Genomic DNA, 56,712 nt, shown 5'->3' on the forward strand with positions numbered 1-56,712 from the left:
CCCTGGCCGCGTTCTTCCGGCACCACTTCCGCACCTACGGCACCATCTGGCGTACGGCGGGGGAGTTCCTGCTCGCCAACGACGACGGCGTCGCGCCGGTGACGTTGGTCGCCGGCTTCCTCGACCCGGTGCCGGCGGAGATCGTCGAATCGCTGCACCGGGTCCTGCCGGCCGAAGTCCGCGACGAGATCGGCGTCGCCTCCGGCGACTGGGTCACCCACCTGGTCGGCCTGCTGGAGTCGGTCCGCGCCGAACTGCAGAACGACGTCGACATCTACGAGGAGAAACGGGCCGAGGCGTTCGCCGCCCGCAAGGACGACAGCGCCGCCCGGTTCGGCCGGGTCATGAAGACCATCACCGGCCGGGAACTGCTCGGCCTGCTCGCCAACCGCAACGTCCTGCCCAAGTACGGCTTCCCGGTCGACACCGTCGAACTGCGGCTCACCTTCGCCGACGACCAGATGTCCCGCCAACTGGAGCTGTCCCGGGACCTGTCGTCGGCGATCTACGAGTACGCCCCCGGTGCCGAGGTGGTCGCCGGTGGACAGACCTGGCAGTCGGCCGGGGTGTACCGGCTGCCCGGCCGGGACCTGGAACGGCGCCACTACGCCGTCTGCGCCGGCTGCGGCCACTACCGGGACTCGATCGAGCGGCTCGACCCGCAGTGCCCGGCCTGCGGCGCGCCGGCCACCGGCGTCCCCCGGCAGTACGCGGTGCCGGTGTTCGGGTTCGTCGCCGACCGGTCCGGGGGCCGCCGGCCCAGCACCGCGCCCCGGCGAACCTGGCACGGCGCCACCCACGTGGTCTCCACCGGTGCCGAGATCTTCGAGGACAAGGTCGACCTGCCGGGCGGCTCCGTTACGGTCCGGGCCGGCTCCCGTGGCGAACTGATCGCCATCAGCGACGGTGCCGGCGGAGCCGGTTACCTCATCTGCGACCGGTGCGGATTCGCCCAGTCCAACACCAGCAAAAAGCAGCGCCAGCACTCCAGCCCGCTCACCGGCCGGGACTGCCCGGGCCGGTTGGAACTGCTGTCGCTGGCCCACAAGTACCAGACCGACGTGCTCGACCTCAGTGTCGACAGCGGCGCGCTGGGCGGTATCGACGACAACGGTTGGCGGTCGCTCGCGTACGCGGTCGTTGAAGGGGCAGTGCAGGCGCTGGAGATCTCCCGCGACGACATCGACGCCACGGTGTACCGGACCGAAGCCAACCGCAGCGTGATCATGCTGTACGACACCGTGCCGGGCGGTGCCGGGCACGTGCAACGGATCGCGGCGCGGGTACGTGACGTCCTCGACGAGGCGCTGCGGCGGGTCCGCGACTGCGAATGCGGGGTGGAAACCAGCTGCTACCGGTGTCTGCGGGTGTTCCGCAACGACCGCTACCACGAGCACCTGCGTCGCGGTGTCGCCGCCGACGTGCTGGGTCGGCTGCTCGGCCGAGACGATCAGACCACTGTCGGGGCGCTGCGGGTCACCCTCGCCGAACACACGGCCGCGGTCGGCGCCGACCGCAGGTTCCTGATCGACGACGTACCCGGTGAGGTGTTCGAACCGGTGACACCCGGCCAGCTCGACCTCTACGAGGGACGGATCGTCTTCGCCCGACAGGCCGGTGCGGCGGCGGTCGGCCGACTCTGGTTGCGCCGCGACGGCGAGAACGGCGACGTCGTTGGCGCCGGGGTCGAGCCGCTGGCCGGCGAACCGTTGGACGGCCTCGACGACCTGACCCTCATCGGCGTCGCGCTGCTCTGACCAGGCCCGCCGCCGTACGCGTGTCGCCGCATGCCATCACCAGATGTCGCCTAACGTGGTTTTTAGGTGACGACTGGTGGCGAAGAAGGTGAATCTCGTGTCAACTGGGGCATGGTGGACGGCGGAAGACGTCGCCAACGTGGAGAAGGACCTGGCCCGGCATCCCAAATCCGGCCTGTGGAGCTACACCAGTCCGGCGGAGATGGCCCACTGGGTCTTCGCCGATCCGGCGCTGCCGGCCGTCGGGGAGTTGGCGGCACCGAGCATGGAACCACTCGGTGTCGATCTTGACCGGTCGGCACACGCCGCGTGGGCCCTCACCGGCTGGTACATCCGGATGACCGTGCCGAAGCCGGCCGAGACCGACGGCAAGCTGTGGTTCCTGAACCAGCGACGGATACGGGGGCGGTCGCTGCTGCGGGTGACCCTCGGCCGGCTGGAAACACTGTGGCTGTACGAGGACGGCGACGGGATCAACTTCCACTTGGACAAGGTCGCCGTCGATGCGGCTTTCGAGGCGGGCGTCATCGACGAGGACGCCTGGGTCACCCGGGTCGCCGAGCGTGAGGACGACCCGTACGACACCCTGCGGGGCGAGAAGATTGGCTGTGTGTGCGACACCGTCGACGACGCGCTGTGGGCCCTGCGGCAGCCACTGGTCCTCGCTGCGGCGCGGCTGCTCAACGTCAAGTGTCTGGCCGTCGGCGGCTTCTCGTTCCAGCGACTGCACCGGCCGGAGCGGCTGGCCCGAGCCTGGTCCGCCGCACAGGCGCACTTCGACTCCCCGCCACTGCGGTCAGAGCCGGAGCCGGCGTTCGACCGTCCGTACCGGTCTCCGATCGTGGACCCGGCGGCGCTGACCGGCACCCGGGCCTTCGACAAGCACGCGTACGCGGCCGGGTGCGACGAGCACGACCGGCTCAGCCGCTGGCTGATCGACACTCTGGCCGCCACCGGTGCGTCGGTGGGCACCGGGCTGGCCGGAGTGCCGGTGGACCTGGCCTGGCAGGACGCTGACGGCCGGCAGTACATCGCCGAGGTCAAGAGCCTCGTCGGTGCTGGTCCGGAGGATCAGTTGCGGCTCGGTCTCGGGCAGGTGCTCGAGTACCGGCACCGGCTGGCCCTGCTCGGCCGGGTGGTCACCCCGATCCTGCTGACCTCGGCCCCGGTCGACGAGGTGTGGCGCGACATCTGCCGGGACAACGGCGTGACCCTGCTCGTCGACGGTGATCCATTGCCTTCCGGTTGTTGATCCACTGCGCTTCACCAACTCGACACGCCGGTGGTCAATTTGCTGAGGCGCATTGGATCACACGTCGGGAAAGGGAACGGCGACCTACTCCCCGAGGAAGTCGTCCAACTTGAAGGATTGGCTGCTCGCCAATCTGGCGACCAGGTCTTCTGGCTCCGGCGACGTGGTGTGCCTCTCGTGGTGGATGCGGCGCAGGTCGTCCGCCACGATCCAGTCGCTGGTGTAGAGACAGACCGAAGGGATCACCGCTCCAGCGCCGCCGATCCTGAGGATCCTTGCCTGGCCGTAGTGGGCGTAGTCGAGTCGCCAGGACGGATCGTCGTCGAGTAGCCTGACCGCAACCTTCGGCGGGTCATGGGTGAATGCGATCAGGCCCCTGTCGGTGGCTGCCCAGGAACGTTCCGTGTAGCAGTCGATGTGATACTGGGCATCGAGTACGACCTCGGTGGACGACCAGAACAGCCGTTCGTCATCGCTGATCAGTCCCACCTGACGTCCGTGCGTCGTCTCCTCCCGCGACCTGCTCGCCCGCACCGCCTCGTTGATCTGATCGGCGAGAGCGATTCCGGCAGGGTTCCATCCGCCAAAGCTGATGACGATCCGCTTGCTTCGCTGCCCGTCGTAGTCGCTGACCCGAAACGCGATCTCGCCACGATCTCTATTGAGAACCTGGCACTGACCAATCTTCTCGATCGGGATGACCGTCGGCATCATGGACTCCACGGTTGTCCGATGCAACCTGCTGAACGAGAACAGCCGTAGCTTCTCGCTGGTCAGGCAGGCCACGACCGTCGACCCGCCGTCACCGGGTAGATCCCACAAGCCGGCGGCTATGCCATAGAAGGTCTCCTCGTTCGCGTCGATGCTGAGGTCGGCGGCTCGGTCGAAGTCTGGGTCACCAACACGCATCCGTCCATCGTGCCGTCGCGCCGGCGGCGTGCCATCGGCGGATCGGTCGGCCCGTCGCGTCGGATCAGGTGTCGACGCCGACGCGGGCGGCGAAGGCGCGCAGGTCCGGAAGAGACCGGTGGCGGTCGCTCGACAGCAGGTCGACGGTCAACCGCTGGGCCCACGGCCGGTAGCGGACCTCCTGCGGCGCGGTCTGCTCGGCGGCGAGCAACGCCCGGTACGCCTCGGCGTTCGCGCCTCGGCCGTGCAACGCCAGCGCGGTGTCCTGCCAGTAGCGGGCCCGACGCTCCACGGTGCCCAACTGCTGCGGGGTGATGGCCCGAGCGCATTCGACCGCCGCGCCGAAGTCGCCCAGCGCTCGGCAGACTCCGATCCGGTACAACGCGACATCGACGCTGCCGAAGGCGGGCTTCAGGTCCGCTCGCCGGGTGGCCTCGTCCGCCTCGGCGAGTAGATCCAGAGCGGTGTCCCGCTGGTCGCCGAGTGCGGCCGTGTAGGCGGCGGTGGCGAGCAGTCGTCCGTACGCGGTGACGTCATCGCGTTGCCGCAGCCCGGTCGTGGTGTCGAGCGTCGCCGCTCCGGTGAGCACGACCTCCTGCGCGGTGTCGCGGTGCCGGGTCCGGCGGAGCACGATCGCGGTGATCCGGGCATGTTCGGCCTGCAGCAGCGGGTTCCCGCAGGCCCGCGCCGTCTGACCAGCCCGGTCCATGATCGACCAGGACATGCCGTCCTCGTGCAGCTTGATCAGCACCTGTGCGGTGAGGTGGTACGCCCGGGTCGCCAGGGCGGTGGCCGCACATCGTCGGTCATCGGCGGCGTTGGCGGTGACCGTCGCCGCGCCGGTGACCAGCTGCGGTAGGCGGGTGGCGAGTCGCGCGTACCGACATGCCTGAAGGTCCGCCGACGCGGCGGCCAGTTTGGCGCGCAGCTCGACCGGACCGACAGGTGGGGTGGTGCTCGGATCCGCACCGAGGAGCAGTCTGGACAGCTCGGCCGCCAGCTGCGGTGGGTGGGCAGCGGCGTGGCCGGCTGAGCCCGGGTCCGGGGGGATGGCCGCACCGGCGAGCCCTGCCAGTCCGCCCAGTACCGCGCGCCGTCGGATCACGTCCTCTCCCGTCTCAGGCCAGGATCGGCTACCGCGAAGCCTAACGATCGAAGTGGACCCGTGGTGGCTGGCCGATGTGCCAGAGTTGGCCAACCCGAACAGCTCCGGCGGAATGTCGAACACGTCGGCGAGCCGGCGCAGGGCGGTCACGTCGGTCAACCGCTGCCGGCCGCGTTCGATCCGCGACAGGCTCGCCGCCGAGTAGCCGCAGCGTCGTCCGGCCTCCGCGAGGGTCAGCCGGGCGGCTGTGCGGGCCAGTCGGATCAGGCTGCCGTAGTCGCCGGCTGCCGCCGCCCGACGGGTCTCGGGAAGGCCGGCCCACCGGCGGTCGCCGCTCATCGCAGTCTCCCGCCCATGGTCACGCTCGGTATTGCCTCCACTGTGCAACGGGCGTGCCAGCGCGCGCAAAGCGCTTGCGTATCCGGTAACGACGCGTGTCGGGGCGGCCTGGTCTCTGGTGTCCTGGAAGGGCGGCGGTGATGGCGCTCGACGACGGGTGAGGAGCGGAGACAGTGGACAAATTACGTCAATGTCGGTCCGACCATCGCCGGGTTGCTGTCGTCAATCGGACACTTGGCGTGGGCCTGTCTGGTGTCGCGGCGATCGTTGTGATCATGCTCGCGGCAGGTGGTTCAGGGCGCTCCGCTGCGGTGACCGCGATCGGCGGGATCGTCGCCGCACTGGCAGGACTCGCCGCCGCGTACCTACGTGAAGAATGAGCCGAATGTAACGGTTTGAAGACTGAAGGTGCCAGTGTGGTGGCCTGTTGGGCGGAGACCGTCCGCACGGTCGATGCGCGTTCCGTCGCTCGCGGCAGGGTAGGTGCCAGTGGTGTCGATCAGCCAACCCCGTCGGAGGGCCGGGTCATGCCATCCGGACCCCGGCCAGGCTCAGCAGGTAGACGACGGCGAAGGCACCGAAGAACAGCCCGGCGGTGCCGAGCGCCGCCTGGCTGGTCCGTGACGGCCGTACCGGTGCCGGGAGCCGGCGGTTGACGTAGAGGGTGAGGCCGACGACGACCGGGGTGTGTGCGGCGGCGATGATGCCGCCGACCGACAGGATCTCGACCGGGTTGCGAACCAGCAGGAACAGCACCAGCGGGGCGAGAGTCATGGCGACCGCGACGTACGTCAGGTGGACCGCCCGTGGGCGGCGTAGCAGCCGACCCAGCCGGCCAGTCGGTTCCTGATCGCCCGGCGACCCGTCGTCGTGCCGGCGGGCGGGCGATCCGTCGTGCCGGCCGTTGGCGACCAGCCGGGTGGCGTCGGCGTAGGTGCGCGCCCAGCCGTCCTGGTTGGCGAAGATGGTGCCCCAGAGCGCGACTACCACACAGGTCAGCAGCAGCACCTCACCGACGGTGCCCCACAGATCGCCGAGCAGCGCGGTCAGGTCGCGGGCGACGTCGACCCCGTCGGGAACCTGCCCTTGCGGGGCGAGCAGTTCGGCGCCCAGCACCAGGAACGAGACGATGACGAGTCCACCGCCGGCGACGCCGAGCGCGGCGGTCCGGCTCATCGTCCGGGTCCAGGCGCGCACCCGGTCGATCCGTTCGTCGCGGCCGACCTGCCGGCCCGGAGACGCATCGTCGGTCTGGTCGGTCGAGGAGGACGGGCCGGTCGGTCCGCCGAAGCCACGCGCCGCCACCCAGTAGGAGAACCACATGATGCCGACGGCCCCGGCGAGGATGAATCCGACCCAGGGCAGCACGAAGTACAGGTCGAGGTCGTCCGGCACACCCGGTACCAGGCCGGTCGCGATGTCGCCGCTGACCGTGCTGGCGGCTGCGGTGAGGGCCGCGCCGACCAGCACCAGGGCCATCACGGCGGTGATCCGTTCCACGCCCCGGTAGCGGCCGGCCAGCACCAGCGCCCCGGAGCCGAGGATGACGACGCTGGCGTAGACCGCCTGGCCGCCGGGCAGCGCCACCATGAGCGCGCTGCCGACGAGAGCGGCGATGCCGGCTATGGTGACCACCCCGGCGACGACCTGTGGAACGAAGATCACCCAGATCGCCCAGTTGGCCGGTCCCGGTACGTCGCGGAAGCCGTCGAGCAGGGTACGGCCGGTGGCCACGCTGTACCGGCCGGCCTCGCGAATCATGATCCACATGAGTACGGTGACGAGCAGCGCCAGCCACAGCAGCTCGTAGCCGTACCGCGCGCCGATCCGTGGGGTGAACAGCACCGAACCGGAGCCCACCGACGACACCATCCACAACAGACCTGGACCGTACCAGCGGGACTGGCTGCGCCCGGTCGGGGCGGGGGCGGGCTGTCGGCGCAGACGGAACGCGGTCGTCATGGTGAGGAGTCCTGAGTCGTCATCGAAGAGCCGGACCTCTCCCGACCTACCCCACCCGCCGGTGTACGACACACGCCAGGTAAGGGATTGACGCTCGACGACACGGTGCGGGGCTGTTCCAGCCTCCCCGACATGCGCGCTGACAGATGGTAGGAAGTCGATGACTCCATGTATGCCGAGGATCGGTGGATGCAATGAGTAACAGTCGACAGGGGTGCTCGCCTGCCCGTCCTGGCCCCCGCTCGGCCAGCATGCGGTGGTCGATTGCGGCCGTGGTCGGGGTGGCGATGGCAGCGGTGGCGACCAGTGGTGCGTCGGCTGCTCCGGTCACCGACGCCGGCAGCGGCACCGCCATCACCACCCGGGTGTTCGACCGGGCCACCGGCGAGCCGGTCAAGGGCGTGTGTGTGCTGGCCCTGCCGGTGCTCACGTTCCGCCTGCCGAACGCCTGCGCGACGCGCAGCGGCGGCGGCGGACGGGTGACCGTCGAGGTGCCGGGGCCTGGCCAGTACAACCTGTTCGCGCTGCCCAAACCGGACAGCCCGTACGGTGCCCAGTGGGTCGGCCCGGACGGCGGCACCGGTCGCCAGCAAGAGGCACGTCGGGTCACCCTCGCCACCGGTGAGACCAAGCGGGTGAATCAGATCCTGCTGGATCCCCGCGCCACGATCAGCGGTGTGCTCGACATGCGGAACAATGACAACGATGGGCTGGTCTCCATCGCCGCACCCGAGCTGGACCTGCACCAGGAGAAGTGGTCCGTACCGGTCGGTGCCGACGGCACCTTCGACATCGACTGGGTCGGTCCGTACGAGTGGCCGGTGCTGTTCCGGTCGCAGGACGGCCCGGCACAGTGGAGCGGGCGGGTTGGCAACCGGTTGATCGCCGAGGTGGTTCCGGCGGTCGTCGGCGGCTCGGTCGAACCGTACACGTTCCGCACGTTGCGGTTCAGGGGAGCCGCAATTCGGGTCCAGATGGCCAGCCTCCCGACCGGCTTGCCGGGGCGGGTGGTCCTCTACAACAGCGCAACCGGGGACGTCATGGGAGTCGGTGAGTTCGACGGGTCGCAGAGCTCGGTCCGTGCGGTCGTCATCGGTGGACAGCAGGTCAAGATCGAGTGTCAGTGCCCTGACGGGACACGTTGGTACGGTGGTACCAGCTTCGCCGACGCCACGCCGGTCGTTGCCGCCTACTACGCCGGCATCAACATCGACATGCGGTAGGGGAGAGTCGACATGGCAGGCAGCAGTAGGAGATCGTCAGGTCAGGTGCACGGCCGGCACGGTCAGGTGACAGCCTGGTTCCGGATGGCAGGTGTGGCGGTCGTGATCGCCGCCCTCGTCGTCACCATTGTCGGCGGGCCACCGGCGCGTGCCGCCGCGGCGCAGTCCACGGATGCGTACATCAAGACCTGGGTGTACGCCCGCGACACCGGACTGCCGATGAAGGGCGTCTGCTTCTTCGCCGTTCCCGCGCGCGGCACCTTCAACTTGCAGGAGCTCTGCAGTTCGTCGACCGGGCTGGGGCTGGTCAGGGTACAGGTGTCGGTGCCGGGCTCGTACAACCTTTTTGCACGTGCGCCTGGCTACAGCGGATACGGGTCGCAGTGGGTGGGGCCGTCCGGCGGCACCGGGACGCAACAGTCGGCTCGGCAGATCACCGTGTCGGTGCCGGGTGAGACCAAGACGGCGCCGACGATCTTCATCGACCGAAGCGGATCGATTCGGGGGAAGCTCCCGGCTCCGGATCCGGCCCTGCCTCCGGGACAGCGTGGCACTGTCGGGATCGCCGCCCTGGAGCCCGAGTATCGGCTGCCGCCCATGTCCAGCCCGATCTACTACGACGGCAGCTTCAATATCAACTGGCTCGGCCCGTACGAGTGGCCGCTGCTGTTCCGGATCCCTGGACATGCAGACCAGTGGAGCGGGGGTGGCGGCAACCGGCTGCGGGCTGAGCTGATCCAGGCCACCGTACCAAGCGGTTCGCCTATCGACTTCACTGTCAAGCGCGGTGTGTCCGCCATCGTGAATTTTCCTGACCCGCCGGCGGGCTCGGACAACCGGGTGGTGCTGCGTAACGTGGCCACCGGCGAATCCATGGGGGTCGGCTCGTTGGGCTCGGGCTCCAAGGTGCGGATCCGGGTCGTCCTCGGGCAGCAGGTCAAGATTCAGTGTCTCTGCGGCGGCACCACCAGTTGGCATGGCGGCACCGACTTCGACAGCGCGACGCCGGTAGTGATCACCGGCGGCGGGCCGACCGAGGTCACCTTCCTGCCGCCGCAGTGAGCCGGGCGACCTTGTCGGCGGCGGTCGGGCCGTGCGAGGTCAACCGCACCGGTACGCCGAGCGCGGCCTCGACCGCCGCCACCCAGGAGTCCGGGTCGGGCTCCGGGTCGGCGGCGTACCGGGGTCGGCTGGCCAGCAGCTTCGCGGTCAGCGCCGCCTGACGGTCCAGGTCGCCGGGCGGGCCGACCGGCAGCCGGTCGGTCCAGTCGTAGCTGTCGCACAGCCGCAGCCGGTGCGCGCCGACCAGGTCCAGGTGGGTCAGCGCGAGGGCGTCGACGCCGCCGGTGACGTCGAGGGCGTACCGGTGGGCGACGGCGTCGAAGTGGCCGAACCGGAACCGGCCCTGCCAGGCGTTGGTGCCGTTGTGCCGCTCCGGCGGTCGCAGCGTCGGGTCCTCGGTGACCAGCGGGCCCGGCCCGTGCCGGGGGGTGAGGGTCCGCAGCACCCCGAGCCGGGTCGCCGTACCGGGCATGCCGGCCTCGGCCAGCAGTGTGTCCACGTTGCCGAACGTCGTGGTGCTCCACGTGGTGTACGGGTGGAAGCCGTGCCACTCGTCGAGCAGCACCCCTTGGGCACCTTCGAAGACGACCGGGCCGGCGCGCAGCAGCCGGGTCGTCCACGGGCCGTCGACGATCGCGACCCGCTGCGCGAACGCGGTGAACGCGGTGACGGTGTCCGCGACCGGTGGGGCGTCCAACGGACCCAGCTCGTCGGTGAGCCGGTCGCGCAGCAGCGTCAGCCGGTGCCGCAACAGGCGCGGGTCGTGGCAGTCGGCGACCCGGGGGGCGGTGTCGGGGTGGGCGAGACCGTACGACATGGTCTCGCCCACCCCCATCCCGCAGGAGCCGTGCCGGTCGGCCCCACGGGCGATCTCCCGGGCCTGGTTCGCGGCCCGGTGGTACGGGGTGGCCAGCAGCGCGTCACCGTCGACGGTCACCCGGTCCAGGGCGTCGGGTACGCCGAGCGCGGCCAGGTGCGTCGCCTCGCCGGCCAACGCCAGCGGGTCGACGACCACGAACCGGGACAGGTGGGTCGGCACGCCGTGGAAGGTGCCGGCGCCGAACTGGGCGAAGGTGTGCGACCGACCGTCGGGCAGGACGACGTTGTGCGCCGCCTGCCCGCCCCCGTTGAAGCGGATCACCGCTTCGACCGGTCGGGTCGCGCAGAGCCAGTCGACGACGGTGCCCTTGCCGGCGTCGCCGTAGCCGAGGTCGACCACGGCGACGTGCCGGCTGGCCGTCGCGTCCGCCCCGCCATCGCCAGGGCTGCTGGCCACCGGGTTCACAGCCGGGTCACCTGGTCGGTGCGGCCCGAGGCGGCCGGCAGGGTGCCGCGTACCGCCGGGGTGCGGTCGGTGCCGATGCGGGCCAACGCCCGCGACACGGTGGTGGCGGCGTCGCCGGCGCCGACGTCGCGCAGGTCGGCCAGGGCGGTGTCGAGGTCGCAGGCCTCCTCGCCGAGCGCCACGGTGGTGGCTATGGCCTCGCAGACGGCGTCGAGGTCGTCGAGTTCGAGCGCGTTCTGCCCGAGCAGGTCGCGCCAGAAGTCGAGGATGCGGCGGTTGCCGGCGTAGTGGCTGCCGGCCGGCATCAGGTAGTAGGTGTCCCACTTGCGGCGCACCTCGTCGACGATGGCGCGCAGCCCGACGTCCTCGCCGAGGCGGTCGCCGATGACGGTGCGGACCTCGCGGGCCTTGACCTTGGGGTAGGCCATCTCGTCGCCGATGATGAACAGGTAGCCGCGCTTGCCGCGCCGCTCGTGGCAGTCGATGGCGGTGTGCCGGGCCATGAAGTACATCGCCAGTTCGTAGGATTCCATCATCTGCCCGCCGCCACCGCCTTCGAGCACGATGTTGCCCAGGTGGTCGTCCATCCGGTTGTCCGACTCGAACTGGCTGACCTGCAGGGGCACCCGGTCGCAGGTGGCGTCGCCGATGGCGCCGAAGAGGATCTGTGGGTCGGTGACGTAGCCCTTGCGCAGCAGCAGGCCGAGCAGCTGTGGCAGCTTCTGCTGCAGGGTGCGGGGCACGCCGCCCATCGAGCCGGTGACGTCGAACAGCACGGCGATGGCCAGCGACTGCGGGTGTTCGGTCGAGTCGCGGCTCTCCCGGGCGGTGACGCCGCGCGGGTCGAGGGTCGGGTGGACGGTGCGGGCACCACTGTCGCTGTACGCGAAGGCGCTCTTGCCGCTGGCCTTGCGGTAGGCGCTCGCGGCGCGGTAGACGTCGGTCGACCAGGCTCCACTGCCCATGACGGGCCTCCTTCGGGGTGGGTGTTTTCTAACGGTGGTTCGGGTCGGGCATCGTGAACGGGCGGAACCGGCGGGGGCCCCAGAGCCGTTCGATCAGGTCGTCGAACTCGGCCAGCAGCCGCCACGCGTCGTCGGGCCGTTGCCGCAGTGCGGGCAACTGGCACCCGTCGGTGAATCGGCGTACCGGATCCGGTGCGCGCTCGCCGGTCAGCCAGGCCAGGCACCGGGCGGCCATCGCCAGGTCGGTGCCGGGGCCGGGGGTGCGGCGGCGGCGGATCTCGTCGGGGTACCAGTCGGCGTACGCCGGCACCAGCGCCGGTACGGGTGAGCCGTCGACGCTGGCGTAGCACCAGTCGACGAGGACGACGCCGTGCTGTTGCGGTTCGATGAGGACATGTCCGGGCAGGACCGCGCCGTGCACCAGGCCGGCGCGGTGGGCGAAGCCGAGCCCGACGAGCAGCCGGCGGAACATCCAGGCGGCGTCGCGGGCGTCCACCCCGTCGGAGTGGGCGCGGCGGACCTCGGCGAGGCTGTACAGCCCGGTCGGGGAGCCGAGCACGCTCACCTGACGCAGCGCGCCGGTGCCGGTGTCGCGGTGCCGGAAGGCGTCGACCAGCCGGGGCACGTACGGCAGGTAGCGGGGGTCGCCGCGGTCGGCGAGCCGGGCCAGCGCGGTCTGTTCGCGGGCGATCAGGTCGTTGTTGGCGGGGTCGCGGGGGACCTTCACCAGTTGGTCGTCGCCGTGGCGGTACAGGTCGGCCAGGTCGCCGACGTAGGTGGCGGCGCGGTCGACGACGTACCGGTGCCGGCCGGTGTCGATGGTGACGGTGTCGCGGCCCGCGTCGCGGTGCCGTTGCCACAGCTCGGCGAGCCGGACGAAGGCGTCGGTCGCCCGTGGGTCGGTGGCGTCGGGACCGGCGGTGTCGGGGTGCAGCAGCCGGGCCAGTTGGTGGTAGCGGCGGGTCGCGTCGTCGGTGCCGAACACCTCGGCCGGGCCGGGGGCGGTCATGACGAGGTGGATCGCTTCGGTGACGGTCATCTGATCTGCTCCTCCCGGGCGGGGCGCAGCAGCGCCGGGTGCAGCAGTCGGGCGTCGCCGGCCCGGTAGAGGCGGGCCCGGGGTCCGCCGCGCGGTCCGCCGCGCTCGGTGGTGGCACCGACGCCGTCGAGGAAGCCGGGCACCGACAGGACCTTGCGGTGGAAGTTGCCGGCGTGCAGCTCGACACCCCACACGGTCTGGTAGACGGCGCGTAGCTCGCTGATGGTGAACTCGTCGGCGACGAAGCGGGTCGCCAGTGGGGTGTACTCGAGTTTGGCGCGGGCCCGGTCGAGGCCGTCGGCGAGGATCCGGGCGTGGTCGAAGGCGAGTCGTCGGGTGGTGCCGGGTCGTTGCCGTACCGGTTGGCCCGGCTCGACGTCGTCGGGTAGGCCGAGAGCGGCCACCGGCACCCAGGCGGCGGTGGCGGCGTCGCTGCCGGCCGCCGGGTCGGGCAGCTCGGGGGCGAAGGCGAGGTACGCCACCGAGACGATCCGCATCCGGGGGTCCCGGTCGGGTGTGCCGTAGCTGGCCAGCTGCTCCAGGTGCACCCGGTCCATGGCGGCGGCGCGGGTGTCCAGGCCGGTCTCCTCGGCCAGTTCGCGGGCGGCGGCGGTGGGCAGGTCCTCGTCGGGCTGGACGAACCCGCCGGGCAGCGCCCAGGCCCCTTCGTACGGTGGCGCGCCGCGCACCACGAGCAGGACGTGCAGCTGTCCGTCGCGGATGGTCAGCGCCACCACGTCGACGGTGACCGCGAGCGGTGCGTACGCCCGGGGGTCGTAGCTGGCGAGGAACTCCGTCTCCGACATCGTCGTCCTTCTCGTTGCTGGATGTTCTCGAACTTAGTATTTCTCTGACTGAGTAAAACTCGATCTGAGAAGAACTTACCGCAGTCTGCTCCGGATGTCATCCCGACAGTGGCGCTCGTCATGTCCGGCGACAGGGATCGTGGATGGGCTCGGCTGTCGACTTAGGTTAGCCTCTGCTCACACAAGCCAGGAGTCGTGTGCCACCCGCACCGGCCGACGTCCCGTCGGGGGAGAGCCCGTGCCCGTACGCCCACCCGCCCCCCTGACCACGGCCCGGCTGCTGCGCCGGACCCTGCGTCGGCACCGTGGCCGGCTCGCCGGTGGGGTCGCCCTGCTCAGCCTGCACCAGGCTGCCGAAGCGGCGGTGCCGCTGGCCATCGGGCTGATCGTCGAACAGGCCGTGGCCACCGGCGAGCTGAGCGCACTCGTCTGGTCGGTGGTCGGCCTGGCCGCCCTGTTCACCGTCCTCACCTTCGCCTGGCGCTTCGGTGCCCGACTGACCGAGGCCGCGATCCACTCCGAGACCCACCAGCTGCGGGTGGAGGTCGCCGCACGGGCACTCGACCCGCGTGGGCACCGCAGCGGCCTGCGCTCCGGTGAACTGCTCGCCATCGCCGCCGCCGACGCCGAACGCACAGCCCTGATCATCCGGGCCAGCACCGTCGCCGTCGCCGCGCTCGCCGCCCTGGCCGTGGCCTCGGTGGTACTGCTCACCATCGACGTCGCCCTCGGTCTCGGCGTCCTGCTCGGCGTACCGGCGCTGGTCACCGCGTTGCAGGCACTCGCCCCGGTGGTCACCCGGCGCACCGCCGACCAGCAGGCCGCCGCCGGGGCCACCACCGCGCTCGCCACCGACCTGGTCACCGGGCTGCGCGCCCTGCGCGGGCTCGGCGCCGTGGACAACGCCGCCCGCCGCTACCGCGACTCCAGCCGGCACACCCTCGCGGTCACCCTGCGGGCCACCACCATGAGCGGCGTCTACCAGGGCATCACCGCCGGGGCCAGCGGGCTGTTCCTCGCCGCTGTCGCGGGCGTGGCGGGGTGGATGGCGATCCGCGGGCGGATCAGCATCGGAGAGTTCATCACCGTGGTCGGACTGGCCCAGTTCGTCGCCGAACCGGTCCGCGCCCTCGGCTTCTGCGGTCAGCTCGCCGCCGCCGTGTGGGCCTCCGCCGGGCGGGTCGCCCGGGTGCTGACCGCGTCGCCCGCCGTCGTGCCAGGACAGCGGACGCCCGCCCGCCCGGCGCGGGTGCGGCTGGACCTTGCCGGCGTCAGCTACCGCAGCCTGCGCGACGTGGACCTGCGGTTGCACGCCGGCGAGCTGCTCGCTGTCGTGGCCCACGAGCCACGCGACGCCGAAGCACTACTCGACCTGCTGCGCGGCCGAGTGCCCGCCGACGACCACCGGGGAACGGTGACCGTCGACGCGGTGCCGGTGTCCGACCTGAGCATCGACGCCCTGCGCACGCAGGTCCTGGTGGAGCCGCACGACACGGCGCTGTTCGAGGGAACGCTGCGCAGCAACCTGCTGGTCCACTCCGCCGGGCCGGGCCCCGCCGCCGTGCCGGCCGACGCCGCCGACCCGAGGCTGGCCGCCGCGATCACCGCCGCCTGCGCCGACGACATCGTCGGGCTGCACCCCGGTGGGCTGGACCACCCGGTCACCGATCGCGGTGCCAGCCTCTCCGGCGGCCAGCGCCAGCGGATCGGGCTGGCCCGGGCACTGGTCGCCGACCCGCCGATCCTGGTCCTGCACGACCCCACCACCGCGGTCGACGCGGCCACCGAGCAGCGCCTGGCCGCCGGACTGCGCGCGGCGCGCCACGGCCCCGACCGGCCCGACGACCCGGCCGCCCCCGCCACGCTGGTGGTGACCAGCAGCCCGACGCTGCTCGCCCAGGCCGACCGGGTGCTCGTCCTGGCCGCCGGCCAGGTGGTCGGCTCGGGCAGCCACCAGGATCTGGCGCGCACCGACGAGTCCTACCGGGCGGCGGTGCTGCGATGAGCGCGACCAGCCCCGAGCAGACCGCCGACGGTGCGCCGCAGGCGTCGCCGACGACACCGTCGGCGCTGCCGACCGCGACCGTACGGCGGACCTGGGCGGTGCTCGGCACCGAACTGCGGCGCAGCCCCGCCCTGACCGGCGCGGCGCTGCTGACCGTCCTGGCAGCCAGCGCCTGCGGCCTGGTCGCCCCCTGGGTGCTCGGCGCGATGGTCGACGACATCCGGTCCGCCGCCGGCACATCGGCGGTGATCCGGGCGGTCGTGCTGATCGTGTCCGCCGCCGCCGTCGGCGCTGTCCTGACCGGGTGCGGCGCGGCCCTGGTGGCCCGGACCGGCGAGACGGTGCTCGCCCGGCTGCGCGAACGGGTGCTCGACCGGGCCCTGCACCTGCCCGGCGGCACCCTGGACCGGATCGGCCCCGGCGACCTGCTGGCCCGGGTCGGCGACGACGTGTCCGTGGTCACCCGGGTCATCACCGACACCGCACCGGTGCTGGTCTCCGCGCTGCTGACGGTGCTGCTCACCGTCGCCGGCCTGTTCGCCCTGGACTGGCGCCTGGGGCTGGCCGGGCTGACCGCCCTGCCGATGTACCTGCTGGCGCTGCGCTGGTACCTGCCCCGGTCCGGGCCCTACTACGCCCGGGAACGGGTGGTCACCGGCGAACGGTCGCAGGCGATGATCGGGGCGTTGCGCGGGGCGGCCACCGTGCGTGCGTACCGGCTGGAGGCCGTGCACACGGCGGCGATCGCGCACCGGTCGGCCGCCGCGCGGGACCTGTCGATTTCGGTGCTGCGGATGTTCACCCGTTTCGGGTCCCGGCTCAACCGGGCCGAGTGGGTCGGGTTGACCTCGGTCCTCGTGGTCGGGTTCCTCCTGGTGCGAGCCGACCTGGTGACGGTCGGCGCGACCACCGCGGCGGCGCTGTACTTCCACCGCCTGTTCAACCCGCTCGGGGCACTGGTCGCCGAGTTCGACCAGGTGCAGCAGGCCGGGGCCAGCCTGGCCCGGCTCGCCGGGGTGGCCGACCTGCCGCCGCCGTCGCGCCCGACCGCGCCTGCCGTCGTGGCCGACACCTCGATCGAGCTGGCGGGGGTCAGCTACCGCTACGACGACGGTCCGCTGGTGCTGCACGACGTGTCGCTGCGGATCGCACCCGGCGAGCGGGTGGCGCTGGTCGGTGCCAGCGGGGCAGGCAAGACCACCCTGGCCGCCATCGTCGCCGGTCAGCTGCGCCCCAGCGCCGGCACCATCGTGTTCGGTGGGGTGGACCTGGCCGACGCCGGGGCAGCCGACCTCGCCGGCCGGATCGCCCTGGTCAGTCAGGACGTGCACGTGTTCGCCGGTCCGTTGACCGAGGATCTGCGGTTGGCCCGTGCCGACGCCACCGCCGAGCAGATCACCGCCGCGTTGGACCGGGTCGGGGCGTCGGGCTGGGTGCGGGCGCTGCCGGACGGGCCGGACAGCGTCGTCGGCGAGGGCGGCCATCAGCCGACCGCCGCCCAGGCCCAGCAGCTCGCGCTCGCCCGGCTGGTGCTCGCCGACCCGGACGTGGCGATCCTCGACGAGGCGACCGCCGAGGCCGGCAGCGCCGGCGCCCGGGACCTGGAACGGGCGGCGTTCGCCGCGACCGAGGGCCGGACCACCCTGATCGTGGCGCACCGGCTCACCCAGGCCCGCCACGCGGACCGCATCGTGGTGCTCGACGCCGGCCGGGTGGTGGCCGACGGCAGCCACGACGAACTGGTCGCGGTCGACGGCAACTACCGCCGGCTGTGGGACAGCTGGACCGGCGCGGACCAGGCGCCGGTTGACCGTACTGCAAATCTTGTTTAGTGTCACACGTCGATATGTTCTGCCCGTTCGCCGAGGGAGACCGCCGTGCGTCGTTGGAGAATCGGGTTGGCAGCGGCCGCCGCAGCGGCAGTTGCCGTCGGGGCGGTCGCTGTGCTCGCCCCGTCGGCGAGCGCGGCGACCGCGGCGTTCGTGAAGGTCAACGACTGGGGCAGCGGCTACGAGGGCCGGTTCACCGTCACCAACGACACCTCCGCGACGATCTCCTCCTGGCGGGTCAGCTTCGACCTGCCGGCCGGCAGCCGGATCAGCTCGTCGTGGAACGCACAGCTGAGCACCGCCGGGAACCGGTACACCTTCGACAACGCCGGGTGGAACGGCACGGTCGCCGCCGGGGCGAGCACCAGCTTCGGATTCATCGTCGCCGGTAGCGGCACCCCGGCGAACTGCACCGTCAACGGTGCCGCGTGCGCCGGCGGCACCACCCCGACGACCCCACCGCCGACGACGGCACCCCCGACCACCGCGCCCCCGCCGACCACGGCCCCGCCGACGACCGCACCGCCCACCACGGCCCCGCCGACCGGGACCACGCCGGTCGCCATCAACGGTCAGCTGCGGGTCTGCGGCGTCAACCTGTGCAACCGGTACGGCCACCCGATCCAACTGCGCGGGATGAGCACCCACGGACTGCAGTGGTACGCCCAGTGCGTCAACGACGCGTCACTGGACGCTCTGGCCACCGACTGGCGCGCTGACGTGCTGCGCATCTCGATGTACATCCAGGAGGACGGCTACGAGACCGACCCGCGCGGCTTCACCGACCGGGTGCACGACCTGATCGAGAAGGCCTCCGCGCGAGGCATGTACGCCATCGTCGACTGGCACATGCTCACCCCCGGTGACCCGAACTACAACCTCGACCGGGCGAAGACCTTCTTCGCCGAGATCGCCCGTCGGCACGCGGCCAGGCCCAACGTGCTCTACGAGATCGCCAACGAACCCAACGGGGTCAGCTGGGCGTCGATCAAGAGCTACGCCGAGCAGGTCATCCCGGTGATCCGGGCGGCCGACCCGGACGGCATCGTGCTGGTCGGCACCCGTGGCTGGTCGTCGCTGGGCGTCTCCGAGGGCGGCAACGAGGCGGAGGTGGTCAACAACCCGGTGAACGCGGCCAACGTCATGTACACCTTCCACTTCTACGCCGGCTCGCACTTCGACACGTACCGCGCCGCGCTGTCGCGGGCGGCCGACCGGGTGCCGATGTTCGTCACCGAGTTCGGCACCCAGACCTACACCGGCGACGGCGCCAACGACCTGGTCAGCGCGCAACAGTGGATCGACCTGCTGGCGGCGCGCAAGATCAGCTGGGTGAACTGGAACTACTCCGACGACTTCCGCTCCGGCGCGGTGTTCCGTACCGGGGTCTGCGGCGGCAACTCCTACACCGGCACCGCCGTGCTCAAGGAGGCCGGCGTGTGGATCCGCGACCGGATCCGTACCCCGGACGACTTCCCCACCCACTGACCAGGCGTCACGGGCCGCTCTCCACCGTGCGGCCCCGTACACACGCCGTACCGGTCGCCACACCGGTCGGATCCTCCGGCATCTCGATACGCACCTCGGCCAGCACACAGTCGCGGGCGCTGTGCAGCAGGTTGCCGAAGACCCCGGTCCCGGCGTAGTCGGCGGTGAAGGTGGCGGTGGCACCGTCGGCCGGCCGCCGCACGTCGACGTGGATCGCGGTGCCGTACGGGATCCGCTCGACGGCGTACGGCAGGAAACGGGGCCAGCTGACCCCGCACCGGGGCGCGTACCGCAGTTCGAGGACGCCGAGCGCCTGCCGACCGAGGTTGACCTCGACGGTGTCGACCGAGAGCACCTGGGGGTCGTCGGCGCAGCCGCTGTCCATCGGGTCGGCACCGTCGGCGACCGCGACGCGCGACGGCGGTGTCGCGGGGTCCGGGTCCGGTGACGTCGGGGGACGAGCGTCGGCGATCGCGTGGATCAACCCGGCGAGCGCGGTCACCGTAGCGGCCGTGGTGGCCGCGAGCCAGGTGACTGTCCGCCGCCGCCACCGGCCCTCGACCGTCGTGGCGGCCGGCACCGGCCCGGCCGCTGTCACTGGTCCGGCGGCTGTCACTGGTCCGGCGGCTGTCACTGCGGGAACGCCCCCATCGGGAGTGTCCGCAGCCATGACGGTGGCGGTGCCGTCGGAGTCCGTGGCCGATGCCGGGGTGCCGACGGCGGCGGCGACCTGCTCCCACCGGACCCGCCAGACCTCGAGGTCACCGTCGCAACCGGCGACGAAGGCCGCCACCGTCTCCCAGGTCGGGAACCGACGGCCGCCGGCGGCCTCGGACAGCGCGGTCTGGGACCGGCCGGTCCGCCGCGCGAGTGCGGCGTACTTCGGCCGGCCAGCGGATTCGCGAAGCGCGCGCAGTTCGGCGGCGAAGGCCTGCACCGGTCCCGCCTCGCCGTCGATCCGCCGTTCAGGTCGCCCCAACGTGGACTCCTTGTGCGCTCGGTTGATTGTCCACGTTGATTCTTGCCGCAGTACCGGTGTGGGACAACTACCGGCTCGGTAGAAACGGGACCGTGCCCGCCGTGTCGCGGCATCCGGTCGGTGGAGCGGGCCGGGAGAGGGAGATCGAGTTCGCAGGGAGCGTTGTCGTGGGACTTATGGTCCTTTGTCGGAGACTGCTCGTTTGTCCGCCAGGGTGCAGTGGGAGGTCGGATGAGAGTGGACGTACCGGGTTGGGTCACCGTGCGGTCGGACGATGGTGCCCAGATCGAACAGACCGGGGAGAAGCCGCGGTTGTTGCTGGCGCTGCCGGCCTGCCGGGCCAATCAGAAAACCTGTATCGAAACGGTGATCGACGCGCTGTGGGGGATATCGCCCGCCGAAGTCATGTATACCTAATATTCAAACATATGTGTGTCGTATCCGGCGGGCCCTCGATGCCGCGAGTCCCGGTGCCGGCGGACGCCTGTCGTATCAGTCCGGGGGATACGGTCTCGAGCTTGATCCCGCCGAGTGCGACATTCAGGAGATACAGACGCTGGTCTGCGGTGTGTCCGGACCGTACGGTGCCGCCGGGCGGACCCCGCCGCTGGGGGTGCTCCAGCGGGCCTGTGGCCGCTGGCGGGGCAGACCGTTCTCGGCGGTCGCGGTCGGCCGTTCGTCGCTGGTCGCCGGCGAGCTGCACCGCTGTGAAAAGCTCTACCTCCAGGTCAGCGAGGAGTACGCGGCGACCGCGCTGCGCCACGGCCGGCCCGGTGACGCCGTGCCGGTGCTGCGTCGGCTGACCGCCGAGTTCCCGATCCGGGAACGGCTGTACGCGGTGGCGATCCGGTGTCTCGTCGGTGCGGGTGACACCGCCGCCGCGCTCGGGCTCTACCACCAGACCCGTACGGTGCTCGCCCGGGAGCCTGATCAGCATCGCCGTCACCACCGGGCCGGCCAGCAACGGCGACCCTGCGGCCGAGCTGGACCGGCGGCTGATCGTCGGCGCGACCGGCCTGTCCCTGATCACCACCTGCTGGGCCCGCTGCGGCGTACTGCCGTTGGACCGGCGCAACCAGACACTGGACCGCGTCGGCAGCGGGCTGGTGGAAGACCCTCGAGGGTGGAGCGTGTTCGATGGCCGCTGCGACTGACGACCTTCACGACAGCGCACTCGGCCGGCTCCGGCACGAAGTACGGTCCGTGCTCGACGACCTCGGTGGTGTCCACGACGGCGTCGCTGACGCCGACACCGTTCCTGCGGGCCGTGGACGCCGGGGTGCGGCTCTACGGCGCGTCCAGGATGGGGGCGTTGCGGGCGGCCGAGTGCCACCCGTGGGGGATGGTCGGCGTCGGCCGGGTCTTCGAGGCGTTCCGGACCGGCGTGGTCGACGCCGACGACGAGGTGGCGATGGTCTACGACGACCGGGACCGGCCGCTGTCGGAGCCGCTGATCGGGATGCGGCTGGCGCTCGCAGACGGGGCCGCAGCCGGTCTGGTCGATCCCGGGCACGCGCAGGTCTTTCTCGACGCCGCGCGGCGGGTCTACTTCCCGCACCGTACGGTGCGTTCCGTCCTGCGGGCCGTGGGCGCCACCCTCGACGCCGCCGACCGGGCCCGGCTTGCCGAGTTCCCCACCGGCCGGGACCGGGACGTCAAGCGCGCCGACGCGTACGCGTTGCTGCGCAGGATCCGGGACGATTGGTACCCGGCCCTACCGCTGGCGGGCACGGTAGCGCATGATCGGACGGATGGGGGCGAGCGGAACTGACGGTGGCGCGCCACAGCCGGTACGGACGCCACCGGGGCCGGGTGACGGCGCGGCGGCACCGACCCTGTGGGCGATCAGCGACCTGCACATCTCCTACCAGGAGAACCGGCAGCTCGTCGCCGACCTGGCGGCACCCTCACCCGACGACTGGCTGATCGTCGCCGGTGACGTCGCCGAGACGATCGTCGCCACCGGCTGGGCGCTCGGCACCCTGCGGCAGCGTTTCGCCCAGGTGATCTGGTCGCCCGGCAACCACGAGCTGTGGACCACCGCGCGGGAGCCGTCCGGACCACGCGGCGTGGAACGCTACCAACAGCTGGTCGAACTGTGCCGGGCGTTGGACGTACGCACTCCGGAGGATCCGTACCTGCAGTGGACCGGAGCGGGCGGGCCGGCGGTGGTCGCGCCGCTGTTCACCCTCTACGACTACAGCTTCCTACCGGCCGGCACCAGCACCAAGGAGCAGGGGCTGGCGTACGCCTACGGCACCGGCATCGTCTGCACCGACGAGTCCATGCTGCACCCGGACCCGTTCCCCAGCCGGGAGCAGTGGTGCTGGCAGCGGCTCGACTACACCGCGCAACGGCTGTCCGAGGTGGATCCGCACCTGCCGACGGTGCTGGTCAACCACTATCCGCTGGTCCGCGACCCGATGAACGTACTGCGCTATCCGGAGTTCGCGATGTGGTGCGGCACCGAGCGGACCGCCGACTGGCACGTCCGGTTCCGGGCGTCGGTGATGGTCTACGGCCACCTGCACATCCCACGGACCACCTGGTACGACGGGGTGCGCTTCGAGGAGGTCTCGGTCGGCTACCCCCGGGAGTGGCGGCAGCGTCCGGGCCCGCCGGCCCAGCTGCGTCGCATCCTGCCGCACCCGGCCCGCTGAGGCGTACCGGCCGGGTCAGGTCGGTGGTGCTGGCTGACGGGAGGTCGGTGGTGCCGGGTCGGCACCGAACGCCGCCAGCAGCCGCGCGGCGGCCTGCGCGGGGGTGAGCTCGCCGGCGAGCACCCGGGCCTCGACGTCCGGGGTCAGCGCGGTCACCGCCGGATGCCGGTGGAGCCGGTCGAGCAGCCCGTCGTGCACCATCGCCCAGACCCACCGTAGCTGCTGCCGCTGCCGGTCGCGGTCCAGGTCGCCGCTGGCCCGGCGGCGGTCCTGGTGGGCGAGCACCTGCTGCCAGACCTCGGCCAGCCCGGTGCCGTCGCGGCCGCTGGCGGTCGACACCGGCACCGTCCAGGCGTCCTGGTCGGTACGCAGCATCCGTAGCGCCCCGGCCAGCTCCCGCGCGGCGGCCCGCGCCTCGACGGCGTGCGCGCCGTCGGCCTTGTTGACCACGACGATGTCGGCGAGCTCCAGCACCCCCTTCTTGATGCCCTGCAGCTGGTCGCCGGTGCGGGCCAGGGTGAGCAGCAGGAACGTGTCGACCATGTCGGCCACCGTGGTCTCGGACTGTCCGACGCCGACGGTCTCGACCAGCACCACGTCGTACCCGCCGGCCTCGACCACCACCATGGCCTCCCGGGTGGCGCGGGCCACCCCACCGAGGGTGCCGGCCGTCGGCGACGGGCGCACGAACGCCGCCGGATCGCCCGCCAGCCGGGCCATCCGGGTCTTGTCACCGAGGATGCTGCCGCCGCTGCGGGCCGACGACGGGTCGACCGCCAGGACCGCGACCCGGTGCCCGTCGTCGGTGAGCTGGGTGCCGAGCGCGTCGATGAAGGTCGACTTGCCGACGCCGGGGACACCGGTCACCCCGACCCGGCGGGCCTGCCCGGCGTAGGGGGACAGCGCGACCAGCATCCGCTGGGCGTGTTCGCGGTGGTCCGGGCGGGTCGACTCGACCAGGGTGATCGCCCGGGCCAGCCAGGCCGGGATGCCGGCGCGGACCCCGGCGACGTAGTCGTCGACCGGCGGCAGCCGTCGAGGTGGTCTGCCGGTGCCGGTCGCCGGTCTCGGGCCGGGGTTGGCCGCGGTCATCCGGCGTCGTCGTCGCCGTGGCCGAGCCGGGCGGACAGGTCGGTGAGCAGATCGACGGCGGCCTCGGCCAGCACCGTACCCGGTGGGAAGATCGCGGCGGCGCCGGCGGCCCGCAGCGCGTCGAAGTCCTGTGGCGGGACCACCCCACCCACGATGATCATGATGTCGTCGCGGCCGAGGGCGGCGAGCTCGTCGCGTAACGCCGGGACCAGGGTGAGGTGCCCGGCGGCGAGCGAGTTGACCCCGACCAGGTGCACGTCGGCCTCGACGGCCTGGCGGGCGACCTCCGGCGGGGTCTGGAACAACGGACCCACGTCGACGTCGAATCCGAGGTCGGCGAAGGCGGTGGCCACCACCTTCTGCCCCCGGTCGTGCCCGTCCTGGCCCATCTTGGCCACCAGGATCCGGGGGCGGCGCCCCTCCGCCTCGGCGAACGCGTCGGCGGCGGCCCGGGCCCGCTCGATCCCCGCCACCGCTCCCGCCTCCTGCCGGTACACCCCGCTGATCGTACGGATCTGCGCGGCGTGCCGACCGTAGACCTCCTCCAACGCCATCGAGATCTCCCCGACGGTGGCCCGCGCCCGCGCCGCCTCGACCGCCAACGCCAGCAGGTTGCCCGACAGGTCGTCCGGGCGGGCCGTCGGGGCGGCCGCCGCCGCCCGGGTCAGCGCCGCCAACGCGGCGACGCAGGCCGGCTCGTCGCGTTCGGACCGTAGCCGCCGCAGCTTCACCAGCTGCGCCGCGCGTACCGCCGTGTTGTCGACCTTGAGCACGTCGACCGGTTCGTCGGCGTCGGGCCGGAACCGGTTGACCCCGATGACCGGCTGGCGTCCGGAGTCGATCCGCGCCTGGGTCCGGGCGGCAGCCTCCTCGATGCGCAGCTTGGGCAGCCCGTCGTCGATCGCCCGGGCCATCCCGCCAGCGGACTCCACCTCCCGGATGTGCGTCCAGGCCCGGTGGGCCAGGTCGTGGGTGAGGCGTTCGACGTAGTGACTGCCGCCCCACGGGTCGATCACGTCGGTGGTGCCCGACTCCTGGGCGAGCAGCAGTTGGGTGTTGCGGGCGATCCGGGCGGAGAAGTCGGTCGGCAACGCGAGCGCCTCGTCGAGCGCGTTGGTGTGCAGCGACTGGGTGTGGCCCTGGGTGGCGGCCATCGCCTCCACGCAGGTGCGGATCACGTTGGTGTAGACGTCCTGGGCGGTCAGCGACCAGCCGGAGGTCTGGCAGTGGGTGCGCAGCGACAGCGACTTCGGGTTGCGGGCACCGGCGTCGCGGACCAGCCGGGCCCAGAGCAGCCGGGCCGCGCGCAGCTTGGCGACCTCCATGAAGAAGTTCATCCCGATCGCCCAGAAGAACGACAGCCGGGGCGCGAAGGTGTCCACGTCGAGCCCGGCGGCCTGCCCGGCGCGCAGGTACTCCACCCCGTCGGCGAGGGTGTACGCCAGTTCGAGGTCCGCCGTCGCCCCGGCCTCCTGGATGTGGTAGCCGGAGATCGAGATGGAGTTGAACTTCGGCATCCGCGCCGAGGTGTAGGCGAAGATGTCGGAGATGATCCGCATCGACGGCCCGGGCGGGTAGATGTAGGTGTTGCGGACCATGAACTCCTTGAGAATGTCGTTCTGGATGGTCCCGGTCAGCTGGTGCGGCTCGACGCCCTGCTCCTGCGCGGCGACGATGTAGAGGGCCAGCACCGGCAGCACCGCGCCGTTCATCGTCATCGACACGCTCATCTTCTCCAGCGGGATGCCGTCGAAGAGCTGGCGCATGTCGTAGATGGAGTCCACGGCCACGCCGGCCATTCCGACGTCGCCGGCCACCCGGGGGTGATCGGAGTCGTACCCCCGGTGGGTGGCCAGGTCGAACGCGATGGACAGGCCCTTCTGCCCGGCGGCCAGGTTGCGCCGGTAGAACGCGTTGGACTCCTCGGCGGTGGAGAAGCCGGCGTACTGGCGGATGGTCCACGGCTGGGTGGTGTACATCGTCGGGTACGGTCCGCGCAGGTACGGCGCCTGCCCGGGGACCGTGTCGAGGAAGTCCAGCCCGGCGGTGTCGGCGTCGGTGTACAGCGGCGCGACGGTGATGCCCTCCGGCGTGTGCCAGCCCGGCAGCCCGGCCGTCGGCGGGTCTGCGGCCCCTCGGCCGGTCGGGTCGGCCGTCGACCCGTCAGTCGGGTACAGCGGGGCCTGTCGGAAATCCGGGATCACCGGGGCACCCCCAGAGCGTCGAGCGTGGCGTCGAGCACCGCCAGGGCGTCGCAGCCGGCGTACAGGTAGCCGTCGAAGCGGCCGTCGGCGTCCGGCGCACCGGCCAGCAGGACCCGGCGGGCGCCGGCGGCGACCAGCGCGTCGGCCACCGGCCGTGCGGCGGTGGCGTAGGCGTCGTCGGTGCCGGCGAGGCAGACCACGGCGGTGGGTGCGGTCCTGAGCGCGGCGGCGAGCACCGCCGGGTCGTCGGCCGGGTCACCGACCCGTCTGGTGGCGACGCCGCCGGCGGCGAACAGGTTGGCCGCGAACCCGGCGCGGGCACCGTGCGCGGCCAGCGGCCCGAGCGTGGCGAGCAAGACCGTCGGGCGGGAGCCGGTGGCCTCGGCATACGCGTCGGCGCGGTCCCGGCGGGCCTCGAAACCCTCGGCGAGATAGCGGCGGGGCAGCCCGCCGCCGGGCACCGGCCCGGCCGGGGGCCGGGCGGGCCGCCGCTCGGTGAGGTCGGCGAACTCGCTGACCCCGGTGACCGGGCGACGCCGGTGGGCGATGTCCTCGGCGCGGCGCTGCCACACCGCGTCGATCCGGTCGGCGACGAGCCCACTGGTCAGGGCGGCCACCGCGCCGCCGGCCCGTTCGATCTCGGTGAACCAGTCCCAGGCGGCGCTGGCGAGGTCCGCGGTGAGCCGCTCGACGTACCAGGAGCCGCCGACCGGGTCGAGCACCCGACCGAGGTGCGCCTCGGCGAGCAGCACCGACTGGGTGTTGCGGGCGATCCGGCGGGCGAACCCGTCGGGCAGCCCGAGGCGGGCGTCGAACGGTGCCACGGTGACGGCGTCCGCGCCGCCGACCCCGGCGGCGAAGCAGGCGACCGTGGTCCGCAGCATGTTCACCCAGGGGTCGCGGGCGGTCATCATCGTCGACGAGGTGACCGCGTGCTGGCGCTGTCCGCCCACCTCGGACACCCCGCACAGCTGCGCGATCCGGGCCCAGCACTGCCGGGCCGCCCGCAGCTTGGCGATGGTGGCGAACTGGTCGGCGCTCGCCGCGTACCGGAACTCCAGCTGGTCGAAGGCGTCGCGTGGGCCCAGCCCGGCGTCGGTGAGCGCCCGCAGGTAGGCCAGCCCGGTGGCCAGCGCGGCACCGATCTCCTGGGCGTCGCTGCCGCCGGCGTCGTGGTAGACGGTGGCGTCCACGACGACGCCGCGCAGCCGCTGCGCCGGTGCCGCGTATTCGGCGAGCTCCCGTACCACGGACAGGTCGGCCGGCTGCCCGGTGCGGGCCAGCCAGCCGATCGGGTCCGCCCCGAGGTTGCCGGCCAGCGCGTGCGGCCCGACGCCCTGCGCGGTGGCGAGCGCCAGGTACGCCCGGGCGGCGTCGACGGCGTCGGCACCGGCGTCGAGGATCACCGGGGCCAGGTCCAGCAGGACGCCGTCGAGCGCGTCGGCGAGCTGGGTCGGCCGTAGTCCGCTGGCGGCCAGGTCGATCCAGAGCGAGGTGGTGCCGTTGGCGAGGTCGGCCAGGGCCGCCTGCCGGACCGCGGCGGGATCCGGTTCGGTGTAGCGCTGGCGGACGTCCCAACCGGCGACGGTCTCGGCCGGGTCGGTGCCACCGGCACCTCCGCCGTCGCGGCGGGCCGCCGCGCCCCGGACGAACGGCGCCGATCCGGGTACGCCGACGGCCGGCGCGGTCGTCGGGCGGGTGTACAGCGGTCGGCGGGGGATGTCGTCGTACGTGGTGGTGGTCAGCAGGTCGTCGACGGCGTCCGCAGGGGTGTCCGGACCGGCCGCCCCGGAGCGGCGCAGGACGGCGAGCGCGAGTCGCCGCCAGTCCTGCGGGGTGGCCGGCGGGAAGCCGGCGGCCAGGTCCAGACTCTCAGTGGGCACCGCCATGAACGAATGTTAAGGGCAGTGGGTGCGCCTGGCGTGGGCCGGAGCCGCACTGTGACGGCTTCCACCGGTCGGTGGACGACCGCGTGGTGTGCCTCGGAGGACCGTCGAGCGGTCAGCCGAAGCCGCCGAGCCGGAACGCGGCGAAGCCGAGAGCGGCCAGTGGCAGTGCCACCGCAAGGCCGCGCAGTCGGACGCTGGTGCGGCGTCCGGCGAGGAGTACGACGGCCACCGCGAGGGCGATGTTGATTATGAGGAGCCAGAGCGGGTCCCGGCCGTACCGTGGGTCGCCGATGTCGCGCGCGTGCAGCGCGGCCTCGGCCAGCAGCACCGCGCCGGGCAGGGCCACCCCGACGACCTGTCGCCACCCGTGCCCGCGTGCCCAGGTGCCGCCGATGCCGAAGACCACCCCGGCCAGCACTCCGAAGGCCATCCAGAGCAGCGCGGTCGGCGCCCACATGATGGCCAGGTCGTCGCCCTGGATGAGGGTCGCCGCCAGGTAGTAGCTCGGCACGGCGACGACCAGGGCGCCGGCCCCGCCGACCGCCGCGCGCAGCCAGCCGGTACGGACCCAGTAGCCGAAGCCGAAGGCGGCGACCGCCCAGACGGCGCTGGAGTTGCCCAGCTCCGCGAAGGGGTACGGCAGGGACGCGATCCACACGAAGTCGAGGAAGCCGAGCAGGAATCCGCCGACGACGGCGACGGCAGCGACCTGAGGGGTGTTCGGTTTCATGGCGAGCGAGCATACCGGGTATGTATCGACGGTCGGGTCTGCGGTGCCCGGATCCTGGGGATCTCCGCTGTCAGTGACCGGCTGGGCCGAGTTCGGCGATCTCGTAGCCGTCGGGATAGGTCGGGGTACGGATGACCCCGTCGGCGAAGATCGGCGTCCGGCGGGGCCGGGCCAGTCGACGCAGCAGCCCGGCCCGCAGCCGCAGCACCAGGTGCACTCCCGTCCGGACCGCCGCCGACGGGGCCGCCACGTCCGTCGCCGCCCGGAGCCGTTCGTCGTAGATCGCCGCGACCAGGGCGTCGCCGAACGGGGCGAGCGGCCGGGGCACCCGACCGCGCAGCAACGCCCGCGTCGCCCGTTCGATCGTCGCCGCGTCGGCGCTGTACCGCAGGTGCCGCCGGTCGTGCTCGTCGAACCAGTCGGCGAACTCCTGGTAGGAGCCGGGAATGTCGGTGATGCCCATCAGCCCGCCCAACTGACGGTAGTAATGGTAGGCGGCGGCCCGCTCGTGACAGCACGGCTGGCGCCATCCGTACCGCTGCAGCCAGCGGATCGGGACGACCACCAGGCAGCCGAGCACGTAGCGGTAGTCGTCGTCGGCGATGTCGTAGTGACGGTGGATCCGGTTGGTCCGGCGCACCGCCTCCCGTCCGCGCGGATGGTCGAAGCCGTGCAGCAGCATCTCGTACATCAGCAGACCGGTGTCGTCGATCCGCTTGCGGGTGTGCCGCAGCAGTTCACCCGTGCCCACATGCACGGCGGCGATCCGGGGCAGCGAGAACGACCGGTTGAACGCCAGGTTGAGCCCGAGCTTGCTGTCCCAGGGGAACTCGTGGCGCACCATCGTCTGGTAGATCTCGAGATAGTCCCGCCGTGGGTCGAGGGCGCGGATCCGCCGCAGGTTGGCATACCGGTCCCGCATCAGAGGTCCTTCAGCGCCTGGTCGATCATCGTGGATCTGGTGTACCACCGGGCGACCCGGGCGAGCCAGGCAACCTCGCCAAGGTATCCGTCCGGCGGGTCGTGCGGTTCGGAGAAGTCCGGGCGGTCCGCCAAGGTGCCGGCACGGGCCTGACGGGTGCCGGCGGCGATCATCGCCGCCTCCACCACGGCCGCCCGGTCGGCGGCGGCCAGGCCGGCCCGGGTGGCGCGCCGGTCGGCGGCGACGGCCACCCGCTCGTCGATGTACGGGCGCAGCGCCAACCGGCCGTCGCGGATCTCGGTGATCCGCCGGTGCAGCGCGTAGTCGATGTCGCGCAGCGCGACCCACCGTCGGTGGGCACGCTCGTCGAGCACGAGGTGCGGTTGCGCCCCGGCGACCGCGTGCCACAGCGGGCCCAACCGGTGCCAGGCGCGTTGCCGCCGCAGCCAGCGCCGGCCGGCGTCGAGGGCGGGACCCCAGGTCGGCAGGGTGAGCCCGATGAGCATCGCCAGGGCGCCGATGGTCACCAGGACGGCGGCGATCTCGGCCTCCCCGCCAGGGCGGTGGCCGAGCCGGTAGGCGAGCAGGTAGCCGGTCTTGACCGCACAGTAGGCCAGCGCCGTCGTCGCCCCGAACGCGGTGATCCGCAGTCCCCGCCGCAGCCACCGGCGTGGGGTGACCAGCGAGAACCGCCAGCAGAGGCGAGCCAGGTCGGCGGCGTACGCCACGAAGGCGCACAGGTAGACGACCAGGTACGCGGCGACCGCCGGATGCGCCGCGTCCTCGACGGTCAACCTGACCGGCGGGTCGGCCGACACCGTGGCCGACCAGAGCAGGGTGAGCAGGCAGAACGCGACGAGCGAGGCGATCACCCGGCGTCGGGCCCGGCGGGCGGCGACAGCGGGCGGCAGGGCGAGGAACAGCAGGAGGATCTCCGAGTTGGCAGCCACCGCCATGACCCCGGCGTGGGCGAGCAGCTTCGCCAGGTTCGGCAGCCCGGTGGTGCTGTCGACGGCGACGGCGACCGGGCCGACCGCGAAGGTGACGCCGGCGGCATAGGCGAGGAACGCGTACACCATCGCGCGGAGCACCCGGTTGTCCCGGTCGCGTCGCAGATCGCGCAGCTTGTAGCCGAAGGCGTACCAGCCGGCGGCGGCGCAGACGGCGTACAGGGCGGTGGCCATCGCCTGTCTACCGGGGCGGCGGCTCGAGGCCGTGCCGCAGCCGTGCCGCCAGCGCGCTCTCCGCCGACGGGTCGGCACCGGCCGCTGCCGCACCGTCGGCGCGCACGGCCAGCTCCAGCAGGACGGTCGCCATCATCTCGGCCTCCTGCTCCTCGCCGCGACTGTAGACACCGGTGCGGTGGAGCACCCGGTGCACCAGGGTGGGTCGCAGCGCCGGCATCAGCAACTGGCTCGCCTGCTGGTCGTCGAGGGCGAGCGCGCGATGGTCGAACAGGATGTGGCCGAGTTCGTGGGCGACGATGTGGTCGCGGTGCACCTGGCTGGTGCGTTCCTCGAAGGCGATGACGTGGCCGGCGTCGGTGAAGAAGGTCAACCCGAAGGGCGCACCGGCGGGCATCGGTACGCCGACCAGGGTGATGCGCTGGCCGAGAACCGCCCCGACCTGCCGACACAACTGTGCGGCGTCGAACGGCCGGGGCATCCGCAGGCCCCGGTCCTGCAGCTGCCGCAGCCGGGTCAGGCAGGTCCGTCGCAGCTCGGATGACTTCATGTCCGTGCTTCCCTCAGTTTCGTCCACCCGTTGCCACTGCATGACGATCACGAGGTGGGGCGTCCGTCGGTGGCGGTGCCGTCGTCGGTGCGGGGCGCCTGCAACGCCTGCATGACCCGGTCGAGGATGTCGCCGACCGCGTCCAACTGCTCCTCGGGCAGCGCGCTCAGCCGGGTCGCGACGGCCCGGACCTTCAGGTTGCGCATCGCCTGCAGGGCGTGCAGATCCCGTTCGATCTCGCCGGAGCGGCGTCGGTCGAAGAAGAAGGCGGGGTCGACGTCGAAGAAGTCGGCGAGGGCCTCCAGATGTTCCTTGGTCGGGTTGGTTCGCCGGCCGGTGCGCAGTTGCCAGATGTACACGTCGGAGATCGACCCACCTCGCTCCCGGATGGCGTCGGCGACCTCCCGCGAGGTGTAGGGGTCGCGGCCGGCCGGCCGGACGGTGTCGAAGAGCAGGTTGAGTTTGTCGGCCAGGGTGGATCCCGATCCGGCAGGGGGGGTGGGGCCGCCGCCCGTCACGGCTACCTCCGTCGGATGTGCAGCTGGTATTAGTCAGATTCGTGCTGTCGGTTAATATTGGTTGACGGCAGCACGCGGAGTCAGTATACGATCACCACCTGGGGTTGACCAACCCGTGCGGCGGGCGACCTCGATGCCGCTGGTGCGGTGAGGGGCGCGGAACGGGGGCGCCCCTCACCCCACCAGCCAGCGGTACCCGGCGTCCGCCACCGAGAGCCGACCTACCGGCCGACGGTCACTGGACCGCCCGGGCCACCGCGATCCGGGTGCGGCCGCGCTGGCCGGCCTCGTAGAACATGTACTGCACGCCGCGGTCGGTGCCGAACGCCGGTGCCGCCACCCGGCCGTTGTCCGGGGCGCCGGTCAGCGGAGCGTGGAACACGCCGAGGTGGACCTCCCGGTCGAAGTTGTCGCCGACCTCGGTCAGGTACATCCGACCCGATCCGCCGTGGTAGACGACGTAGGTGGTGCCGTTGCGGTGCAGCAGATGCGCGCCGCTGAGATCGCTCAACCCGTCGCCGGACGGGCTGACCAACGGTTGCGGGTCGAACTGCCAGCTGCGGCCGTCGGCCGACCAGCCCCAGAAGATCTTCCGGAAGCCCGGTCGGACCGTGTGGTATCCCATGTAGACCATCACGTACCGGCTGCCCAGAGCGGGGATGCGGTGCTCGAAGACCCGCGCGTACGACGCCTCGGTGAGGTTCGGGACCATCGCCGTCGACAGCACCACCCCGTGGTACGTGAACCGCACGCCGTCCGACGAGATCGCCAACCGGGTGGTGTCGTTGTCGCCGTGGAAGTACAGATAGAACTGCCGGGTCGCGCTGTTCCACAGCACGTGCGGCGAGGAGACGTGCTCGACCGAGTAGTGCGGTGACCAGTCGCGCCGGACGATCGGGTTGCCGGCGTACTCGGTGAACGGGCCGGCCAGTGAGTTGCCGTAGGCCAGGCAGATCCCGCCGGGCCGGTCGTGTGGGGCGTAGTACAGGTAATAGCGGGCCAGCCCGCCGCTGATCCGGTCGTACACCCCACGGACGCAGGGGAAGATCAGCTCGCCGGTCGGGTTGTAGCGCAGGTTGGCGTGGTCCAGCGGCTGCCCGAGGTAGGCGTAGGCCGGGAATCCGGCGGGTGCGGCGCTGGCGGGTCCGGTGCCGACGGACAGCCCGCCGAGGCCGCCGGCCACGGCGGTGGCGCCGAGCAGGGCGGTGCCACGCAGTAGCTGGCGACGGTCGAGGCCGGCCGGGTGCCGGCGATCCGGTCCGGTTTCGGGTTCGGTTTCGGGGGAGTGCGCGGAGCGGGGGAACGGGCGCATGGGGTGGCCTTTCCGACACGTGGGCGGTGGACCGGGGGAGTCCACGGCGTCGTCACTGGCAGTCAGGTGAGGTGGAGCGGCCGGCCGAGCCCTCGTGTTGGCTGAGTCTGCGCGCGGTCGGATCGCCGCGTCAAGGCGCTAATACGAATTATCACCGGAACTTCGATCGGTGACACGCGACCTCGCAGGGGGTTGACGGGAACCGCCGACAGGGTTCAGGATCTCAGCCCAACGGAAACTAATGCGTATTAGCAGAGAAACGGACGGACACCGACAGTGACCGGATCTCGTCGACGGGTCACCCAGCAGGACATCGCCCGGATGACCGGCGTCAGCCAGGCGACGGTCTCCCTGGTGCTCAACGGCCGTGCCGACGCCGACGTACGGATCGCGCCGGAGACCCGCGACCGGGTGCTCGCCGCGATCCGCGCCACCGGCTACGTCGCCGACCCGGTCGCCCGCCGGCTCGCCGACCGCCACAACCGCATCCTCGGCGTGTTCACCTCCGAACCGGTGTTCCCCAGCGGTACCGGCGACTTCTACCACCCCTTCCTGCTCGGCATCGAACAGTGCGCCGAGCACCTCGGCTGCGACCTGCTGCTGCTCACCAGCGCCCCGGTCCTCGACGGGCGGCGTCGACTGTTCCACCAGGACAACCGGCTACGGCTGGCCGACGGCTGCGTCCTGCTCGGCCGTCAGCTCGATCCCGCCGAACTGACCCGGCTGCTCGCCGACGGACTGCCGTTCGTCTCCGTCGGACGGCGCGACGACGCCGGTGGCCCGGTGCCGTACGTCGGTGCCGACTACCCCGCCGCCACCGCCGCGCTGGTGGGTCGCGCCGTCGCACTGGGCCACCGTCGGCTCACCTACCTGGGCCAGGGCGACGGCCCGGAGTCGCACGCCGACCGGATGCGCGGATTCCGTACCGCCGCCGTGGCCGCCGGCGTCGAGTGGCGGCACGAGCCGACCGCCGGCCGTGACCCGGCCGAGCTGCTCGACGCGATCACGGCCGGCACCTGCACCGCCGTGTTCGCCGAGGAGTACGCCGACGGCGTCGCGCTCGCCGTACAGGCCCGCCAGCGGGGGCTGGACGTCCCGGCCGACCTGTCCATCGTGGCCCTGGGTGACCCGACCCGGCCGGCCCGCGCCGATCTGGACCTCACCGGTTTCCGGATCCCCCGGCAGCAGATGGGCTGGCAGGCGGTCGAGGTCCTGACGGCGGCGCTGCGGGGCACCACGGCCGCGCCCGTGCAGCGGCTGCTGCCCTGCGAGGAAGTCGTCGGCGCCACCCTGGCGTCGCCAACCGGAAGGAACCCGGCACAGTGACGGAGTACGGCTGCGACATCCTGGTCGTCGGCGGTGGACTGGGCGGGGTGGCCGCCGCGGTCGGCGCGCTACGCGCCGGGCGCACGGTGGTGCTCACCGAGGAACACGACTGGCTCGGCGGGCAGCTGACCAGTCAGGCGGTCCCGCCGGACGAGCACTCCTGGGTGGAGCGGTTCGGCGTCACCGCCAGCTACCGCGCGCTGCGTGAGGGCATCCGCGACTACTACCGGCGGCACTATCCGCTGACCGAGGCGGCCCGCGCCCAGCGCGAACTCAACCCCGGCGGCGGGCACGTCAGCCGGCTCTGCCACGAGCCCCGGGTCGCCGTCGCGGTCATCGAGGCGATGCTGGCGCCGTACCGGGGATCCGGACAGCTGCGGGTGCTGCAGCCGTACCGGCCGGTCGCCGCCGACACCGACGGCGACCGGGTCACCGCGGTCACCGTCGCGCACCGCGACGGCGGCGGCGAGATCACCATCACCGCGCCGTACGTGCTGGACGCCACCGAGACCGGTGAGCTGCTGCCGCTGACCGGCACCGAGTACGTCACCGGCTTCGAGTCGCGGGCCGACACCGGCGAGCCGAGCGCCCCCGACGTGGCCGACCCGACCAACATGCAGGCGGTGTCGGTCTGTTTCGCCATCGACCACGTCGACGGTGACCACACCATCGACCGGCCGGCCCGGTACGGGTTCTGGCGCGACTACCAGCCGCCCTTCTGGGGCGACCGGATGCTGTCGTTCCGCTCACCCAACCCCCGTACCCTGCAGATCGGCCAGCGCAGCTTCACCCCGAACCCCGACGACGACCCGCTCGCCGTCGTCGCCGACCAGCGGCTCAGCCCCGGCGACGGCAACCTGTGGACGTTCCGGCGGATCGCGGCGCGCCGGATGTTCCGTCCAGGGGCGTACGCCAGCGACATCTGCCTGGTCAACTGGCCGATGATCGACTACTTCGAGTCGCCGGTGATCGACGTGCCCGACCCGGCCCACCACCTCGCCGCCGCCCGGGAACTGTCCCGCAGCGTGCTCTACTGGCTGCAGACCGAGGCACCCCGCCCCGACGGCGGCACCGGCTTCCCCGGCCTGCGGCTGCGCGGCGACGTCACCGGCGGCACCGACGGGCTCGCCCAGGCCCCGTACATCCGGGAGTCGCGCCGGATCCGGGCCGAGTACACCGTCGTCGAACAGGACCTGTCGCTGGCGGTACGCGGCGACAAGGGCGCGGTGCGCTACCCCGACCCGGTCGGCGTCGGCATGTACCGCATCGACCTGCACCCCTCCACCGGCGGCGACAACTACGTCGACGTCGCCGCCTGCCCCTTCGAGATCCCGCTCGGCGCGCTGCTGCCGCAGCGGATGCGCAACCTGCTACCCGCCGGCAAGAACATCGGCACCACCCACATCACCAACGGCGCGTACCGGCTGCACCCGGTCGAGTGGAACGTCGGCGAGGCCGCCGGCACCCTCGCCGCGTACTGCCTGGACCGGCGGGTCGAACCCCACGCGGTACGCGCCGACACCGACCTGTTCGCCGACTACTGCACCGGGCTCGACGCCGCCGGTGTCGAACGACGCTGGCCGGACGTGACCGGCTACTGACCTCACCCGTCACCTGAGGAAGGACCCCACGACATGAGAACCCGGATAGCGACCGCGGCCCTGGCGGCCAGCCTGCTCGGCGTCGCCGCCTGCGGCGGGGACGACGGCGGCACCGACGGCCCGGTCTCGTTGCGGATGACCATCTGGTCGGCCAACGAGGCACACCTGGCGCTGTTCGACGAGATCGCCGACGCCTACCTCGCCGACAACCCGGACGTGGCCGCGATCAGTTTCGACCCGTTGCCGTTCGAGAACTACACCACCACACTGACCACGCAGATCGCCGGCGGCAACCCGCCCGACCTGGCCTGGATCTTCGAAAGCTCGGCACCGGACTTCGTCACCTCGGGCGCGCTCGCCCCGCTCGACGAGGTGGTCACCGACGCCGACGACCTGGTCGACTCGGCCACCGCGCTGTGGCGCGACGGCGACACCCTCTACGCGTACCCCTTCTCGACCTCGCCGTTCGGCGTCTTCGTCAACCGCGACCTGATCGCCGAGGCCGGCCGGCCCGACCCGGCCGCGCAGCTCGCGGCAGGGGAGTGGACCTGGGCCAACGCGGTCGACACCGCCGCTGCGGTCAACGCGGCCACCGACCGGGCGGGACTGGTCATCCGGGACTTCGACTACCAGGGCTGGGACTACCTGTCCACCGCGTGGACCGGCTGGGGTGCGCAAGCCTGGAGCGACGACGGGCGCGAGTGCGGCTTCACCGAGCCGGCGATGGTCGACGCGATGACCTTCCTGCACGAGGCGATCTTCACCGCCGGCGCGCTGCCCGGCCCGGGCACCACCGCGGACTTCTTCGCCGGCGAGGCCGCGCTGACGATCACCCAGATCTCCCGGGCCTCGCTGCTGGAGGACGGCGCGTTCGACTGGGACCTGCTGCCGCTGCCGGCCGGCCCGGCCGGCGAGTACGCGGTGATCGGTCAGGGCGGTGTCGCGGTGCTGCAACGCGGCCCGAACGCCGAGGCCGCCGCAGACTTCCTGGGCTACCTCACCAACCCGGAGAACTCCGCCAAGCTGGCGCGGTTCTTCCCGCCGCCCCGGCAGTCGCTGCTGACCGCCGACACCCTGGCGCAGACCAACCCGCTGCTCACGCCGGAGCAGCTGCAACAGGTCGTCATCGACGGCATCGCCGCCGGGGTGGTCAAGCCCAGCCACACCGACAGCGCCGAGATCAACCAGGCGGTCCGGGCCGCCCTCGACCCGATGTGGCAGGCCGACGCGGACGTGGCCGGCGTACTCACCGGGGTCTGTACGGCGATCGCGCCGCTGCTGGCCGGGTGATGCCGGCCCGGTCGGTGGCGGTAGCCCGGCCCGGCTGGTGGACCATCCACCGCCGGGACCAGGCCGCCGGCTACCTGTTCGTCACCCCGCAGCTCGTCGGCACGGCGGTGTTCGTGCTGGTGCCGCTGGGCCTGGTCGGCTGGTACAGCCTGCACGAGTGGAACGTACTGGCCGGCACGTTCGAGTTCACCGGCGCGGACAACTACCGGCAGCTGGCCGACGATCCCGCGCTGCCGGGCGTGCTGCGGGCCACCGCCCTGTTCTCCATCGGCCTGGTGACGGTCAACCTTGCCCTGGCGTTGCTGCTGGCGGTGCTGCTCAACCAGAAGCTGCGCGGCACCGTCGTGTTCCGGACGCTGTTCTTCTCACCGGTGGTCGTGTCCCTGGTCGCCTGGACCATCGTCTGGCGGTTCCTGCTGCAGGCCGACGGTGGCGTCAACGGCCTGCTCGGCACCCTCGGCGTCGACGGGCCGAACTGGCTGCGCGGCGAGGCCACCGCCATGGTCGCGGTGATCGTCGTGCAGGTGGTCAAGAACGTCGGCCTCAACATGGTGCTGTTCCTGGCCGCGCTGCAGGGTGTGCCGGGGGAGCTGTACGAGGCCGCCCGGGTCGACGGGGCCAGCCGGTGGACCCAGTTCCGGCGGATCACCGTACCGCTGATCAGCCCGACCATCCTGCTCACCTCGATCATCACCGTGGTCGGGTCGCTGCAGGTGTTCGCGCAGATCGCGGTGCTCACCCAGGGCGGGCCGGGCAACGCGACCACGGTGCTCGTCTACTACCTCTACCAGCAGGCGTTCCAGTTCCACCACTTCGGCTACGGGGCGACCCTGTCGGTGCTGCTGTTCGGCATCGTGCTGGCGTTGACCGTGGTGCAGTGGCAGATGCGTCGGAGATGGGTGTTCCATGAGCAGTAGCACGCTCTCGCCACGGGCGAAGCTCGCCCTGTACGGCGTACTGCTGGTCCTCGCCGTGCCGTTCGTCTTCCCCACCTGGTGGATGGTCACCTCGTCGGTGAAGCCGGTGAGCCAGATCTTCGCCTTCCCGCCGACGCTGTGGCCGGCCGACGCCAGTCTCGCCGCCTACCGCGACGTGTTCACCCTGCAGCCGTTCGCCCGGCAGTACTGGAACAGTGCGTACATCGCCGCCGTGGTCACCGCCGGCACCCTGGCGGTGTCGTCGCTGGCCGGCTACGCCTTCGCCCGGATCCGGTTCCGGGGCCAGCAGGCGCTGTTCCTGCTGGTCCTGGTCGGCCTGCTGATCCCCAGCGAGGTGACGATCGTCCCGCTGTTCCAGATGTTCAACCAACTGGGCCTGATCGACACCCACTGGCCGCTGATCCTGGTGCCGATCTTCGGTGCGCCGAGCGTGCTGGCCACCTTCATCATGCGGCAGTTCTTCCTGGCCCTGCCCGGGGAGTTGGAGGAGGCGGCCCGGGTCGACGGGCTCGGCCGGTTCGCCACCTTCTGGCGGATCGCGCTGCCGTTGGCCCGTCCGGCGTTGGGCGCGGTGGCGATCTTCACCTTCCTGCACAGCTGGAACCTCTACCTGGAGCCGATCGTGTTCCTGTCCACCCCGGAGAAGTTCACCCTGCCGCAGGCGTTGACCCAGTTCGTCGACGCGTACGGCGGGCCGATGTGGAACGTGCAGCTGTCGGCGGCGTCGCTGACCGCGATCCCGGTGCTGATCGTCTTCGTCATCGCCCAGCGGCAGTTCATCGAGGGCCTGGCGCACACCGGCCTCAAGGGGTGACGCCGTCGTCCCGGGCCCGGTCCACCTGGCCGAGGGCGGTTCGGGCGGCGGCGATCGCCTCCGGTGTGTCGGAGAAGACCCGGCCGAGTCCGTCCAGCCGGGGCAGCAGCCCGTACGCGGTGAGCGCCTTGCGGTGCTCGGGCCGCAACCCGGACAGGTGGACGACGATGCCGCGCCGTTCCAGCCGCTGCACGACGTCGCGCAGCACCATCGCGCCGGAGGCGTCGATGGTCGACACCCGCGACATCCGCAGGATCACCACCCGTACGTCGGCGACCTCGGACAACTCCAGCAGGAACCGGTGGGCGGCGGCGAAGAACAACGGCCCGTCCAGCCGGTACGCCACGATGTGCTCGGCCAGCAGCGCCTGCTCCTCGGCACGGTGGTCGCCGGTGTCCAGCGGCACCCGGTCCAGCCGTACCGTCTGGGCGATCTTGCGAAGGGCCAGGCCGCCGGCGACGACCAGCCCGACCAGCACGGCGGTGACCAGGTCCAGCAGGACGGTGGTCGCGGCGGTCAGCGCCATGACGGCCCCGTCCGAGCGCGACGCGCGGGCCAGCGCGGTGAGCGCGCTCACCTCGACCATCCGGACGGCGGTGGCGATCAGCACCCCGGCCAGCGCGGCCAACGGGATCCGGGCGACCAGCGGGGCCGCCGCGACGAGGATCACCGCCAGGATCACCGCGTGGGACAGCGCGGCCAGCCGCGAGGTGGCGCCGGCCCGGACGTTGACGGCGGTCCGGGCGATCGCGGCGGTCGCCGGCACCCCACCGAACAGCGGGGTCACCAGGTTGGCGACGCCCTGGCCGAACAGTTCCCGGTCCGGGTCGTGCCGCTGCCCGACCGACATGCCGTCGGCGACGGTGGCCGACAGCAGGCTCTCCAGGGCGGCCAGGGCGGCCACCGCGATCGCGGCGGTCGCCAGGGCGGGCACCGCCGCCGGGTCCAGGAAGGCAAGCGACGGCGCGGGCAGGCTGGCGGGCAGGGCGCCGATGGTCGCGGTCGGCAGCCCGGTCGCCACCGTCGTCACGGTCACCGCCGCGACCGCCAGCAGGGAGAACGGGACGGTCGGTCGCCACCGTGCTCCGACCAGCATCGCGGCGGCCACGGCGAGGGCGATCAGCAGCGACGGCCACCGGGGCGCCGCGACGAAGGCCGCGACGGCCTGTCCGGCCATCGTCAGCACCCGTTCGCCGTGGACCTGTACGCCGAGGGCGGCCGGGATCTGCTGCAGCAGGATCACCGCGGCGATGCCGGCGGTGAACCCCTCGATCACCGGCGCCGGGATGTAGCGGGCGACCTGGCCGGCCCGTACCAGCGCCAGCAGGATCAGGATCAGCCCGGCCAGCAGGCCGACGGTGAGCACCCCGCTGGGCCCGTACGCCGCCACGATCGGCACCAGCACCACGGTCATCGCCCCGGTCGGGCCGCTGACCTGCAGGTTCGATCCACCGAAGAGTGCCGCCAGGGTGCCGGCGACCACGGCGGTGACCAGCCCGGCGGCAGCGCCGAGTCCGGAGGCGACGCCGAAGCCGAGGGCGAGCGGCAGGGCCACGATCGCCACGGTGAGCCCGGCCAGCAGGTCACGGCCGGGCTGTCGGCGGACCGCCCGCCAGTCGGCGGCCTGCGGCAACAGACGGCGTACGGCGGTGGTGTTCACCGGCGACCCGAGGTGGCGTCGGGGGATGCCTGACGCAGCGCGACGAGCAGTTCGGTCTGGTCGACCAGCATCTCGGTGAGGATTCGCCGGGCGGCGCGCATCAGATCCGCCACGTCCGGCCCGGCCAGGGCGTAGGTGACGGCGGAGCCGTCCCGGCTGGAGACCACGATCCCGGCCCGGCGCAGCACCGCGAGCTGTTGGGACAGGTTCGACGCCTCGACGTCGATCTCGGCGAGCAGTTCGCGCACCTGGCGGGGGCGTTCGCCGAGGAGTTCGAGCACCCGGATCCGCACCGGGTGGCCGAGCATCCGGAAGAACTCGGCCTTCTTCTGGTACAGCGGTACTGGCATGTGTGCAATTGAAGACTTCTTCAAGCCGTCATTCGTCACCGGGGGTCCGTGCTGTGCGAATCCTCACTGACCGACACCTGGTCCCGCCACCGACGCACCGGTGGCGGGACCACGGTTGTCAGGCCCCGAGGGCGAACCGGTCCAGCACCACCGGTGCGACATCCGGGGTCCGCATGTCGTAGCGGTAGCTGGTCACCTCACCGGTGCCGGTGTCCAGGACGGAGAAGACCGAGTAGTCGTTGCTCTGCACGAACGGCAACGGCGTACCGGCCGGATCAGTCAGGGGCGCGACCGTCGGCAGCTGCGGCGCCAACCCGCCCGGGTTGCCCTGGGCCAGGTAGTTGTCCGGATCCCACGGCGCCGGCGGGATGGGCCGGGACCGGCCCGACAGCGGATGGAACGCCCCGTAGGAGTTGCCCACGTTGGAGGTCTCCAGATAGTGCGTGCCGGAGTCGGCGGTGAACCGGTTCCACAGGTGCGAGTGGCCGTTGAGCACCAGGTTCACCCCGGCGGACTCCAGCAGCGGGGCGACGTCGCGGGTCAGCACGTTCTCCGCACGGGGATAGTCGTACCGGACCAGCGTGTTGCCGGCCGCGTCGGTCTCCTCGGTGCGTACCGGATCGGTGAAGGGCGGGCTGACGTTGTCGCCCAGGCCGTGTGGGCCCTCGTGCAGCATCACCACCGTGTACTTCGCGTCCCGGAACTGCCTACTGGCCACCTCGCGCTGCAACCACTTGTACTGCCTGCCGCCGACGCCGATCTGCTCGAAGATGTGCGAACCCCAGCCCTGGGCGAGCGGGTCGCCCAGGGTCGCCGGGGCCTCGGTGTAGCGGGTCCGCTGCCAGTTGGCCGGGTCGGCGGCGATGCCGGTACCCCGCCAGATCCGGGTGGCGTACAGCGAGATCAGCCGGACGTCACCGACGGTGGTCGCGTACCAGCGTTCGCCGCCGGGTCCGCTGGTCGGCAGGGAGAAGATCTCCTCGTACGTCTCGGTGTTGAACGAGTTCTCCAGGATCCAACGTTCCTTGATCTTCGGATCGTTGCGCGGGTTGACCTGCCGGGCGACCTTGCGGTAGGCCGCCTCGGCCACCTCACGCGGCACCGGGGCGTTGAACGACTCGTTGAGCGTCGGCAGCCCGCTGCGGCCCTGCACCTCGTGGTTGCCGATCGCCGGGAAGAGCGGCGCGTGCTGCAGGATCTCGCCGCCGGTCCAGGCGACCCCGTTGACCGTCCGGGACGCCCGGCCCTGCAGCGCCGGGAAGAACGCACCGCCGCGCTGGTCGTCGAACCACTCCGAGGCCCGGTCCGGGACGTTGACCAGGTCGCCGGCGAGGAACACCGCGTCGATCCGCCCGACGGTCTCGACCGCCTTCTGCAGGTTCGCCGGGGTGTTCGGCATCGACTGGTGGTCGCTGGTCAGCAGGATCTTCTGCGCGTGGCCCTTGGCCGCCGCCGGGGCCAGGGTGTACGTGTCGGAGGCGACCAGCGCGCCCCGGTCGATCGACACCACCCGGTACGGCGTCCGGCTGCCGACGCCGAGTCCGCGCACGGTCGCCTCGTGCCGCCAGATGTGCCGGCGGGTGATCTGCGCCGGCGGGTTCGGGATCTGCGAGGCCGCGTCCTCGGCCACCCGGGACAGCTCCCCGGTGGCCGCGCGGAACACCCGTACCCCCCGGATCTTGCCGCCGGTGGCGGCGGCCCGCAGCTCGGCCCGGTTGAGCTCGTCGGCGCGCTCGCCGACGACCACCACGTGGTGCCGACCGGCGAACTCGGTCAGCCAGACGACCCGGACCGAGTTCTTCGTCGGGGACTGCAGGAACGGGTCGGTGAGCAGGACCGGGGCGGCGTCGGTGCCGGCGGTCGCCGCCGGGGTGATCGCGCCCATCAGCAGGGCCAGGATCGTGAGGGTGATGGTGAACTGCCGGATCGGTCTGGACACGGTGCCTCCACGCTGTCGGTGTCGAACCAGCGGGAGCATCGCCGTCGCAGGTGAACGGCGTCGGCGTAAGACGCTGACCAGCGGATGAACGCCCGGGCCCGCGCGGTCAGCGGTGCACCAGCCCGCCGCCGACCTCGATCACCTGACCGGTGACGGCCCCGGAGCCGGGGCTGGCCAGGAAACGGGCCGTGGAGACCATGTCGTCGGGGTCGAGCCGGCGCTGTACCGCCTGACGGGCCAGGACCGCGGCCTCGTCGACCGGCCGGCCACCGGCGAGTTCCACCTCGCCCTCGGTGCGGATCGCGCCCGGCGAGATGGCGTTGACCGTGGTGCCGTCCGGCCCCAGTGCGCGGGCCAGCGACCGGGTGAGGCCGACCAGCGCGGCCTTGCTCGACACGTACGACGGCCCGGACGGGCCACCCAGGCGGACCGTGGCCGAGGTGACGTTGATGATCCGGCCGCCGCCACGGGCCCGCATCCCCGGTGCGAGGGCCTGGCTGAGCAGCATCGGGGCGGTGACGTTGACCGCGAACGTCGCCTCCCATTCGGTCAGCGGCAACTCGTCGATCCACACGTTGGAGGCGCGGGCGGCGTTGTTGACCAGGACGTCTACCGGCCCGGCCGCCTCCGCGAGGGCCAGAACCTGGTCCGGGACCGACAGGTCGGCCTCGACGAGGTGGGCGTGCGCACCGGCCACCCGGCACCGCCCGGCGACAGCCTCCGTCTCGTCGGGGGCGGCCAGGTGGTGCAGCACCAGGGTCACCCCGGGCGCGGCGAGTCCGACCGCGAGGGCCGCGCCGATGCCGCGTCGCGCCCCGGTGACCAGGATCGTCCGGCTCATCAACGGATCCTGCGGTCCCTGGTCACCCCCGTCAACGACCGCCCGTGGAGTTGCGCCTGTCGTCGATCATCAACCGCATGATCGGCAACACTTGGACCACCGCCCGGAAGAACCGTCGCCAGCAGCGCAAAGCGTCCCGTTCCCGCAATCTCGACGGCTGCTGCGACGGCTGCGACTGCTGCGACCTCGGGCTGTTCTCGACCCTGCTCACCGTTGGCGCGCTGGCGGCGACCATGACCCGGGCACCCGGGCTGGACCGGGCGGGGGAGGCAGCAATCCGTGGCTACCGGCGGTGGCTGTCGCCGTACTGGCCGGGCCGCTGCCGGTTCACTCCCACCTGCAGCGCGTACGGGCTGGCGGCGGTGCGCACCCACGGCCTCGGCGTCGGCGGCCGGCTGGCCGCCGCCCGGTTGCGCCGCTGCCGCCCCGACGTGCCGCAGGGCACCGCCGACCCGGTGACACGCGCCCCCGTACGATGACACCACCGACGGTATGTGGGGAGTGGACGGTGGACACGGACGTCGCGGCGATCGTCTTCGACTTCGACGGGCTGCTGATGGACACCGAGACGACGCTGGTCGACGGCTGGCGGCACGTCTGGGCGGCGCACGGCCTCGACCTTGAGCTCGACGGCTGGTTCTGGCCCGGCAACGGTGGCAACTGCACCGACCACCGGCTCGACCGGCTCGCCGCCCTGGTCGGCCCCACCTTCGACCGGCGCGCCTGCCAGGCGCGGTACGAGGCGTACCGCCGGGCCCGGCACGAGAGCCTGGACTTCTGCCCGGGCATCCGTGACTGGCTGGACGAGGCCGCCCGGCTCGGCCTGCGGACCGCGGTGGCCAGCAGTTCGCCCCGGACCTGGGTACGCGAGCACCTGGGCCGGGTCGGTGCCGTCGACCGGTTCGACGTCATCGCGACCGGCGACGAGGTCGCGGCACCGAAACCGGACCCGGCGGTGTTCCGGCTCGCGCTCGACCGGCTCGGCGTCACCGGCCGCCGGGCGGTCGCGGTGGAGGACACCGGGCACGGGGTCCGGGCCGCTGCCGACGCGGGGATGTGGACCGTGGCGATCCCGAACGCCTTCGTCGACCCGGCCCAGGTGGCGGCGGCGGACCTGATGCTGACCAGCGCCGCCGCGCTGACCCTGGCCGAGGTCCTGGGTCGGCTCCCGAGCGGGTTGGCGACCCGGGGCTGAGCCAGCCGTACGGCGGAGCCACCTGCGGGCGCGGCTCAGCCCTCGGCCGGGCCGGCGGTGGCCGCCGCGCGGGCGGCCGTGGCGTCCGGCGCGGCCAGCGCGGCCTGCGCCAGCCGCCGGCAGTCGTCGAGGGTGTGCGCGGCGAGCGCGGCCCGTACCGCCGGCACCGACCGGGCCGACATCGACAGGCTGGACACCCCGAGCCCGGTCAGCACCACGGCCAGCGCCGGGTCGGCGGCGGCCTCGCCGCAGACCCCGACCGGCTTGCCGGCGGCGGCACCGGCCCGCGCGCAGCCGGCGATCAGCTCCAGCAGCGCCGGTTGCCACGGGTCGAGCAGGTCGGCCAGGTCGCCGCAGAGCCGGTCGGCGGCGAACGTGTACTGGCTCAGGTCGTTGGTGCCGATGCTGAGGAAGTCGACGTGGCCCAGCAGCGCCTCGGCGCGCAGCGCGGCGGCCGGCACCTCCACCATGGCGCCAACGGTGGGCAGCCCGACGGCCCGGGCCAGGTCGGCGAAGTCGGCGGCCTCCGCCGGGGTGGTCACCATCGGTGCCATCACCCAGACGTCGGCACCGGTGGCCGCGGCGGCCTGGGCGATCGCGGCGAGCTGGGTCTGCAGCACCTCGGGGCGCCGCCGGGCGGTCCGCAGGCCCCGTACGCCCAGCGCCGGGTTCGGCTCCTCCCCGGCGTGCAGGAACGGCAACGGCTTGTCCGCGCCGGCGTCGAGGGTCCGTAGCACCACCTTGCGGCCGTCGGCGGCGGCGAAGACCTTCGCGTACGCGGCGACCTGCTCGTCGTGCCCGGGTGGGGCGGTGCGGTCCAGGTAGAGCAGTTCGGTGCGGAACAGGCCGACACCTTCGACGTCGTCGACCAGGTCGGCCGCCGAACCGATGTTGGCCAGCAGCGCCACCGGATGCCCGTCGGCGGTACGCCCCGGCCCGCTGGTCGCCGCGAGTTCGGCCCGCCGGCGCTGCTCCCGCCGGGTGGTGTCGGCGACGGTGTCGGCGTCCACCCCGACCGCGACCTGTCCGGTGGTGCCGTCGACGGTGACCAGGGTCCCGTCGGCGACGTCCAGGATGCCGGCGCAGCGCACCACCGCGGGCAGGCCGAGCGCCCGGGCCACGATCGTGGTGTGGCTGGTCGGCCCGCCGGCGGCGGTGACCAGGGCGAGGACCCGGGCCGGGTCGAGCCCGGCGGTGTCCGCCGGGGCCAGGTCCCGGGCGACCAGGATGAACGGCACCCCCGGATCCGGTACGCCGGGCATCGGCTCGCCGAGACAGACCGCCACTGCCCGGTCCCGCAGGTCGTCGAGGTCGGCAACGCGTTCGGCGAGGTAGCCGCCGGCGGCGGCGAACGCGGCCCGGTGCTCGCCGAGCGCGCCGTCGATGGCGTGCGGGGCGTCGGCGCCCTCGCCGACGCGGGCCCGTACCGCCTCGTGCAGCACCGGGTCCTCGGCCATCATCACCTGTGCCCGCAGGATCTCCGCCGCCGTCGGATCGGTCGCGGTGCCGGCCCGCCGACCGAGTTCGGCGGCGACCGTGGTCAGGGCGGACACCGCCCGGTCCGCCTCGGCGGCCGGGTCTGGCACCGGTCGCGGCGCGGGCAGTCGGGGGGCCTCGGCGACCCGGTACGCCGGGCCGGCCGCCCACCCGGTACCCACACCGAGGCCGGTCAGCAGGTCAGGCACGGCCGGCCGCCGCGTCGGCGTCCCCAGCGGCGGTCGCAGCGGAGTCACCGGCGTCGTCGGCGTCGAGGTCGCGGGCGAGCAGCGTCGCCAGCTCGTCGAGGGCCGCCTCGGCACCGTCACCGTCGGCTTCCAACGTGACTTCGGTGCCCTGCTTCGCGCCGAGGGAGAGCACGCTGAGCATGCTGCGGGCGGGAACGGCCGGCCGGTCGGCGGTGCGGATCGTCACCGGCACCGCGGCGGTGGCGGCGGCGGCGACGAACAGCGCGGCCGGCCGGGCGTGCAGGCCGCTGGCGGATCCGACGGTGACGGTACGGGTGGGCATGGTGCGCCTCCTTGGTCCCTGGTGGGGTCAGGGCTCGATGGTGACTTTGATGGCGTCGCCGCGGGCGACCACGTCGAACGCTTCGAGCGCGCGGTCCAGCGGCAGCCGGTGGGTGATCAGGTCGGCGACCGGCACCGCGCCGCTGGCGATCAGCGCGAGCGCTTCGGCGTTGTGCGCCGGGCTGGAGCCGTTGGCGCCGACGATGGTCAGCTCCCGGTAGTGCACCAGGTTGGAGTCACAGGCGATGATCGGCTTGTCCTTCGGCAGACCACCGAAGAAGCTGATCCGGCCCTGCCGGGCGGTCATCTGCAACGCCTGCTCCTGGGCGACACCGGCGGCGGTGGCGGTGATCACCACGTCCGCGCCGCGCCCGTCGGTCAACTTCTTGATCTCGTCGATCACGTCGGTCTCGGCGCCGCAGACGGTGGCGTCGGGGTGGACCAGCCCGGCGGCGAGGTCGAGCCGTTCACGGTTGACGTCGACCAGGAAGACCCGGGCGGCGCCGCGTGAGCGGGCCAGTCGTACGTGCAGGCAGCCGATCGGGCCGGAGCCCATGATCACCACGTCGTCGCCTTCGCCGACCCGGGCCAGGTTCTGCCCGTTGAGGACGCAGGCCAGCGGCTCGGCGACGGACGCCTCGGCGTAGCTGACCCCGTCCGGGATCCGGTTGAGCCCGTCGACCGCGAGGACCTTGGCCGGTACCACCATGTGTTCGGCGAACCCGCCGTCGTAGTGGTATCCCATCGACTCCTGGTTGGGGCAGACCGTCATCCGGCCGCGTCGGCACTCACCGCAGGTGCCGCAGGGGATCGCGGCGATCACCTGGACCCGCTCGCCGACCTGCCAGCCGGTGACCTCGGCACCGACCGCGGCGATCTCGCCGGCGATCTCGTGGCCCATCACCCGGGGTGGGGCGATGTGGTGGTGACCGAAGTTACGGATCTTGACGTCGGTGCCGCAGGTCGAGCAGGCCCGGACGCGGATCAGCACGTCAGCGGGGCCGGGCTGCGGCTCCGGTGCCTCCTCGATCCGGACGTCGCCGGGGGAGTGGAACCGGACGACCTTCATGTGGAGCTCTCCTCTCGCACCGGCGCCAGCAGCCGGAGCACGTCGTCGATGTCGGTGGCCTCGCGCAGCGCGCGGGCGGAGTCGGGTTCGAGCAGGATCTGTGCCAGCGCGGCGAGCAGTTCGACGTGCCCGTCGCCACGGGCCGCGATGGCCACGCAGACCGTCACCGGGAAACCGTCCCAGTCCACCGGTTCCGGGAAGCGCAGCACGGCGAGGGCGTCGCGGCGTACCGCCTCCTTGCTGGCCAGGGTGCCGTGCGGGATCGCCACACCCTCCCCGACGTAGGTGGAGACGGACTGCTCGCGCTGCAGCATCGCGGTGACGTAGTCCGGGGTCACCGCGCCGATCTCGACCAGGACCTCGCCGCACCGGCGGATCGCGGCGATCCGGTCGCCGGCCTGCTCCTGGAGCCGGACGGCCCGGCGCTCGAGCAGAGCGCCGGGGTCCGGTTGGCGGTCAGCCATCGAGCTGGCCGCCCTGCTGCACGGTGGCCACCAGCCGGGCCACGGCGGGGTCGCCGATGAAGATCTGCACCGGGACGATCACCTTGTCGGGTGCGCTGCCCCGGGCCCGGTCGACCAGACCCTGGTGGCAGACGACGACGTCGGCGTCGGCGGGGATCGCGTTGACCGGCGTGTGCTCGACGGTCACCTGGTGCTTCTTGAGCTGCTTGCGTAGCTGGCTGGCGAGCATCACGCTGCTGCCCATGCCGGCGTCGCAGGCGACGACGACCTTGCGGATGTCCTGCGCGTTGATCGATGCCATGGGCCTGGTGCCCTCCGTGGTCGCGGGTGGGTTGCGGTCGTGGACCGGGTCAGTAGGTGGTCGGGGTGGACCGGTAGGCGTGCGCACCTGCGGTGGTGTCGCCGGCCGGGGCGTCGAGGCTGGCAGCCTGCGGCCCGGAGTCCTCCTCGACCGGCTCCTTGCCCTCGCCGCGGCCGAAGCCGAGCAGCACCGAGGCGACCGCGAAGGTGACCGCCGCCGAGATGACCACGCCGAGCAGGACCCCGAACCAGCCACCGCGCGGGGTGACCGCGAAGTAGGCGAAGATGCTGCCCGGAGACGGGGTGGCGACCAGGCCGGCACCGGTGACCATGAAGGTCCAGACCCCGGCGGCACCGCCGGCGATCATGGCCAGGATCAGTCGCGGCTTCATCAGTACGTACGGGAAGTAGATCTCGTGGATGCCGCCGAGGAAGTGGATGATGATCGCCGCCGGGGTGCTGGCCCGCAGCAGCCGGGGCCCGAACAGCAGGAACGCGACCAGCAGACCGAGGCCCGGGCCGGGGTTCGACTCGATCATGAACAGGATCGAGTCACCGTCGGTGGCCGCCTCGGCGACGCCCAGCGGACCGAACACGCCGTGGTTGATCGCGTTGTTGAGGAACAGCACCTTTGCCGGCTCGACCAGGATCGACACGAACGGCAGCAGGCTGTGACCGACCATCCAGTCCACGGCGGAGCCAGCGGCGTCGGTGACTCTCTGCACCACCGGCCCGATTACCCAGGTGCCGATCAGCGCCATGCCGCCGCCGATGATGCCGGCGGAGAAGTTGTTGATCAGCATCTCGAAACCGGCCGGGATCTTCTCCTCGATCAGGTTGTCGAAGAGCTTCAACAGGTACGCGGTCAGCGGGCCGACGATCATCGCGCCGAGGAACATCGGGATGTCGGCGCCGACGATGATGCCGACCGTGGCGACCGCGCCGACCACCGCGCCGCGCTGGCCGTGCACCAGCCGGCCACCGGTGTAGCCGATCAGGATCGGCAGCAGCGTCAGGATCATCGGGTCGACCAGTTCGGCCATGGTCGCGTTCGGGATCCAGCCGGTGGGGATGAACAACGCGGTGATCAGACCCCAGGCGATGAACGCGCCGATGTTGGGCATCACCATGCCGGCGAGGTAGCCGCCGATTCTCTGCACGCTGGCCTTGAACCCGGTGCCCTGCACCTGGGGTGTGTAGTCGGTGGCCATGGTTGCGGTGCTCCTTCTATGTGGGGGTTAGGGGTAGGTGACAGGTGTGTGGGTCCCGAGGTGTCGGGACACCTCGGGAGCACGAGGCGCCGGAGACCGACGGGCTGGCGGGTGCAGGCGTACCGTGTCCCGGCGCAGGTCGGCCGGTCCGGGCATCCGGCTGCCGGGCAGGCTGACCGCCGCCGCTCCCCAGGCGAGCCCTTCGGCGAGTGCGTCGGGGCCGGCGGCACCGGCGGCGAGGAAACCGGCCAGCATCGCGTCGCCGGCACCGACCGTGCTGCGGGGCTGCGCCACCGGGGAGTCGCCGGTGTGTACGCCGTCGGCGTCGATCAGCACGGCACCCTGCGCGCCGAGGCTGGCCAGTACGGTGCCCGCGCCCCAGGCCCGCACCTGCTGCGCGGCGTCCACCACGTCGTCGAGGGTGTCCAGCGGCCGCCCGACGACCTCGGCCAGCTCCTCCCGGTTCGGCTTGACCAGCGCGGCGCCGGCCTGCGCGGCGGTCCGCAGCGGTGGGCCGCTGGTGTCCACGGCCAGCCGCAGTCCGGCGTCGACGAGCCGGCGGCACAGCTGGCCGAAGTCGTCGAGCGCCAGCCCCGGTGGCAGGCTGCCGCAGACGACCACCCAGTCGGCCCGCTCGGCGGTGTGCAGCAGCCGGGCCGTCACCGCCTCGAACTCCGCCGCGCTCAGCGTCGGACCGGGTTCGTTGACCTTGGTGACGGTGCCGTCCGGTTCCGCCAGGGTGAGGTTGGACCGGGTGCGTCCGGCGATCGCGACGGTGATGACCTCGACGCCCTCCACCGCGAGGAGCCGGACGAGTTGTTCGCCGTCGTCGCCGCCGCACGGCAGGACCGCGACGGTCGGTACGCCGTTGGCCAGCAGCGCCCGGGACACGTTGACGCCCTTGCCGCCGGGGTCGAGCCGGGTGCCGGTGGCCCGGATGACCTCACCTCGGACGAGGTCGTCGACCTCGACGGCGCGGTCCAGGCTCGGGTTGAGGGTGAGGGTGAGGATCACGCCCGCACCACCCGGGGTCCGGCGGTCTCGACCTCGGCGACGAGGTCCTCGTTGAGGCCGGTGTCGGTGATCAGCAGATCGATGTCGGCCAGCCGGCCGAACCGGGCCAGGTAGTCGTTGCCGATCTTCGTGTGGTCGGCGAGCAGGACCGAGCGCCGGGCGGCGCCGATCATCGCCCGCTTGACCGCCGCTTCCGCCGGGTCCGGGGTGGTCAGGCCGCGTTCCACCGAACATCCGTTGGTGCCGATGAAGGCGACGTCGACGTAGATGTCGGCCAGCGGCCGTAGCGCCCAGTCGTCGACCGTGGCCATGGTCCGGCTGCGTACCCGCCCGCCGAGGAGCAGCACCTGCAGGTTGTTGCGGACGCTGAGGGCGGTGGCCAGCGTCGGTGAGTTGACCACGACGGTCAGCTCCCGGTCGGTGGGCAGGATAGCCGCCAACCGTGCGGTGGTGCTGCCGGCGTCGAGGATGATGGCGCCTTCCACCGGGAGTTCGGCGAGCGCGGCCTTGGCGATGCGCTCCTTCTCGGTGGTCAGGACCGCGTCGCGGGTGGCCAGCGCAGGTTCGAAGCCGATGCGCTCGACCGGGATGGCGCCGCCGTGCACCCGCCGCAGGACGCCGGCCCGCTCCAGGGTGGTGAGATCACGCCGGATCGTCTCGGCGGTCACGTTCAGTGACTCGGCGAGCGCGGTCACGTCGACCCGGCCCTCGGTACGGGCGAGCCGGACGATCTCCTGTTGCCGCTCCTCGGCGTACATGTGGTTTCACCGCCGTTTCGTTTTGCTTCAGGTTTGTTTACGCCCGCTTGTGTGGGATGTCAAGGGCTGAATCTGGAGAAGTTCGATCTTGACCGCTCGGTTGACCTGCGGTCGGACGACCGCCCACCGCGCTAGGGGTACCGGCTCAACGCCGGGGGCTGACCAGACCGGCGTCGTAGGCGACGATGGTGGCCTGCACCCGGTCGCGGACCCCGAGCTTGCCCAGTACCGCGTTGACGTGGGACTTGACGGTGCCCACCCCGACCCCGAGCCGGGCAGCTGCCTCCGCGTTCGACAGCCCCTGCGCGACCAGCCGCAGCACCTCGCGTTCGCGCGGGGTCAGGCCGGCCACCGCAGGCGGCGGCGCGGCCGCCCCGGCCGGACCCGCCACGAACGCCGCGATGAGTCGGCTGGTGACCGCTGGCGCGAGCAGCGACTCCCCACCGGCGACGATCCGGATCGCGGTCAGCAGCTGGTTGGGTTCGGCGTCCTTGAGCAGGAAGCCCGACGCGCCGGCCCGCAACGCCTCGAACACGTAGACGTCCAGGTCGAACGTGGTCAGCACGAGCACCCGGGGGCCGCCTCGCGCGGTCAGCAGCCGGGTGGCGGTGATCCCGTCCATGCCGGGCATCCGGATGTCCATCACCACCACGTCGGGGCGCAGCCGCTCAGCCGCGTCGACCGCCGTCGCGCCGTCGGCGGCGGTGCCGACGACCGTCAGGTCGGGTTCGGCGTCGATGATGGCGACGAACCCCGCCGCCACCACCGGCTGGTCGTCGTCGACGATCACCCGGATACCGATGTCGTCACCTCCTGGTGCGCCGGTGGCCGCTGGTACGGCAACCACACCTGTAGTGTGCCGCCCGGTGCGACGCGGCAGACCCCGGCCAGCGCCTCGGCCCGGGCCCGCAGCGCCGCGACGGTGGGGTCGCGTACCGCCGCCGCGACGCCACGGACCTCTAGGTAGAGACAGGGCTCCGGGCCGAGCGCCACCCGGACCTGGGCGGGGCCGGTGTCGCCGGCGGCCAACGCGGCCTCCGCCAGCCGGTACGCACAGACGTCGAGCGCCACCGGCAGGGTGTCCGCGCGGTCGGGCAGGTACGTGGTGACCGGCCGCCCGGCGGCGCGGTACGCGGCGGCGAGCGCGGTCAGGTCCACTGTCGTCGGCTGCGGGGCCCGGTCGTCGGCGTCGGCGACCGGTGCCCCGTCGTCGCCGGTCGCGGTACCCCGCAGACCGACCAGCAGGTCCCGCATCGCCGCCAGGGCGGACCTGGCCACGGCGGCGACCTCGTCCAGTTGGGCCACCGGATCGGCGGCCGGCGGGCGCCCCGCCACGGCGGCGACCTCGGCGGCGCGGGGCAGCACCCGCTCGTCGAGCTGCGCGGCGATCCGGCGCCGGGCGGCGTAGGCGACGCTGTCGGCGGCGACGTTCGCCGTCAGGATCGCCGTCCGTTCGCCGTGCAGCACCCGCCCGCGCCGGCGCCGCATCACCACACCCGCCGCCCAGACGACGGCGAACCCGGCGCCGAGCAGCACCGCGAAGACGATCGTGGCGATGCCCGCCGTCACGACGGTGACCGCCGTCGGCACGGGCTGACCATCCGCTCCGAAGCCGACGTCCGCGCCCGGGTCGACGTCGTCGACCAGGCCGATCGCGACGGCGAGGCCGATCACCAGAGCGCTCGCCGGTACCGCCAGCCAGCTGACCCGTGCCGTCGTGCGGGTGGCCACCGTCCAGATCGCCACGGCCTCGGCCAGGCAACCGGCCAGCAACACCGTCACCACGTCACCGGAGGGCAGGAGCCCGACCCCGATCGCCAGCGGCCACGCCAGTGTGGTGCCGGTGGTGGCGGCCAGCACCGGCCACGGCGCCCGCCGCCGCCACGGAAGCGCGGCGGCATGCGCCACCAGCAGCGCGAGCAGTACCAGCACCGGTCCCGGCCCGTCCCGTTGCAGCACCGGCCAGTCGAGGGCGACGACACCGACCGGCAGCGCGATCGCCAACATGGTCAACGCCAGGTCGGTCAGGTCCGGGCCGCCGGCGCGGGTGCGGCGACCCATCGCCGAGTCAGCCGTCGGCAGGTCCAGCCGGACCTGCCAGCCGCCGTCGTCGGTGGGTCCGGCGGTGAGGTCACCACCGAGCGGTCGCGCACGTTCCCGGACGCCGGCCAGCCCGCTTCCCGAGCCGATGACGTCGTCGTCGGCGGGGCGGGTGCAGGGCCTGCCCGGCCAGGTCCGGCCGGCTGGCGGTCAGCCGCCGGGCGGCGGTGACGGTGACCACCACGGCGGTCAGGTGGTGGGCGCTGACGTCGTGCAGTTCGCAGGCCAGCCGGTGTCGCTCCCGGGCGGCGGCCTGCTGCTGGGCGAGTCGTGCCGTGGCGAGCGCGGCGGCGGCCTGTCGTCGACCGAGCCGCCACCGTTGCCGGCTGTGACCGAGTCCGACCATCAGCAGGTAGCTCACCGTGGTGAGTCCGATGGCGCCAGCGGCGTCGCCGGTGGCGCCGTAGCTGAGCAGCGTGGCGACGACGCTGCCGATACCGAACAGACCGGCGGCGGCCAGGGCGCGGTCGAGTGGCCGGTGTGCGGCGACGGAGAACAGGGCCACCAGTTCGGCGACGCCGATCACGGCCAGCGCGTCCTGGGGTGTCCCGGCGGTCCCGGCCCAGAGCGCGACCGCCACCGCCGCGCAGCAGGGGTACGGCGCCCGGACCCGCCAGACCAGCGCGACCGCGACCACAGTGGTCGCCGCGACGGCGACCACGACGCCGACCGGAGCCGGCCGCCGACCAGCGGCCCGATCGGCCAGTAGGCCAGCTGCCCGGCCGCCAGTACGGCCGGCAGCAACCAGCGTCGCCATCCGTTCATGTCGCGCCGACAATAGAGGTCCGCCGGTCACCCGGCCCACTTCGGGTGTAGCCGGTCCCTATCCACGGGAAGAGGCGGGATTCGTGCCGGCGGACGATGCCCGCCCCGGTCCGGGGCGGCAGGCTCGACGACATGACCCCGATGTCCTACCCACCCCCTGCGGCACCGGCGCGACCCTGGCGCATCGCGGCTCCCGCTGGCACCCCGTACCACCGGCTGGCCGCGACCGATGTCCATCGCTGGTGGCGGCCGCTGTTGGGCACCGGCGCGGTGCTGGTCTCCTTCCTTGCGGTGCAGGTAGCGCTGATCATCGTGTTCATGATCGTCGCCTTCGTGCTCGACGCGCCCCGCGACGCCGACGGGCTACCGGTCCTGCCGCCGCTCGCCGAGACGGCGTACGCCTTGCTCGGGATCGCCGCCGGGTTGCCGCTGGTCCTGGTGGCCGCCTGGCTGATCCAGCGTCGCTCACCGGGCAGCGTCTCCTCGGTCGTCGGCCGGATCCGGTGGTCCTGGCTGGGGCGGTGCCTGCTGATCGCCCTGCCCGTGGTCGTCGGGTTGCTGGCCGGCACGTACGGACTGATGGCGTTGACCGGCGCCGACACCGGCGTCGACGACGTCGACTGGGTCGGTGTCACGATGTTCGTGACCAGCGCGGTGATGCTGCTGGCACTGGTGCCGCTGCAGGCCGCAGCCGAGGAGTACCTCTGTCGGGGCTGGCTGCTGCAGGCGGTCGGGGCGTATCTGCGCGGCCCGTGGCCGGCGATCGTGATCCAGGCGGTGCCGTTCGCTCTCGCGCACGGTTGGGGCACCACCTGGGGCTTCCTGGACCTGCTGCTGTTCGCGGTGGTCACCGGGTGGCTGACGGTCCGTACCGGTGGGCTGGAGGCCGCCGTCGCGCTGCACGTGGTGAACAACCTCGTCGCGATGCTGCTCGCCGGTGCGCTCGGTCAACTGACCATCGAGGAGACGGCGACCGACGCACCGTGGCAGATGCTCGTGGTCGACGCTCCGTTGCTGATCGGTTATGCCGTCGTGGTCGCCTGGCTGGCTGGGCGGCGAGGGCTGGACCGTACGACGCCGTCGGTGGTTCGGCACTCCGGTGAGCCGGCTGCGCTGACCGGTCCGCTCGGCGGCACTCGACCGCATTAGTGCTGACTGCGGTAGTTGCGGCAAAGGTCGTACTTGGAGATGTTTTGTCTGTTAAAAAGCCTTATTGGTTGAGTAGCTTCCACTGAAGGGGCGCGTCCCATGGCCACGCCAACACTGCGGTCCGCCGACCGGGTTCTGCCCACCGCGGCGGCCCGGCTGCGCCGCTACGACAGGGTCAAGCGGGTGATCGACGTACTCGGCGCGGTGACCGCCCTGGTCGTCGCGGCCCCGGTGATGGCGGTGGTCGCCGTGGCGATCCTCATCCGGCTGGGGCGGCCGGTCCTCTTCCGACAGGTCCGTCCCGGCCGGGACGGTGAACTGTTCGAGATCATCAAGTTCCGCACGATGCGTACCGTGGACCCGGCCCGTGGCCTGGTCGACGACGCCGACCGGCTGACCAGCTTCGGTCACTGGCTGCGGGCGACCAGCCTCGACGAGCTCCCCGGACTGTGGAACGTGCTGCGTGGCGAGATGAGCCTGGTGGGGCCCCGTCCCCACCTGGTCAAGTACCTCGACCTCTACACGCCGTGGCAGGCCCGCCGGCACGAGGTGCGGCCGGGCATCACCGGGCTGGCCCAGGTCCGCGGCCGCAACGCCCTGGCCTGGGAGGACAAGTTCGCCTACGACATCGAGTACGTGGACAACCGCAGCCTGCGGCTCGACCTGCGGATCCTGGCCGAGACCGTACGGGTGGTCCTGCGGCGCGAAGGTATCGCCGCCCCGGGCACGGTGACCTGGCACGAGTACACCGGCCCACCGGCGGACGCGGCCGGTGGGCCGACCGACGCCGGGTGCACGACCCCGTCCACCGACGCCCGAGGTGCCGGCCCGTCGCTGGCGCGTTCGTCGTCGGCCC

The 56,712-nt window shown here is 72.4% G+C and carries 52 protein-coding genes (2 of these 52 running past the window's edge); 20 read left to right on the plus strand and 32 right to left on the minus strand.

Features of this window, described 5'->3' with window-relative positions; all coding sequences use genetic code 11:
* Nucleotides 1-1,757, plus strand: the final stretch of a protein-coding gene (locus tag ACN28F_RS31585; RefSeq protein ID WP_421361121.1) for a DEAD/DEAH box helicase. The gene continues 3,193 nt to the left of window position 1, outside the view; 1,757 of the gene's 4,950 nt are visible here — the last part of the coding sequence; its start codon lies off the left edge, out of view; the stop codon is at nt 1,755-1,757.
* Nucleotides 1,758-1,854: 97 nt separating this feature from the next.
* Nucleotides 1,855-3,009, plus strand: coding sequence for a hypothetical protein (locus ACN28F_RS31590; protein ID WP_421361123.1), 1,155 nt, complete (start codon nt 1,855-1,857; stop codon nt 3,007-3,009).
* A gap of 84 nt (nt 3,010-3,093) precedes the next feature.
* On the opposite strand, the gene ACN28F_RS31595 is transcribed toward ACN28F_RS31590, so the two are convergent.
* Both ACN28F_RS31595 and ACN28F_RS31600 read right to left on the minus strand, forming a co-directional pair.
* The gene (locus ACN28F_RS31595) at nt 3,094-3,918 is read right to left on the minus strand and encodes a hypothetical protein (protein WP_289206085.1); all 825 of its coding nucleotides are present in this window, start codon (nt 3,916-3,918) and stop codon (nt 3,094-3,096) included.
* Between the two features lie 64 nt (nt 3,919-3,982).
* Nucleotides 3,983-5,362 carry a helix-turn-helix domain-containing protein gene (locus ACN28F_RS31600; RefSeq protein WP_421361124.1) on the minus strand — a complete coding sequence of 460 codons (1,380 nt, stop codon included), beginning with the start codon at nt 5,360-5,362 and terminating at the stop codon, nt 3,983-3,985.
* Between the two features lie 173 nt (nt 5,363-5,535).
* Between ACN28F_RS31600 and ACN28F_RS31605 the strand changes: the two genes are divergently transcribed.
* The gene (locus ACN28F_RS31605) at nt 5,536-5,742 is read left to right on the plus strand and encodes a hypothetical protein (protein WP_289206087.1); all 207 of its coding nucleotides are present in this window, start codon (nt 5,536-5,538) and stop codon (nt 5,740-5,742) included.
* A 145-nt stretch (nt 5,743-5,887) separates the two neighbouring features.
* Here the strand turns inward: ACN28F_RS31605 and ACN28F_RS31610 are convergent, their stop codons facing one another.
* The gene (locus tag ACN28F_RS31610; RefSeq protein ID WP_289206088.1) at nt 5,888-7,324 is read right to left on the minus strand and encodes an Nramp family divalent metal transporter; all 1,437 of its coding nucleotides are present in this window, start codon (nt 7,322-7,324) and stop codon (nt 5,888-5,890) included.
* Between the two features lie 251 nt (nt 7,325-7,575).
* Between ACN28F_RS31610 and ACN28F_RS31615 the strand changes: the two genes are divergently transcribed.
* Together ACN28F_RS31615 and ACN28F_RS31620 are read left to right on the plus strand one after the other, a co-directional pair.
* Entirely contained in the window at nt 7,576-8,547 is a 972-nt protein-coding gene (locus tag ACN28F_RS31615) for a hypothetical protein (protein ID WP_421361126.1), read from the plus strand.
* Nucleotides 8,548-8,649: 102 nt separating this feature from the next.
* Nucleotides 8,650-9,609, plus strand: coding sequence for a hypothetical protein (locus ACN28F_RS31620; protein ID WP_421361128.1), 960 nt, complete (start codon nt 8,650-8,652; stop codon nt 9,607-9,609).
* Here ACN28F_RS31620 and ACN28F_RS31625 read toward each other — a convergent pair.
* The 4 genes from ACN28F_RS31625 to ACN28F_RS31640 are packed head-to-tail and all read right to left on the minus strand — an operon-like array spanning nt 9,587 to nt 13,704.
* Nucleotides 9,587-10,885 carry an adenylosuccinate synthetase gene (locus tag ACN28F_RS31625; RefSeq protein WP_421361578.1) on the minus strand — a complete coding sequence of 433 codons (1,299 nt, stop codon included), beginning with the start codon at nt 10,883-10,885 and terminating at the stop codon, nt 9,587-9,589. The genes ACN28F_RS31620 and ACN28F_RS31625 overlap by 23 nt on opposite strands.
* A gap of 5 nt (nt 10,886-10,890) precedes the next feature.
* A complete protein-coding gene (locus ACN28F_RS31630; protein WP_289206091.1) occupies nt 10,891-11,859 on the minus strand; it encodes a hypothetical protein in 969 nt (322 codons plus the stop codon).
* Between the two features lie 28 nt (nt 11,860-11,887).
* A complete protein-coding gene (locus tag ACN28F_RS31635; RefSeq protein WP_421361130.1) occupies nt 11,888-12,898 on the minus strand; it encodes a serine/threonine protein kinase in 1,011 nt (336 codons plus the stop codon).
* Nucleotides 12,895-13,704, minus strand: coding sequence for an NUDIX hydrolase (locus tag ACN28F_RS31640; protein WP_421361131.1), 810 nt, complete (start codon nt 13,702-13,704; stop codon nt 12,895-12,897). Before ACN28F_RS31640 ends, ACN28F_RS31635 begins: the two co-directional genes overlap by 4 nt.
* Nucleotides 13,705-13,942: 238 nt before the next feature.
* Between ACN28F_RS31640 and ACN28F_RS31645 the strand changes: the two genes are divergently transcribed.
* Genes ACN28F_RS31645 through ACN28F_RS31655 form a run of 3 tightly spaced genes read left to right on the plus strand, consistent with a single transcriptional unit; the run spans nt 13,943 to nt 19,026 of the window.
* Nucleotides 13,943-15,709, plus strand: coding sequence for an ABC transporter ATP-binding protein (locus tag ACN28F_RS31645; protein ID WP_421361132.1), 1,767 nt, complete (start codon nt 13,943-13,945; stop codon nt 15,707-15,709).
* The gene (locus ACN28F_RS31650; RefSeq protein WP_289206095.1) at nt 15,706-17,541 is read left to right on the plus strand and encodes an ABC transporter ATP-binding protein; all 1,836 of its coding nucleotides are present in this window, start codon (nt 15,706-15,708) and stop codon (nt 17,539-17,541) included. The genes ACN28F_RS31645 and ACN28F_RS31650 overlap by 4 nt, the downstream gene beginning before the upstream one ends.
* 60 nt (nt 17,542-17,601) lie before the next feature.
* Nucleotides 17,602-19,026: a cellulase family glycosylhydrolase gene (locus ACN28F_RS31655; protein WP_421361580.1), complete on the plus strand. Its 1,425-nt coding sequence runs from the start codon at nt 17,602-17,604 to the stop codon at nt 19,024-19,026.
* A 7-nt stretch (nt 19,027-19,033) separates the two neighbouring features.
* Here ACN28F_RS31655 and ACN28F_RS31660 read toward each other — a convergent pair whose 3' ends face one another.
* Nucleotides 19,034-20,005 carry a helix-turn-helix domain-containing protein gene (locus ACN28F_RS31660; protein WP_421361135.1) on the minus strand — a complete coding sequence of 324 codons (972 nt, stop codon included), beginning with the start codon at nt 20,003-20,005 and terminating at the stop codon, nt 19,034-19,036.
* Nucleotides 20,006-20,236: 231 nt separating this feature from the next.
* Here ACN28F_RS31660 and ACN28F_RS31665 point away from each other — a divergent pair, with 231 nt between their 5' ends.
* The 3 genes from ACN28F_RS31665 (at nt 20,237) to ACN28F_RS31675 (ending at nt 22,665) form a co-directional block, all read left to right on the plus strand.
* Nucleotides 20,237-20,422 carry a hypothetical protein gene (locus ACN28F_RS31665; RefSeq protein ID WP_289206097.1) on the plus strand — a complete coding sequence of 62 codons (186 nt, stop codon included), beginning with the start codon at nt 20,237-20,239 and terminating at the stop codon, nt 20,420-20,422.
* Nucleotides 20,423-20,573: 151 nt separating this feature from the next.
* Nucleotides 20,574-21,776 carry a TfuA-like protein gene (locus ACN28F_RS31670; protein ID WP_421361137.1) on the plus strand — a complete coding sequence of 401 codons (1,203 nt, stop codon included), beginning with the start codon at nt 20,574-20,576 and terminating at the stop codon, nt 21,774-21,776.
* On the plus strand, nt 21,757-22,665 hold the full coding sequence (locus ACN28F_RS31675; protein ID WP_289206099.1) for a metallophosphoesterase family protein: 909 nt from the start codon (nt 21,757-21,759) through the stop codon (nt 22,663-22,665). Before ACN28F_RS31670 ends, ACN28F_RS31675 begins: the two co-directional genes overlap by 20 nt.
* Before the next feature lie 15 nt (nt 22,666-22,680).
* Here ACN28F_RS31675 and meaB read toward each other — a convergent pair whose 3' ends face one another.
* The 9 genes from meaB to ACN28F_RS31720 form a co-directional block, all read right to left on the minus strand.
* Nucleotides 22,681-23,757, minus strand: coding sequence for a methylmalonyl Co-A mutase-associated GTPase MeaB (gene meaB / locus ACN28F_RS31680; RefSeq protein WP_289206100.1), 1,077 nt, complete (start codon nt 23,755-23,757; stop codon nt 22,681-22,683).
* The gene (gene scpA, locus ACN28F_RS31685) at nt 23,754-25,865 is read right to left on the minus strand and encodes a methylmalonyl-CoA mutase (RefSeq protein ID WP_421361582.1); all 2,112 of its coding nucleotides are present in this window, start codon (nt 25,863-25,865) and stop codon (nt 23,754-23,756) included. Before scpA ends, meaB begins: the two co-directional genes overlap by 4 nt.
* Before the next feature lie 92 nt (nt 25,866-25,957).
* Nucleotides 25,958-27,850 carry a methylmalonyl-CoA mutase family protein gene (locus ACN28F_RS31690; protein ID WP_289206102.1) on the minus strand — a complete coding sequence of 631 codons (1,893 nt, stop codon included), beginning with the start codon at nt 27,848-27,850 and terminating at the stop codon, nt 25,958-25,960.
* 112 nt (nt 27,851-27,962) lie between these two features.
* Nucleotides 27,963-28,580: a DUF6518 family protein gene (locus tag ACN28F_RS31695; protein WP_289206103.1), complete on the minus strand. Its 618-nt coding sequence runs from the start codon at nt 28,578-28,580 to the stop codon at nt 27,963-27,965.
* 70 nt (nt 28,581-28,650) lie between these two features.
* A complete protein-coding gene (locus tag ACN28F_RS31700) occupies nt 28,651-29,502 on the minus strand; it encodes an oxygenase MpaB family protein (protein WP_289206104.1) in 852 nt (283 codons plus the stop codon).
* Nucleotides 29,502-30,686, minus strand: a complete 1,185-nt coding sequence (locus ACN28F_RS31705; RefSeq protein WP_289206105.1) for an MAB_1171c family putative transporter — start codon at nt 30,684-30,686, stop codon at nt 29,502-29,504. Before ACN28F_RS31705 ends, ACN28F_RS31700 begins: the two co-directional genes overlap by 1 nt.
* Before the next feature lie 7 nt (nt 30,687-30,693).
* Nucleotides 30,694-31,236, minus strand: a complete 543-nt coding sequence (locus ACN28F_RS31710) for a hypothetical protein (RefSeq protein ID WP_289206106.1) — start codon at nt 31,234-31,236, stop codon at nt 30,694-30,696.
* A 47-nt stretch (nt 31,237-31,283) separates the two neighbouring features.
* Nucleotides 31,284-31,754 carry a helix-turn-helix domain-containing protein gene (locus tag ACN28F_RS31715; protein ID WP_282227238.1) on the minus strand — a complete coding sequence of 157 codons (471 nt, stop codon included), beginning with the start codon at nt 31,752-31,754 and terminating at the stop codon, nt 31,284-31,286.
* A gap of 235 nt (nt 31,755-31,989) precedes the next feature.
* Nucleotides 31,990-33,066, minus strand: coding sequence for a hypothetical protein (locus tag ACN28F_RS31720; protein WP_421361140.1), 1,077 nt, complete (start codon nt 33,064-33,066; stop codon nt 31,990-31,992).
* Between the two features lie 276 nt (nt 33,067-33,342).
* On the opposite strand from ACN28F_RS31720, the gene ACN28F_RS31725 reads away from it, so the two are divergent.
* The 5 genes from ACN28F_RS31725 to ACN28F_RS31745 are packed head-to-tail and all read left to right on the plus strand — an operon-like array spanning nt 33,343 to nt 39,035.
* A complete protein-coding gene (locus ACN28F_RS31725; protein ID WP_289206108.1) occupies nt 33,343-34,392 on the plus strand; it encodes a LacI family DNA-binding transcriptional regulator in 1,050 nt (349 codons plus the stop codon).
* Entirely contained in the window at nt 34,389-35,993 is a 1,605-nt protein-coding gene (locus ACN28F_RS31730; protein ID WP_289206109.1) for an FAD-dependent oxidoreductase, read from the plus strand. Before ACN28F_RS31725 ends, ACN28F_RS31730 begins: the two co-directional genes overlap by 4 nt.
* Nucleotides 35,994-36,026: 33 nt before the next feature.
* The gene (locus tag ACN28F_RS31735) at nt 36,027-37,283 is read left to right on the plus strand and encodes an ABC transporter substrate-binding protein (protein WP_289206110.1); all 1,257 of its coding nucleotides are present in this window, start codon (nt 36,027-36,029) and stop codon (nt 37,281-37,283) included.
* On the plus strand, nt 37,283-38,200 hold the full coding sequence (locus tag ACN28F_RS31740) for a carbohydrate ABC transporter permease (RefSeq protein WP_289210957.1): 918 nt from the start codon (nt 37,283-37,285) through the stop codon (nt 38,198-38,200). The genes ACN28F_RS31735 and ACN28F_RS31740 overlap by 1 nt, the downstream gene beginning before the upstream one ends.
* A complete protein-coding gene (locus ACN28F_RS31745) occupies nt 38,190-39,035 on the plus strand; it encodes a carbohydrate ABC transporter permease (protein ID WP_289206111.1) in 846 nt (281 codons plus the stop codon). The genes ACN28F_RS31740 and ACN28F_RS31745 overlap by 11 nt, the downstream gene beginning before the upstream one ends.
* On the opposite strand, the gene ACN28F_RS31750 is transcribed toward ACN28F_RS31745, so the two are convergent.
* From ACN28F_RS31750 to ACN28F_RS31765, 4 genes are all read right to left on the minus strand, one after another.
* Nucleotides 39,025-40,695, minus strand: a complete 1,671-nt coding sequence (locus tag ACN28F_RS31750; RefSeq protein WP_421361141.1) for a SulP family inorganic anion transporter — start codon at nt 40,693-40,695, stop codon at nt 39,025-39,027. The two genes, ACN28F_RS31745 and ACN28F_RS31750, sit on opposite strands and share 11 nt — an antisense overlap.
* Nucleotides 40,692-41,045: an ArsR/SmtB family transcription factor gene (locus ACN28F_RS31755; protein WP_289206113.1), complete on the minus strand. Its 354-nt coding sequence runs from the start codon at nt 41,043-41,045 to the stop codon at nt 40,692-40,694. Before ACN28F_RS31755 ends, ACN28F_RS31750 begins: the two co-directional genes overlap by 4 nt.
* 118 nt (nt 41,046-41,163) lie before the next feature.
* Entirely contained in the window at nt 41,164-42,984 is a 1,821-nt protein-coding gene (locus ACN28F_RS31760) for a metallophosphoesterase family protein (protein WP_289206114.1), read from the minus strand.
* A 106-nt stretch (nt 42,985-43,090) separates the two neighbouring features.
* Nucleotides 43,091-43,825: an SDR family NAD(P)-dependent oxidoreductase gene (locus tag ACN28F_RS31765; RefSeq protein WP_421361142.1), complete on the minus strand. Its 735-nt coding sequence runs from the start codon at nt 43,823-43,825 to the stop codon at nt 43,091-43,093.
* Nucleotides 43,826-43,902: 77 nt separating this feature from the next.
* Here ACN28F_RS31765 and yidD point away from each other — a divergent pair, with 77 nt between their 5' ends.
* Nucleotides 43,903-44,304, plus strand: a complete 402-nt coding sequence (gene yidD / locus ACN28F_RS31770) for a membrane protein insertion efficiency factor YidD (RefSeq protein WP_289206116.1) — start codon at nt 43,903-43,905, stop codon at nt 44,302-44,304.
* Between the two features lie 29 nt (nt 44,305-44,333).
* A complete protein-coding gene (locus tag ACN28F_RS31775; RefSeq protein ID WP_289206117.1) occupies nt 44,334-45,020 on the plus strand; it encodes an HAD family hydrolase in 687 nt (228 codons plus the stop codon).
* A gap of 35 nt (nt 45,021-45,055) precedes the next feature.
* Here ACN28F_RS31775 and ptsP read toward each other — a convergent pair whose 3' ends face one another.
* The 11 genes from ptsP to ACN28F_RS31830 all read right to left on the minus strand — a co-directional run bounded on the left by ptsP (nt 45,056) and on the right by ACN28F_RS31830 (nt 54,699).
* Nucleotides 45,056-46,705: a phosphoenolpyruvate--protein phosphotransferase gene (gene ptsP, locus ACN28F_RS31780; RefSeq protein WP_289206118.1), complete on the minus strand. Its 1,650-nt coding sequence runs from the start codon at nt 46,703-46,705 to the stop codon at nt 45,056-45,058.
* Nucleotides 46,698-47,027, minus strand: a complete 330-nt coding sequence (locus tag ACN28F_RS31785; protein ID WP_289206119.1) for an HPr family phosphocarrier protein — start codon at nt 47,025-47,027, stop codon at nt 46,698-46,700. Before ACN28F_RS31785 ends, ptsP begins: the two co-directional genes overlap by 8 nt.
* Before the next feature lie 27 nt (nt 47,028-47,054).
* Entirely contained in the window at nt 47,055-48,095 is a 1,041-nt protein-coding gene (locus ACN28F_RS31790; RefSeq protein WP_289206120.1) for a zinc-dependent dehydrogenase, read from the minus strand.
* Nucleotides 48,092-48,559 (minus strand): PTS sugar transporter subunit IIA, encoded by a 468-nt coding sequence (locus tag ACN28F_RS31795; RefSeq protein ID WP_289206121.1) that lies wholly within the window; start codon nt 48,557-48,559, stop codon nt 48,092-48,094. The genes ACN28F_RS31790 and ACN28F_RS31795 overlap by 4 nt, the downstream gene beginning before the upstream one ends.
* Nucleotides 48,552-48,860 (minus strand): PTS lactose transporter subunit IIB, encoded by a 309-nt coding sequence (locus tag ACN28F_RS31800; protein WP_282227258.1) that lies wholly within the window; start codon nt 48,858-48,860, stop codon nt 48,552-48,554. The genes ACN28F_RS31795 and ACN28F_RS31800 overlap by 8 nt, the downstream gene beginning before the upstream one ends.
* A 49-nt stretch (nt 48,861-48,909) precedes the next feature.
* Nucleotides 48,910-50,070 (minus strand): PTS mannitol transporter subunit IICB, encoded by a 1,161-nt coding sequence (gene mtlA, locus ACN28F_RS31805; RefSeq protein WP_289206122.1) that lies wholly within the window; start codon nt 50,068-50,070, stop codon nt 48,910-48,912.
* Between the two features lie 27 nt (nt 50,071-50,097).
* Nucleotides 50,098-51,084 (minus strand): 1-phosphofructokinase, encoded by a 987-nt coding sequence (pfkB, locus tag ACN28F_RS31810; RefSeq protein WP_289206123.1) that lies wholly within the window; start codon nt 51,082-51,084, stop codon nt 50,098-50,100.
* Nucleotides 51,081-51,842, minus strand: coding sequence for a DeoR/GlpR family DNA-binding transcription regulator (locus ACN28F_RS31815; protein WP_421361145.1), 762 nt, complete (start codon nt 51,840-51,842; stop codon nt 51,081-51,083). The genes pfkB and ACN28F_RS31815 overlap by 4 nt, the downstream gene beginning before the upstream one ends.
* Nucleotides 51,843-51,987: 145 nt before the next feature.
* On the minus strand, nt 51,988-52,689 hold the full coding sequence (locus tag ACN28F_RS31820; RefSeq protein WP_289206125.1) for a response regulator: 702 nt from the start codon (nt 52,687-52,689) through the stop codon (nt 51,988-51,990).
* Nucleotides 52,629-53,903, minus strand: a complete 1,275-nt coding sequence (locus ACN28F_RS31825; protein WP_289206126.1) for a hypothetical protein — start codon at nt 53,901-53,903, stop codon at nt 52,629-52,631. Before ACN28F_RS31825 ends, ACN28F_RS31820 begins: the two co-directional genes overlap by 61 nt.
* Nucleotides 53,904-53,973: 70 nt before the next feature.
* The gene (locus ACN28F_RS31830; protein ID WP_421361147.1) at nt 53,974-54,699 is read right to left on the minus strand and encodes a histidine kinase; all 726 of its coding nucleotides are present in this window, start codon (nt 54,697-54,699) and stop codon (nt 53,974-53,976) included.
* Between the two features lie 140 nt (nt 54,700-54,839).
* On the opposite strand from ACN28F_RS31830, the gene ACN28F_RS31835 reads away from it, so the two are divergent.
* A complete protein-coding gene (locus ACN28F_RS31835; protein WP_289206128.1) occupies nt 54,840-55,856 on the plus strand; it encodes a CPBP family intramembrane glutamic endopeptidase in 1,017 nt (338 codons plus the stop codon).
* A gap of 99 nt (nt 55,857-55,955) precedes the next feature.
* Nucleotides 55,956-56,712 carry the 5' portion of a sugar transferase gene (locus tag ACN28F_RS31840; protein WP_289206129.1) on the plus strand. The gene runs 17 nt beyond the window's last position, so only the first 757 of its 774 coding nucleotides appear in the window; it begins with the start codon at nt 55,956-55,958; its stop codon lies off the right edge, out of view.

Source organism: Solwaraspora sp. WMMA2101, assembly GCF_049179175.1.
In the GTDB taxonomy this organism is placed as follows: domain Bacteria; phylum Actinomycetota; class Actinomycetes; order Mycobacteriales; family Micromonosporaceae; genus Micromonospora_E.

Coding starts and splice junctions, on each gene's coding strand:
- ACN28F_RS31785 (WP_289206119.1), bottom strand. CDS start 47,027: ATGCCCACCCGTACCGTCACCGTCGGATCCGCCAGCGGCCTGCACGCC.
- ACN28F_RS31630 (WP_289206091.1), bottom strand. CDS start 11,859: ATGGGCAGTGGAGCCTGGTCGACCGACGTCTACCGCGCCGCGAGCGCC.
- ACN28F_RS31710 (WP_289206106.1), bottom strand. CDS start 31,236: ATGAAGTCATCCGAGCTGCGACGGACCTGCCTGACCCGGCTGCGGCAG.
- ACN28F_RS31600 (WP_421361124.1), bottom strand. CDS start 5,362: ATGAGCGGCGACCGCCGGTGGGCCGGCCTTCCCGAGACCCGTCGGGCG.
- ACN28F_RS31815 (WP_421361145.1), bottom strand. CDS start 51,842: ATGTACGCCGAGGAGCGGCAACAGGAGATCGTCCGGCTCGCCCGTACC.
- ACN28F_RS31835 (WP_289206128.1), top strand. CDS start 54,840: ATGACCCCGATGTCCTACCCACCCCCTGCGGCACCGGCGCGACCCTGG.
- ACN28F_RS31695 (WP_289206103.1), bottom strand. CDS start 28,580: ATGAAACCGAACACCCCTCAGGTCGCTGCCGTCGCCGTCGTCGGCGGA.
- ACN28F_RS31830 (WP_421361147.1), bottom strand. CDS start 54,699: ATGGCGACGCTGGTTGCTGCCGGCCGTACTGGCGGCCGGGCAGCTGGC.
- ACN28F_RS31790 (WP_289206120.1), bottom strand. CDS start 48,095: ATGAAGGTCGTCCGGTTCCACTCCCCCGGCGACGTCCGGATCGAGGAG.
- ACN28F_RS31800 (WP_282227258.1), bottom strand. CDS start 48,860: ATGGCATCGATCAACGCGCAGGACATCCGCAAGGTCGTCGTCGCCTGC.
- meaB (WP_289206100.1), bottom strand. CDS start 23,757: ATGACCGCGGCCAACCCCGGCCCGAGACCGGCGACCGGCACCGGCAGA.
- mtlA (WP_289206122.1), bottom strand. CDS start 50,070: ATGGCCACCGACTACACACCCCAGGTGCAGGGCACCGGGTTCAAGGCC.
- ACN28F_RS31740 (WP_289210957.1), top strand. CDS start 37,283: ATGCCGGCCCGGTCGGTGGCGGTAGCCCGGCCCGGCTGGTGGACCATC.
- ACN28F_RS31690 (WP_289206102.1), bottom strand. CDS start 27,850: ATGGCGGTGCCCACTGAGAGTCTGGACCTGGCCGCCGGCTTCCCGCCG.
- ACN28F_RS31825 (WP_289206126.1), bottom strand. CDS start 53,903: ATGGGTCGCCGCACCCGCGCCGGCGGCCCGGACCTGACCGACCTGGCG.
- ACN28F_RS31595 (WP_289206085.1), bottom strand. CDS start 3,918: ATGCGTGTTGGTGACCCAGACTTCGACCGAGCCGCCGACCTCAGCATC.
- ACN28F_RS31755 (WP_289206113.1), bottom strand. CDS start 41,045: ATGCCAGTACCGCTGTACCAGAAGAAGGCCGAGTTCTTCCGGATGCTC.
- yidD (WP_289206116.1), top strand. CDS start 43,903: ATGATCGGCAACACTTGGACCACCGCCCGGAAGAACCGTCGCCAGCAG.
- ACN28F_RS31720 (WP_421361140.1), bottom strand. CDS start 33,066: ATGCGCCCGTTCCCCCGCTCCGCGCACTCCCCCGAAACCGAACCCGAA.
- ACN28F_RS31635 (WP_421361130.1), bottom strand. CDS start 12,898: ATGACCGTCACCGAAGCGATCCACCTCGTCATGACCGCCCCCGGCCCG.
- ACN28F_RS31665 (WP_289206097.1), top strand. CDS start 20,237: ATGAGAGTGGACGTACCGGGTTGGGTCACCGTGCGGTCGGACGATGGT.
- ACN28F_RS31675 (WP_289206099.1), top strand. CDS start 21,757: ATGGGGGCGAGCGGAACTGACGGTGGCGCGCCACAGCCGGTACGGACG.
- ACN28F_RS31765 (WP_421361142.1), bottom strand. CDS start 43,825: ATGAGCCGGACGATCCTGGTCACCGGGGCGCGACGCGGCATCGGCGCG.
- ACN28F_RS31610 (WP_289206088.1), bottom strand. CDS start 7,324: ATGACGACCGCGTTCCGTCTGCGCCGACAGCCCGCCCCCGCCCCGACC.
- ACN28F_RS31615 (WP_421361126.1), top strand. CDS start 7,576: ATGCGGTGGTCGATTGCGGCCGTGGTCGGGGTGGCGATGGCAGCGGTG.
- ACN28F_RS31705 (WP_289206105.1), bottom strand. CDS start 30,686: ATGGCCACCGCCCTGTACGCCGTCTGCGCCGCCGCCGGCTGGTACGCC.
- ACN28F_RS31745 (WP_289206111.1), top strand. CDS start 38,190: ATGAGCAGTAGCACGCTCTCGCCACGGGCGAAGCTCGCCCTGTACGGC.
- ACN28F_RS31700 (WP_289206104.1), bottom strand. CDS start 29,502: ATGCGGGACCGGTATGCCAACCTGCGGCGGATCCGCGCCCTCGACCCA.
- ACN28F_RS31795 (WP_289206121.1), bottom strand. CDS start 48,559: ATGGCTGACCGCCAACCGGACCCCGGCGCTCTGCTCGAGCGCCGGGCC.
- ACN28F_RS31640 (WP_421361131.1), bottom strand. CDS start 13,704: ATGTCGGAGACGGAGTTCCTCGCCAGCTACGACCCCCGGGCGTACGCA.
- ACN28F_RS31650 (WP_289206095.1), top strand. CDS start 15,706: ATGAGCGCGACCAGCCCCGAGCAGACCGCCGACGGTGCGCCGCAGGCG.
- ACN28F_RS31735 (WP_289206110.1), top strand. CDS start 36,027: ATGAGAACCCGGATAGCGACCGCGGCCCTGGCGGCCAGCCTGCTCGGC.